The following is a 56404-nucleotide window of genomic DNA, read 5'->3' as shown; positions in this document are numbered from 1 at the left end:
GGGAACACCTGTTCGGCGGTCATCCCGAGCAGCCTGGCCTTGCTCTTGAAGCCCAGCCGCTGCGTCAGCGTCTGGTTCACCAGCGCGTAGCGGGCTTGGCTGTCCTTGATGAAAAACACCACCTCGGGCAGGGCGTCGAGCAGCGGCTCGATCTGCCGCAGGCTGGTGATCAGCGCAGGCAAATCTTGATGTAGGGCGGTGGGCAGCAGAGTTTGCATGGCGGGTGGCGGCTGATCAGGTGGCGCTGAGCCTACCGCGTCGGATTGACGCAGGAAAATGTACCGTTTGGTTAATTTTCGGGTGCGACGCGTCCCGTTTCGGTGCACACTGGTACGCATACCAATTATTACAAACAGTATTGGCGACTATCCTCAGGGGTGGTGGCGTCGATGCTGTGTTTCTGTGTTCGTGACAAAACAGGATAAAACGATGAATGAGGGTAAAGGTGCCCAGCGCGGCACGCGTGCACTATTGCTGATCGTCGGCGTCTTGATCGCCCTGGTCGGCCTTGCCTTGCTGGGCGGTGGTGGTTATCTGGCCAGTCTCGGCGGCAGCTTGTACTTCCTGAGCATGGGCCTGGCCGTGCTGGCCAGTGGTGTGCTGATCGCCGCTCGCAAGCCCACCGGCGCCTGGCTGTTCGCCCTGGCGCTGCTCGGTACCGTGATCTGGGCGCTGGTCGATGTCGGCCTGGTGTTCTGGCCATTGTTCTCTCGCCTGTTCACCTTTGGCGTGATGGGCCTGGTCGTCGCGCTGATCTACCCGACCCTGAAGAAAGCGGCAGGCGCACGCGGCGGGCGTGGTGCCTACGGGTTGGCAGCCGTACTGGCGGTGGCGCTGATCGCCAGCTTCAGCGGTACCTTCCTGGCTCACCCCACCGTCGCGGCGAACGGCGATGGCCCGGCCGTGAAGCCGGTCGACCCGACCCAGGCCCAGAAGAACTGGGAACACTACGGCAACACCGCTGGCGGTAGCCGTTTCGCCGCCCTGGATCAGATCACCCGTGCCAACGTGAAGGACCTGCAGGTCGCCTGGACGTATCACACCGGTGACGTGGCGGAGAGCAATGGTAATGGCGCCGAGGATCAGCTCACTCCGCTGCAGGTGGGTGACAAGGTGTTCATCTGCACCCCACACAACAACATCATCGCCCTCGACGCCGATACCGGCAGCGAGCTGTGGCGTAACGACATCAACGCTCAGGCTTCGGTCTGGCAGCGTTGCCGTGGCCTGGCCTACTTCGACGCCGATGCACCGCTGCAGCAGCCTGATGCTGCGGGTGCCGTCGCGGTGCCGACCGTGGCTATCGCCGAAGGCGCCAATTGCCGTCGTCGTCTGCTGACCAACACCATCGACGCCCGCCTGATCGCCGTAGACGCCGACACCGGCGCGCTCTGCGAAGGCTTCGGCGAGAATGGCCAGGTCGACCTCAAGGCCGGTCTGGGTGCTGCGCCGGATCCCCACTACCAGCTCACCTCGCCGCCACTGCTGGCCGGTACCACCGTCGTGGTGGGCGGGCGTGTGGCCGACAACGTGCAGACCGACATGCCTGGCGGTGTGATTCGTGGCTTCGATGTGGTCACTGGCGCCATGCGCTGGGCGTTCGATCCGGGCAATCCTGAGGAGCGTCAGGCCCCGGCCGACGGCCAGACCTACGTGCGCAGCACGCCGAACTCCTGGGCGCCGATGTCCTACGATCCGGCCATGAACACCGTATTCCTGCCCATGGGCAGCCCGTCCACCGACCTGTACGGTGCCGAGCGTACCGAGCTGAACCACAAGTACGGCGCCTCGATCCTCGCCCTGGACGCCACCACCGGTGCGGAAAAGTGGGTCTACCAGACCGTGCACAACGATCTCTGGGATTTCGACCTGCCGATGCAGCCCAGCCTGATCGATTTCCCCAAGGCTGATGGCAGCAAGGTGCCTGCGGTGGTGATCGGTACCAAGGCCGGGCAGATATTCGTGCTCGATCGTGCTACCGGTCAGCCGCTGACCGAAGTGGCGGAAGTGGCGGTCAAGGCGGCGGACATCAAGGGGGAGCAATACGCGCTCAAACAACCCCTGTCGGTGGGCATGCCGCAGATCGGCGCGCAGACCCTGACCGAGTCGGATATGTGGGGCGCCACACCGTTCGACCAGATGCTCTGCCGCATCGCCTTCAAGCAGATGCGCTACGAGGGGTTGTACACCGCACCGGGCACCGACGTGTCGCTGAGCTTTCCCGGCTCACTGGGTGGGATGAACTGGGGTGGCCTGTCCACCGACCCGGTCAATGACTACATCTTCGTCAACGACATGCGTCTTGGCCTGTGGGTGCAGATGATTCCGGCGCAGAATCGCGGTCCGGCCTCGTCCGGTGGCGAAGCCGTCAATACCGGTATGGGCGCGGTGCCGCTCAAGGGCACGCCTTATGCGGTCAACAAGAACCGCTTCCTGTCGCTGGCTGGCATTCCCTGCCAGGCGCCGCCGTTCGGCACGCTGACCGCCATCGACATGAAGACCCAGCAGATCGCCTGGCAGGTACCGGTCGGTACCGTGGAAGACACCGGTCCGCTGGGCATCAAGATGCGCCTGCCGATGCCGGTGGGCATGCCGACCCTGGGCGGTTCCCTGGCCACGCAGTCTGGCCTGGTGTTCTTCGCCGGTACGCAGGACTACTACCTGCGCGCGTTCGATAGCGGCACTGGCAAGGAAGTCTGGAAACAGCGCCTGCCGGTAGGCAGCCAGGGCACGCCGATGACCTACGTGTCGCCGAAGACCGGCAAGCAGTTCATCGTGGTAACGGCCGGTGGCGCCCGTCAGTCGCCGGACCGCGGTGACTACGTGATCGCCTACGCGCTGCCGTAAGCTCACCTGCACGCTAACGAAGGCCGCATCGCCCGGAAGGGGATGCGGCCTTTTTCATGCCTGTGATTCGAGTGACCGAAAGCCTGAGGCATTCGCCTCAAAGCAGGGACATGAGAGTTACCCACATTGCTTGGTGCCCCGCCTCCCTGCAATGCGATGGCGGCTCCCAATAGAATCGCGTGAGTACTCCGCAATCTGTAGGAGCCCGCTTGCGGGCGATGCTGTGGTGGCCATAAGTAGATGCGCGTTATGGCCATCAATCGCTGGCAAGGGCTAGGCGCCCCGGCTCCTACGATAAGACCTGAGTTATCCACAAGACGCAGAGATGCGGCCCAGCGGCAATTCCTGGGGTACTTGGATTAGGAAAGGGAACTGGCCATAGCATGGAAGGGAAACAAGGCTGAGCGCCAGAAAGCAGAAAGGGGAGCCGAGGCTCCCCTAAATCTTGTTCGAATCATCGTTCTTATTAGTGCTACCGGCCTTTTGTTCTTGTTTTTAGCCGCGGCCCCCAATGGGGGCCAAGAGCGAACGGATTTGTTTGGACGCTGATGTTGCCGTGATCCTGAGATCCAACCCGTCTGTCGCTGCCTTGCAAAGCAGTTTTATTGTTCTCGACCCGGTTGCGGTACAAGCCCGAGGGCGGTCCTCTCCAAAGAAATCAGTTAGCTGCGTCTCTGCGATTTTGTCTTTCTTATGCTAGAGCCGTTGTCTTGTTCTTGTTATCAGATGTGTCTTGTTATTTTTGTTGTGCGGAACATAGAGCATATCCTGTGCCAATTTTAGAATATCTATATTTTTCAATTACTTAGTGTTTTCAGGTTTTTTCGGCTCGGGTTTTCGCTACAGAAAGCGTTACCGCACTACCCGGTTTGTTACCGTTTGATGGAGCGCTGGAACACCTTTTCGAAAATGAGATTCATTGCCACTATTGGTGGCTCTGGAATGGGCCTTCCAGTTGCATCAGCGTATCGATTCGGGTCGGTCCGAACGGTGGGCGGGGCGCCCCTGGCTGCCAGCCGAACAGGTATTGCGTGGCTGCACCGCATACCCGGCCCTGGCAGGCCCCCATTCCGCAGCGGGTCGCCAGTTTCGCTTCGCGCCAGTTGCCGTGCCTGGCGACGGCGGCGTAGGGCACGTCCTCGCAGCGGCACAGCAGGGTATCCGGCTCGGCCAGGCGTTTTAGTGCCGGGTCGAGGGCGAATCGCTTGTTCAGCTCATCGGCAAAGCGCTGCCAGCGTGCGCGCCCTTTCCAGAGACGTTGCGCTGCCCCGCGGTTACCGGCAGCGGCATGGCCGGCGATGCGGCCCTCGACCAAGGCCAGTTCGCTGCCGCCGAAGCCGGTGCATTCCCCCGCGGCATAGATGCCGGCCACATCGGTGGCCTGCCAGGCATCCACCTTGATGGCGTGGTTATCCAGCGTGCAGCCGAGGGCCTGCCCCAGTTGCCCATTGGGAATCAGGCCGAAACCGCAGGCCAGGCGCTCGCACTCCAGCTCTTCGATCTTGTCGCCGCGCTGCAGGCGTACGCCTTCCAGGCGATGCTGGCCCAACGCGGCGACGATCCGAGTGCCAGGGCGGTAACCGCTGTCGACCAGGCTGAAGGATTGCAACAGCTTGTGCGGCCAGCGCGGCAGTTGTAGGGCGAAGGCGGCGACCGAGCCGGCTGATGCCTGCTCGGCGATGCGCAGCACCCGGGCACCGTTGTGTTTCGCCGTACCCGCGCTGGCCAGCAACAGCGGGCCGCTGCCGGCGATCACGATGCGTTCATCGGCTACTGGCAAGCCGCCCTTGATCAGCGCCTGCAGGCCACCGGCACCGGTAACACCGGGCAATGTCCAGCCGGGAAACGGCAGTAACAACTCTCGCGCCCCGGTACACAGGATCAGCTTGCGGTAGGCGATCACCCAGCCGCGCTGGGAGTCTTCTACCAGCAGCCCATGGCTGCCTGACCGTGCCACCACACGAGTGGCGGCGTGGCGCTGGATATTGCTGTGCGTATCCACCGCATCGCGCAGGCGGCGTGCCTGGATTGGGATGCTTGCCTGAGCGCCGTCCCGCCAGATCTGTCCGCCCGGCAACGGGTTGTCGTCGAGCAGCACCACCTGGGCGCCATCGTTGGCCGCGGCCAGCGCTGCGGACATGCCCGCCGGGCCAGCGCCGATGATCAGTACGTCAGTCTGTTCGCTCATGGCCGCGTCTCCACGTGCATGCCATCGCGGCACAGGGTCTGGCAGGCCAGTCGGCGCAGGCCGTCGATGGTTACCCGACATTCCTGGCAGACGCCCATGCCGCAGAGGGGAGCGCGGCGCTGGCCGCTGACCGAGGTGCGCGTGCTGCCATCACCGGCCAGCGCCAGGGCTGCGGCGACCGTGGTGCCCGGCGCTACGCTGAGCGGGCGGCCATCGAGATGCAGGTCAGGCATGCGCGGGGTCTCCAGCTTGGCTCAGGTAACGTCGCGGCGAATATGCCGCGGCAGGGATTGGCTCGGCCTCGTTGAACAGCAGTGCAGCGAGCAGATCGGCGGTACCCGGCGCGGCGGTAACACCCAGCCCTTCGTGGCCGACCGCCAGCCACAGGCCGGGCTGTGCAGGGTGTTCGCCAATCAGCGGCATGCCGTCCGGGGTGGCGGCACGAAAGCCCGCCCAGGCGCGAATGCCATTGAGTTGCGCCAGGCCTGGCGCATAGCTCGCGGCATGCTTGAGCATGCGGGCCAGCAACCAGCCCTCGACCTCGGGGTCCAGCGTATCGAACTGCCTGGAGGTGCCGATGAACAGCTGGCCCGTCGGCCGCGGCTGGATGTTGCAGGCCACCGAGGCGCCGCTGCTGTTGTGCACGCTGGTCAGGTAGCTCAGCTCGGTGATGGTGTGAGTGACCGGATGCGGGTAGCGATCGGTGATCAGCAGATGGCCTTTCTTCGGCGCGATGGGCAACTCCGGGCACAATTCCACGGCCTGTATGCCATTGGCGAGCACCACGGCATCGGCGCTCAGCCAGCTGCCGTCTTCGAGGCGTACACGGTTGCCGTCCAGCTCCGTGACCTTGGCGCGGCGTTGTGTGATACCGGGAGCGTCGAGCATCCAGCGGGCGGTGTTCGGTGCATAGAGAATACCGTCGTCGGGTAGGCGCAGGGCGCCGTGCAGACCGTCGCGCAGGATCGGCTCCATCCCCTGCAGGGCGTGGCCGGGCACCATTTCGCAGCGTATTCCCTCGGCACGCAGGTTGACGCTCTTGGTTTCCGCCGCCGCCAGCTCCTGTTCGTTGGCGGCCAGCCACAGCGTGCCGTTGTTGCGATAGGCGCAGTCGCTCGGCAATTGCGGGCCCAGCTCACGCCAGCGGCGCACCGAGTAGCGGCTGATGTCGAGTTCGGCCTGGTTGTCGTCGAGTACCAGCAAGTGCCCCATGCCCGCGGCAGTGGCTCCATGCAGACCGGCATCGATCACCAGCACCTGCTGGCCGCGGCGGGCCAGTTCGCGGGCGCAGGCGGCGCCGATGATGCCAGCGCCGATGACGATCACATCAGCGACCCGCGTCGGGTTCACGGGCGGATGCCCCAGGCGAACGGGTCGTCCTGTTCGAGCAGCAGGGTCGCCTCGGCGCTGATATTGGCGCGACCACGAATGGTCGGAATCACTTTGTCGCCCTGCCATTCGAACGAGCCATCGAACAGGCTGCCGATCACGCTGGCCTGGCGCCAGATCTCGCCGGGTTGCAGCTTGCCATCGGCGGCCAGGCAGGCCAGCTTGGCACTGGTGCCGGTGCCGCAGGGCGAGCGGTCGTAAGCCTTGCCAGGGCAGAGCACGAAATTCCTGCTGTCGGCTCGCAGCGAAGCTGCTGCGCTCGATGATGCTGCGTTGGGAACTGGCGAAAAATGCTCATTTACAGCCAGTAAACTGCGCTTTTTCGCCAGCTCCCGCCTTGCCTCCTCATCGCTCGCGACGCTTGGCTGCGAGCCTTCGGCTTGTTCATCTTCTGCAAACAGCTCGATGTGGTCGATAAGGCCGCCGTCCTCGCCACGAACGCCCTGGTCCTCGAGCGCCTTCTGCACCGCGTAGGTATACGCGGTCAGGGCTTCGACGTTGTCTCCCGCGATGCGCTGGCCGTGGTCGGCGATCAGGAAGAACCAGTTACCGCCCCAGGCGATATCGCCCTGCACCGAGCCATAGCCCGGCACCTGCAGTTCGACGGCCTGACGGTAACGGTAGGACGGCACGTTGCGCACGCTGACCGAGCGATCTTCATGCAGGGTCGCCTCGACCGTGCCCACCGGGGTTTCGATCTTGTGCACGCCGGCGCCGATGCGCCCCATGTGCGCCAGCGATACCACCAGGCCGATGGTGCCGTGCCCGCACATGCCGAGGTAGCCGGTGTTGTTGAAGAAGATCACTCCGGCACAGGCGCTAGGGTCGACCGGCTCGCAGAGCAGGGCGCCGACCAGCACGTCATTGCCGCGTGGCTCGAGAATGCAGGCGGCACGCCAGGCATCGTGCTCGCTGGCCAGCAGCTGTTTGCGCTCGGCCATGCTGCCCTTGCCGAGATCAGGAAAGCCGCTGACCACCAGACGGGTCGGCTCGCCGCCGGTATGTGAGTCGATCACTTCGATGCGTTTCATGGGAGCTGCGCCTGTATGCCGATTGAATGGTTACAGGGTGACGCGAGGCGGGCTGCCCGGCTTGAAGGATTTGCGCGGGCGTGATGACGAAATCGGCATAGTGGTCCAGGCCGTTCCTGACGCCCTGCATGGCACCCACCAATCGACCGCGTATCAGCCCTCTTTGGCGCTGACGATGCTCGCGACCAGGCCGGGCTTGCAATTGATGAACGCCGACGACTGCAACCAGCGCTTATCCGGGTAGTACGAAAACATGAATTGGCCGCCCTTGAGGCTGTCTACCACCATGCGGGCGACTTCCGGGCGCACGGCAGGGCAGCCCTGGCTGCGGCCGATTCGGCCCTGGGTCTTGATCCAGGCTGGGTTCACGTAATCGGCCGGGTGTATGACGATGGCGCGCTGGCGGGCAAGATCATTGAAGCCTGGTTCCAGGCCGTCCATGCGCAGCGAGTAGCCGTGCTTGCCGGTATAACTTTCCTGGGTGCGGAACAAGCCGATGCTGGACTGATGGCTGCCTTCGGTATTGGAGAACCGGGTGGCGAAATTTTCACCGGACTGCTGGCCATGGGCGACCAGATCGTGCAGCAGCAAGCGTTTGCTGGTCAGGTCGAAGATCCACAGGCGGCGTTCGCTGGAGGGCTTGGAAAAATCGATGACCGCCAGTCGTTGAGCGGGTACGGCGCCATTATTGATGGCGCAACGCATGGCGTCGATGGCATGGTTGAGTACCTTGCGATTCAATGCCGGTGCTTTGGCAGACAGGCTTTCCAGCAGGGGATCGGGAGCCAGTGTGGCGGCCATCAGGGACGGAACGGGCAATGCCAGGCAAAGAAAGGCTAAGCAAATTCGCTGAATCGTGGTCATCATTTCAAGTCTCTGAGTTTCGGCCATCGATATGTCGAGCCTTCGCCAGGCGATGCGGGCACAACAAAGCCCGCGATTCTAGCAGCCGAAATCTTCTGACCCGCGGGCCAATCCGACGGGCTGTCATTCACTTTGTCGTAAATTGGAGCGGCGCTTTGTTTTCTCCCACTTCATCCGCCGCCTGGGCGTTGGTCCTCACCGCTCCTCTGGCCGTGGCCGATGCCATGCCACCCAGCCCTCTCGAACAGCAGCTCGCCGAACCCAGCCTGACCTGCGTATCGCCGGCCCTGAACCTTACCGCCAAGGATCGCGAATGGCTGGAGCCTTTCTATCTGCTGCGTGGTTCGCAGCCGGTGTGGAGTGAGCAGAACCTGCCCACCTTGCTCGCGCAGTTGGATACGCTGGCCGACGATGGCCTCGAGCCTCGCGCTTACCATCTTGAGCCGCTGCGTGAGCTGGCCGCGGTGGAAAGCCCGTCGCCACGTCTTTCCGCCTGTGTCGAGGTGCTCGCCACCACGGCTTATCTGCAGGCATTGCGTGACCTGGCCTATGGGCGTCTGGAGCAGTCTCAGGTCGAGCCGCTCTGGGAGCCCGAGAGCATGGCCATGGAGCAGAGCCAGGCACCGCTGCTGGCCATCGCCCAGGCGGGGTTGAGCGATCCGGCGCAAGCCTTCGAGCAGGCCCGTCCGGATTTCGGCCCCTACCGGGAGCTGCGTCAGCGCTATGCCGATCTGCGTCGTCAGGCACTGCCGCAATGGCTGGCGATTCCGGGCGGAACCCTGTTGCGTCCTGGTGCGGTGGACGGGCGCGTGCCCCTGCTCGAGCAGCGCCTGCAACTGCATGGCGATCTTTCCCAGGGCGCCCCGGCATTGGTCGCCGAGGAAACATCGGTGTACTCCACTGCGCTGGTGGAGGCCGTCAAGGCCTTCCAGCGCAACCACCTGCTCAAGCCCGATGGTGTGGTCGGCCCGGGCACGCTGGCCGAGCTGAACCGCTCGGCCAGCGAGCGCATGGATCAGATCCGCATCAACCTGGAGCGCCTGCGCTGGCTGTCCCACGAGATCGAGCCGACCAGCGTACTGATCGACGTGGCTGGCGCCGAAGTGATCTTCCTGCGTGACCATGCGATCGCCTGGCAGGCACGCACCCAGGTTGGCCGCCCGGCCCGGCCGACGCCGTTGCTGCGCTCGCGGATCACTCACCTGACCCTGAACCCGACCTGGACGATTCCACCGACCATCCTGCGCGAGGACAAACTGCCGGAGCTGCGCCGCGACGCCGCCGGCTATCTGGCCGCCAACCATATGCAGGTGATCGATTACGAAGGCAATCCGGTGGATCCGCGTGGCGTCGACTGGGAGCGCCCTGGCCGCGTGATGATTCGTCAGTCTGCTGGCGCTCACAGCCCATTGGGCAAAGTGGCGATCCGCTTCCCAAATCCGTTCTCGGTGTACCTGCACGACACACCGAGCCAGCGCCTGTTCGACAACCTGCCGCGGCTGTTCAGCTCAGGTTGCGTGCGCATCGAGCGGGTGACCGAGCTGGTCGATCAGTTGCTCGCCGAAGCCACTCCAACCGACCGCGCGCGGATCGCCAGGCAGTGGGACAGTGGTCGCACGCTGCGTGCCGATCTGCCGCGCCCGGTACCGATCCTGATGGCGTACTGGACAGCCCAGGTCGGCGCCGACGGGCAGGTGCAGTTCCGCCCCGATATCTACGGCCACGACGCTCGCCTGCTCAAGGCGCTGGATGCGTCGAACCGGATCTAGGGCGTCGCGGTTCGAGGAACCTTTGCAAGGCAGTAGCAAGTGCCCATCGGTTCAGTGTGGGAGTGGGCCACGCCCGCGATCTCGTGAGCCGCAGGTATTTTGCTGAACGGCCGCTTCCGTATGTTTAAGCCTGCCGATTCAACGGTGCTCGGGCAGGTGCTCGAACAGGCTGCGGCAGACGCCGATGATGTGCTGGTCGAGCAGGGTGACCGCCAGTTCGACGTCACGGGCGCGGCAGGCGGCGATGATCTCGCGGTGTTCGCGGTCGGCGCGATCCTTGCCCTCGGAAAGGCTCATCTGCATGCGCAGGTAGCGCTCCAATTTGTCGTGGATGGAGCGGATCAGGCTGACCAGGAACGGACGCTGCGCCGGCTCGTAGAGGCAGGCGTGCAGCTCCCAGTTGAGTTCGGCCCAGCGGCCGATGTCTTCCTCGCCGATGAACTCCTCGCAGATGCGCTCGGCGCGGGCGAAGGTCTCTTCGCTCATGTTGGGAATCGCCAGGCGCAGTACCTTGTCTTCGAGGAGAATGCGCACCTCGAACATCTGCGCCAGCTCCGGCTCGGAGATGCGCGTGACCACCGCTCCCTTGTTGCGCTGGAACACCACCAGCCCTTCGGCTTCCAGGCGCTTGAGCGCCTCGCGCACGGGAATCTTGCTGACGTTGAACAGCTTGGCGATGTCGTCCTGACGCACCGGCTCGTCTTCGGCGAAATGGCCGGAGACGATGGCATCGCGCAGGTGCTTGGTGATCACCTCGGAAGCGGACGGGGTGATGCCCAGATTCGGGGCGTTCAGGGGAGGTAATGGCACGCTGAGGCACCCGCTAGGTGAGGGTTTTGGATATCATATACGAAATCCCTACAGCGAATTGCTCGCGCCGCTGAATTGCTCGGCCAGAGCGCCAATCTGCGTGCGCTCGTTACGCACGAAATTGAAGAACGCCTGGGCGACCGGCGACAGGTATTTGCCCCGCGGATGCACCACGCACCAGCTGCGCAACAAGGGCAGTTCGGCTACCGGTAACTCGCGCAGCACGCCCAGTTGCAGTTCGCGACGCACGGCATGGCGCGGTATCAGGGCCAGGCCCAGCCCGGCGATCACCCCCTCGCGCTGCCCCTCCATGGAGCCCACCTCTTGCAACTGGGCGAAATGTGCACGCTTCTGGTGACAGTACTCTTCACAGGCTCGCCGGGTGCCCGAGCCAGGTTCGCGCACCAGCAATGGCCAGGCACACAGGTCCTGTAACTGCAACGATCGTGCCTGGCTCAGCGGGTGATCAGCGGGCGCCACGGCGATGATCGGGTTGTTCAGGAAGGGCAGAAACTCCAGGGACATGTCCGCCGGCACCTGGGACATGATCAGCAGGTCGTCCCGGTTGGCGCTCAGTCGCCTGACCGCCTGGGCGTGATTGACCACGGTCAGTTGCAGGCTGACTTCCGGATGCTCGCGGCGAAAGGCGGCGAACAGATGCGGCATGAAGTACTTGGCGCTGGACTCGATGGCCAGGCTCAGTTGGCCCTGCAGCGAGCCCTTGAGATCGGCCAGCTGCATGTCCAGGCTTTCCAGGCGGCCGAAAATGTCTTCGCTGGCGCGCTGCAGGGCTTCGGCTGCCTCGGTCAGGTACAGCCTCTTGCCGACGTAATCGAACAGCGGCTGATCGAGCAGCTCCTCGAGCTGGCGGATCTGCAGACTCACTGCTGGCTGGGTCAGGGCCATTTCTTCAGCGGCGCGGCTGTACGAGCGGTTGTCGCACACCGACCGAAACACCTGAAGTTGACGAAAGGTCATACGTAACAATGACTTGCGAATTTTATTCACCACTCCAGTGGATTCTTGTTCGCCCAGCATAAGTTTTTACTTATGCATGACCCAATAAATATTGATTTTGGTTAATTGTTACAGCCGAGTAGGGTTAAGACTGAAGCCGGGGTGGAGTTATCCGGTCATATCTCGACCCTTAAAGGGTTGCCTGTTCACGTGATCGAGGATGCTGGCTCGTGATCAAGAAAATCCTGATAGCCAACCGTGGCGAGATCGCGGTCCGTATCGTGCGGGCCTGCGCCGAAATGAACATTCGGTCGGTGGCCATCTATTCGGATGCCGACCGCCAGGCCTTGCACGTCAAGCGTGCCGACGAGGCCTATGGCATTGGCGACGACCCTTTGGCGGGTTACCTGAACCCGCGCAAGCTGGTGAACCTCGCCGTGGAAACCGGCTGCGACGCGCTGCACCCCGGCTACGGCTTTCTCTCCGAGAACGCCGAGCTGGCAGAAATCTGCGCCTCACGCGGCATCAGGTTCATCGGCCCGAGCGCCGAGGTCATCCGCCGCATGGGCGACAAGACCGAGGCCCGGCGCAGCATGATCAAGGCCGGCGTGCCGGTGACACCGGGCACCGAGGGCAACGTGGCGGATATCGCCGAGGCGCTGCGCGAAGGTGATCGCATCGGCTACCCGGTGATGCTCAAGGCCACCTCCGGTGGCGGTGGGCGGGGCATACGTCGCTGCAACAGCCGCGAGGAACTGGAGCAGGCGTTCCCGCGGGTGATCTCCGAGGCCACCAAGGCGTTTGGCTCGGCCGAGGTGTTTCTCGAGAAGTGCATCGTCAACCCGAAGCACATCGAGGCGCAGATTCTCGGCGACAGCTTCGGCAACGTGGTGCACCTGTTCGAGCGCGATTGCTCGATCCAGCGGCGCAACCAGAAGCTCATCGAAATCGCCCCCAGCCCGCAACTGACCCCGGAGCAGCGCGCCTACATCGGTGACCTCGCCGTGCGCGCCGCCCAGGCGGTGGGCTACGAGAACGCCGGTACCGTGGAGTTCCTGCTCGCCGAGGGCGAGGTGTACTTCATGGAGATGAATACCCGCGTGCAGGTGGAACACACCATCACCGAGGAAATCACCGGCATCGATATCGTTCGCGAGCAGATCCGCATCGCCTCCGGCCTGCCGCTTTCCATCAAGCAGGAAGACATCCAGTACCGCGGCTTCGCCCTGCAATTCCGGATCAACGCCGAGGACCCGCGCAACAACTTCCTGCCGTCGTTCGGCAAGATCACCCGCTACTACGCGCCTGGCGGCCCGGGCGTGCGCACCGACACGGCGATCTACACCGGCTACACCATCCCGCCGTATTACGACTCCATGTGCCTGAAGCTGATCGTCTGGGCGCTGACCTGGGAAGAGGCCCTGGCCCGTGGCTCCCGTGCACTGGACGACATGCGCGTGCAGGGCGTGAAGACCACCGCCACCTACTACCAGCAGATTCTCGCCAACGACGAATTTCGCAGTGGGCGCTTCAACACCAGCTTCGTCGACAACCATCCCGAGCTGCTGAACTACTCGATCAAACGCAAGCCGGGCGAACTGGCCCTGGCCATCGCCGCCGCCATCGCCGCCCATGCCGGCCTGTGAGGAACACACCATGACAAGAAAGATCACGGTCACCGACACCATCCTGCGCGACGCCCACCAGTCCCTGCTGGCCACCCGCATGCGCACCGAAGACATGCTGCCGATCTGCGACAAGCTCGACAAGGTCGGCTACTGGTCGCTGGAAGTCTGGGGCGGCGCGACCTTCGACGCCTGCGTGCGCTTCCTCAAGGAAGACCCGTGGGAGCGCCTGCGCGAGCTGCGTGCGGCACTGCCCAATACCCGCCTGCAGATGCTCCTGCGCGGGCAGAACCTGCTCGGTTATCGCCATTACAGCGATGACGTGGTCAGCGCCTTCGTTGCCAAGGCGGCGGAGAACGGCATCGACGTGTTCCGCATCTTCGATGCCATGAACGATGTGCGTAACCTGCGCGTTGCCATCGAAGCGGTGAAGACCGCTGGCAAGCACGCCCAGGGCACCATCGCCTACACCACCAGCCCGGTGCACACCGTCGATGCCTTCGTCGCCCAGGGCAAGGCCATGCAGGCCATGGGCATCGACTCCATCGCCATCAAGGACATGGCCGGTCTGCTCACGCCTTATGCTACGGCCGATCTGGTCAAAGCGCTGAAAGCCGAGATCGATCTGCCGGTATTTATCCACAGCCACGACACCGCGGGCCTGGGTTCGATGTGCCAGCTCAAGGCCATCGAGGCGGGCGCCGACCATATCGACACGGCCATTTCCAGCTTTGCCTGGGGCACCAGCCATCCCGGTACCGAGTCCATGGTCGCCGCGCTCAAGGGCAGCGAATACGACACCGGCCTGGACCTCTCGCTGATCCAGGAAATCGGCATGTACTTCCACGCGGTGCGCAAGAAGTACCACCAGTTCGAGAGCGAATTCACGGCGGTCGACACCCGGGTGCAGGTCAATCAGGTGCCGGGCGGGATGATTTCCAACCTGGCCAACCAGCTCAAGGAGCAGGGCGCGCTGAACCGCATGAACGAAGTGCTGGCGGAGATTCCGCGGGTGCGTGAAGACCTCGGCTTTCCGCCTCTGGTCACGCCCACTTCGCAGATCGTCGGCACCCAGGCGTTCTTCAACGTGCTCGCCGGCGAGCGCTACAAGACCATCACCAACGAGGTGAAGCTCTACCTGCAGGGCGGCTACGGCCAGGCGCCGGGCAAGGTCAACGAAACGCTGCGCAAGCAGGCCATCGGCAGTGAAGAAGTGATCGACGTGCGGCCGGCCGATCTGCTCAAGCCGGAGATGGCCAACCTGCGCGGGCAGATCGGCGACCTGGCCAAGTCCGAGGAGGACGTGCTGACCTTCGCCATGTTCCCGGATATCGGCCGTAAGTTTCTCGAGGAGCGCGAAGCCGGCAGCCTGCAACCCGAGGTGCTGCTGCCGATTCCCGATGGCAGCGGCGTGGCGGCAGCCGGCGGGGCTGGCGTACCGACCGAATTCATCATCGACGTGCACGGCGAAAGTTACCGCGTGGATATCACCGGCGTCGGTGTGAAGGGCGAGGGCAAGCGGCACTTCTACCTGTCCATCGACGGCATGCCCGAAGAGGTGGTGTTCGAAGCGCTCAACGACTACGTCGCCGGCGGCACCGGCAGCAAGCGCCGCACCGCCAGTGCGCCGGGTGACGTGAGCACCAGCATGCCGGGCAATATCGTCGACGTACTGGTCAAGGAGGGCGACACCGTGAAGGCGGGACAGGCCGTGCTGATCACCGAAGCGATGAAGATGGAAACCGAAGTGCAGGCGCCGATCGCCGGCACCGTCAAGGCCGTGCACGTGGCCAAGGGCGACCGGGTCAACCCGGGCGAGGTGCTGATCGAAGTCGAGGCCTGACTGCCCACCGTTTTACCTCTGGGGGCCGAACCAGGCTGTGTGAAAACTACTGCGCTCGTTCATGCGGCGTCAAAAGCCGGCTCAAAATGCTCGTTTACACCTCGTAAACTGCACTTTTCGCCGATTTTTGCCTTGCCTGACCTTCGCTCGCTACGTTTTCACATGGCCTGGAACGGCCCCTTTTTTTGCTTGGTGTGATCTGCAGCGGTGCATTGACCAGCCGCTTATAGCGCGACGAAATGGGCACTGCATGAGTCGGTCTAACCAATGACTGCCATGGCGCTTGGGAAAGGCTAAAATAACCGACCGTTTCAATTGGTTATTCGAAGGTCTATATGAGTTTGTCCATTCCTGCCACCGCGCCGGCCAATCGTCCAGGCACGCCGCTGGTCGCCATCGCGCTGCTGCTGGCTGGCGCCCTGGCCCTCACCTTCGCGGTGAGTGGCCGTCAGGCGCTGCTGTTCATCGTCGGTGGTGCTCTGGGCCTTGTGCTCTATCACGCGGCATTCGGTTTCACCTCGGCCTGGCGCGTGCTGCTCAACGAGCGCCGCGGCGCCGGCCTGCGCGCGCAGATGGTGATGCTGGCGATTGCCGTGCTGCTGTTCTTCCCGGCGCTGTCTGTGGGCACGCTGTTCGGTGAGCCGGTCAAGGGACTGGTAGCGCCGGCAGGTACTTCGGTGATCGTCGGTGCTTTCATCTTCGGCATCGGCATGCAGTTGGGCGGTGGGTGTGCGTCCGGCACGCTGTTCACCGTGGGCGGTGGCAATGCGCGGATGCTGGTGACGCTGCTGTTCTTCATCATCGGTGGCGTTAGCGCGACTCATCATCTGGAGTGGTGGTCGGCCCTGCCAAGCCTGCCGCCGACCTCCATCGTCACTAGCCTGGGTCTGGTGCCCGCGCTGCTGGTCAGCCTCGCGTTATTCGCTGCCATCGCGGCAATCAGCGCCCGTCTGGAGCTGCGCCGGCATGGCAGCCTGGAGCGTGCGGCTCCGAGTGAGCAGCAGGGCTGGCAACGTTTCCTGCGTGGCCCCTGGCCGCTGATCTGGGGCGCGGTGCTGCTGGCGCTGCTCAACTTCGCCACCCTGGCGCTGGCCGGTCGCCCATGGGGCATCACGTCTGCATTCGCGCTGTGGGGCGCCAAGGTGCTGCAGGGCTCCGGTATCGACGTTTCCGCCTGGGCGTTCTGGCAGCAACCGGGCAATGCGCAGGCGCTTGCCGCACCGCTGTGGGAGGACATCACCACGGTGATGGATATCGGCATCGTCATCGGCGCACTGCTGGCCGCTGGCCTGGCCGGGCGCTTCGCTCCGAACCTGAATATTCCGCTGCGTTCGCTGATCGCCGCGGTGATCGGTGGCCTGCTGCTCGGCTACGGCTCGCGTCTGGCCTATGGGTGCAATATCGGCGCCTACTTCAGCGGTATCGCCTCCGGCAGCCTGCACGGCTGGCTCTGGCTGGTGGCAGCGTTCATCGGCAATGGCGTGGGCGTGCGTCTGCGGCCATTGTTCTTTCCCGACGAGCGCCGTGAGGAGAAGCTGACGGGATGCTGATGGCCAGCCGCGCGAGCTCGGGCGCGCTGCTTCTTGGCGTATTGCTGAGCGTTGCATTGAGCGGCTGCCAATCCCCGCTGCAACAGCTCGACGAGTTGGCGGGCAAGCAGGATCAACGCCTGCAAACCCTCGACAGCACGCCCTTTCCGTTGCTCCTGAGCGCGCCAGGCAGAGCGCTGTCCACCTCGCGGATTCGGGTGTATCTGGAAGGCGATGGTCAGGCCTGGGCGACCCGTTCGCAGCCCAGCCTCGACCCTTCTCCCCGTGACCTGCTGGTGGCTCGTCTGGCGTTCGCCGATCCCACACCGAGCCTGTACCTGGCGCGGCCCTGTCAGTTCGTGCGCAGCGATGCCTGCGACACCGCGCTGTGGACGGATCGGCGCTTTGGCAGCGAGGTGCTGGCCAGCCTCGACGGTGCCCTCAATCTCATCAAGACGCGCTACGGCAACCGTGACTTCGAACTGGTCGGCTACTCCGGTGGCGCGGCCCTGGCCCTGTTGCTCGCCGCCCGCCGTGATGATGTCGCCAGCGTGCAGACGCTCGCGGGCAACCTGAGCCCGCGTCGTTGGGTGCAGGTGCGCCAGTTGAGCCCGTTGACCGGCTCGCTGGAGCCGCTGGATTATCGTGAGCGGCTGACGCATGTGGCGCAACGTCACTTGGTGGGCGACGATGATCGCGTGGTACCGGCCGAAGTCCTGCGCGAGTACCTCGATGGCCTTGGCGAGGCGCGGTGCGTGGAGGCCGTCAGCCTTGCGCAGGTGTCGCACCGCGACGGCTGGGAGGCCGCCTGGGCACAGTGGCGGCAGCTGCCGTTGCAGTGCGCTCAATGACCTCTGGCGAAACCCGGGTGGGCGAGGCGAACGCCTGATTCGGTGCGCCGCTGCAGCTAAATTCCCCGTTTTTTCGGCCCCTCTCGCGGGCAAGTTGTTATAGCCTTGCCCTCCTGGCAACAATCGGCCCCGTCGCAATCGATTGATTCGCCTAACATTTCGTTACGTTCCCAGGGTTCGTAACGCTGCCGCCCAAGGCTGCACGGACGCATCTGCGTTCATCCCTCGACATCCCGTGCTACCAGCCCGGGTGCCGTTCCTGCCGGCCACGAGCCGCACCGGATAGAACAAGAAGGATATCCTCGATGGAACAATTTCTCGCTGTACTCTCGGCCATCAGTGGTTTTATCTGGGGCCCGTTTCTGCTCATCCCCCTGCTGCTGCTCACGGGTCTGTACCTGACCATTCGCCTGCGTGGCATCCAGTTTCGCGTGCTCGGCCACGCCTTCTGGTTGGCTTTCGTCAAACGCAAGGAAAAGGGTGACGTACCCGGTGACGTTTCTCACTATCAGGCTCTGGCCACCGCGCTGGCGGCGACCATCGGCGTCGGCAATATCGCCGGGGTGGCGACTGCCATCGGCATCGGTGGCCCGGGCGCGCTGTTCTGGATGTGGATGACCGGCCTGGTCGGCATGGCCACCAAGTACTCCGAAGCCTTGTTGGGCGTGAAGTACCGGGTCACCGATGCCAGGGGCGAGCAGAGTGGCGGGCCGATGTACTACCTGACCCGTGGTGTCGGCGGCACCCTGGGCAAGAGCCTGGGCATCGCCTTCGCGATTTTCGGCGCGATTGCCTCGTTCGGGATCGGCAACATGGTGCAGGCCAACACCGCCGCCCATCAGCTTCATGACACCTGGGGCATTTCGCCGACCGCCACCGGCTTGGTGATGGCCATTGCGACTGCCGTGGTGATCATCGGCGGGATCAAGAGCATCGGGCGTTTCGCCGCGGGCGTGGTGCCGGTGATGATCGTCCTCTACATCATCAGCAACGTCGCCGTGCTGGTGGTGTTCGCCGACCGTCTGCCGGACGCCATCGTGCTGGTCTTCACCGATGCGTTCAGTGGCAGCGCGGCGGCCGGTGGTTTCCTTGGCTCCAGCATTATCCTGGCCGTGCAGATGGGCGTGGCGCGGGGCATCTTTTCCAACGAGTCGGGCCTGGGGACCGGTGCCATCGCCGCGGCAGCGGCGAAAACCGACAAGCCGGTGCGCCAGGCCATGGTCTCGATGACCCAGACCTTTCTCGACACCCTGGTAATGGTGACCTTCACCGCCTTTGCGATCATCGTCACCGGCGCCTGGACCCAGGAGGGTCTCAAGGGCGCGCCGATGACCGCCTGGGCGCTGGAGCAGGGCCTCGGCGGCGGTTGGGGTATCTATACGGTGACCATCGGTGTGCTGGTCTATGCCTACACCACCATCCTCGGCTGGTCGTACTACGGCGAGCGCTGCATGGAACGGCTGATGGGCCGCGTCGCGGTGATGCCGTACCGGCTGATCTTCTCGGTGGTGGTGTTCGTCGGAGCGGTAACTTCGCTGGAGGTGGTGTGGACCTTCTCCGACATCGCCAACGGCCTGATGGCGCTGCCCAACCTGATCGGCCTGTTGCTGCTCTCCGGCATCGTGGTCAAGGAAACCCGCGATTACATGAGCCGCAAGAACTGGAAGACCGAGGACTGATTCTCTCCTGTAGGCGCCGGCGGCGTTGACGTTCACGCTGGCGTCGAGGGTGAGAGCGCTTCGCTGGCAAGCCAGCTCCTACGGGGTACCGGTATGTGGCAAGGACCTATTGCCAATGCGGGCTGTGTAGGAGCCGGCTCACCGGCGCTGGCGGCGGTGGAATTCACGCTGACGTCGAGGGTGAGACCGCTTTGCTGGCAAGCCAGCTCCTACGGGGTACCGGTATGCGGCAAGGACCGCTTGCCAATGCGGGCTGTGTAGGAGCCGGCGCATCGGCGCTGGCGGCGGTGGAATCCACGCTGACGTCGAGGGTGAGAGCGCTTCGCTGGCAAGCCAGCTCCTACGGGGTACCGGTATGCGGCAAGGACCGCTTGCCAATGCGGGTTGTGTAAGAGCCGGCGCACCGGCGCTGGCGGCGGTGGAATTCACGCTGACGTCGAGGGTGAGAGCGCTTCGCTGGCAAGCCAGCTCCTACGGGGTACTGGTATGCGGCAAGGACCGCTTGCCAATACGGGCTGTGTAGGAACCGGCTTGCCGGCGATTGCCGTAGCCTTTTCCGCCAGCTTGCTTCGTTAAGGCTGATCGGTGAACCTTGGCCCGCTCCGCTGAGGGGCGGACTCGAGCGGCTTGTCCAAGGGAGATGAAATGGCTTTGCGGATCATGGTGATTGGCGCCTACGGGAATTTTGGCAGCATCATCAGCGACCATCTGAGTCGCATGCCCGGCGTGGAGATGGTCATCACGGGCCGCGATGCGCAGAAGCTGCAGGCGCGGCTCGCGGTATTGAATGCTCAGGCACCGTCGCCCGCGCGCAGCTGGTGTGGCGATGCCATGGCGGCGGGCTTTGCAGAGGCGCTGCAGGATCTGGGCATCGATTGGGTGATTCATACCGGTGGGCCGTTTCAGGGGCAGCCCTATAGCGTCGCCGAGGCGTGTATCGGAGCGGGTGTCAACTACTGCGATCTCGCCGACTGTCGCGCCTTCGTCAACGGTATCGCCAGGCTCGACGAGCGGGCCCGGCAGGCCGGTGTGGCGATTCTCAGTGGATGCAGCTCGGTGCCCAGTCTGTCGTCGGCGATCATCGATGAACACCGCGCGGGTTTCGCCCGTATCGACCGCATCGCGCACGGCATCTCCTCGTCGGCCAAGATGCCTGGCCTGTCCACTGTAGAAGGCGTGCTGGCCTATGCCGGTCGGCCCATTCGCCAGCTCAGCAATGGCCGTATTCATGAAGTCACGGGTTGGCAGGACCTGTCCTTGCGCACCATGCCGCATCTGGGCACGCGCCTGCTGGCCAATGTGGACGTGCCGGACATGGACATCTTCGCGCAGCGCTATGGCGCTCATACGCTGTCGTTCAAGGCAGGGCTGGGTCTCAAGCTGGGCGGTGTGGTCAATGCCCTGCTGGCCCAGATGGTGAAGATCGGTCTGGTGCGTGACACCCTGCCATGGGCCAGGCGTTTGCACCGCTGGGGCACGTGGTTCGAGCGCTTCGGTGATGGCATGAGCGCCATGTATGTCGACGTGCAGGGCGTCGATCACCAGGCCCGGCCTCTGACCCTGACCGCCCAGCTCACCGCCCGCAATGACAAGGGGCCGGAGATCCCCAGTTGCGCCGCGGTCGCTCTCGCCGCCAAGGTCGCCAGCGGTTACCGACCAGCTCCCGGTGCACGGCCCTGCGTTGGAGAAATCACCGTCGCCGAATACCTGACGGCCATTGACGAGCCGGATAACGTGCAACTGGCCGTCGACTTCTCTCACGCGGTGGTTTGAGCATGGACTACCTGCAGCTCAAGTACCTGCACGTCATCGCCGCAGTGTTCCTGTTCGGCTTCGGCATGGGCTCGTACCTGTACATGATCGCCGCCAGCCGAACCGGCGATGCCCGGGTCATCGCCCAGGTGGTGAAGATGGTGGTGCGTTTCGACACCTGGATCACCACCCCGGCCGGCGTGCTGCAAGTGCTCACCGGCTATGCCATGACCCGAGTGGCCGGCATGCCGCTGTCCAGCGACTGGCTGCTGAGCTCCATACTGATCATGGTCTGCGTTGGCGCGCTGTGGTTGCCGGTGCTGGTGCTGCAGCATCGCCTGCAGCGCCTGGCTGCCGACTCTGCCGAGCGTGGCGAAGCGCTGGGTGAACGCTACCGGGCGCTCTACCGCGCCTGGTTCTGGATGGGGGTGGCGGGCTTTTCGGGAATGTTCGTGATCGTGTGGATCATGGTGACCAAGAGCACGCCCTGGCATTGGCTGGCTATCTAGCTGGCCAGCCTGCGGATGAGGTCATCGGCTATCCGCGGGCCATGCTCTGCGATGCCCGGCGAAGTGGCCGATACTCGATCAGCTCACTCCGCATTGCATGGCTTCAGTTACCTGCCGGTCACGCCCTGAGCAGCCGTTTCCTTTTTGATCCCTTCGGATACGTAATGCCAGTACAGGGCCTCCGGGTTGGCTCTGCATTGCTCGATGATCCACGGCAGCGCGCGCGTGAAGGCTTTGTCGACCCCGGCTGCCGACGAGCTCTTCTGCTGACGCAACTCGGTGAGAAACAGCAGCGCCGAAGTCTGCTGAAAGGTGGCCAGGTCACTGGACGGTTTGCCGGGTGAGGTGTGCTCGAACTGCTGCAACTCGCTCATGACCTGTGCGCAGCTTTGCTCCTGGGTGCTCAGGATGGATTGCGGCCTGAGCACGAAGCTGTGGCTCACCGGTTGTGTTGATGGGGCCTGTGAGCTGGCGGTCCAGGGCTGATAGCGCCATTTCTGCACGGTGGTTTCAACCGCGGAGAGAACCAGGTCCGACGCTTCACCGCTGGCCTTCACATCGCTGACCGAACCATCGGCGTGCACCTGGAACGTCGCCGTTACCCTCGTGCGCTGTTGCAGGCTTGCCGGTGCTACCGGCATTGGCATCTGCAGCGGCTTGAGTGGCGTCACGGCGAATAGGGCCGCATCGGCCTGGGCGCGGGCGACGAAGTTGTCGATGATGAGGCGGACATTGTCGCCGCGGCCGTCCGGGTGGACGAACAGGCCGTTGTAATGCGAGGTCGTGTTGTCGATGCGGTAGGTCGCGACTTCCTGGTGGCCGCGGGTTACCCGAAACGTCAGCTCCAAGTCCCAGGAAATGGGCGCCGGGATGATGAACAGGCTGAAGGCGCTGAGGAACTGAATGGGGACGTTGCTGAGGCCGTAATAGTCGCCAACCGACAGCACCTGAATGTTGTACCCACCCGGATCGAAACCTTCGCGTACCTGTTCGAAGGCACCCAGGCTGCGCATGTGATTACGGATCAGCGTGCCGGGGACCGATCCCAGGGTCTGCACGCTCACCTGCGGTAGCGTCAGGTCGTGGTCCAGCGTCGGTGTGCTGAGGGTGTGGTTGACCTGGCAGCCGCCCAGGAACATCAGCAGGCCAATGCCAAGTATGCGTAGCTTGCCGTTCATCTGAGCTGCCCCGAAAGAACCGATTTGAAGATTGCGGCATTCTCGGTGTCGCTATCGAACATGGCGGGATAGGCGCCATCCATGTGCTTCAGCTCGAGTACTTGCAGCGGTGGCAATTCGGGGTGCTTGCTGGTGACCAGGGCCTGATCACGCTCGGCGTGGTAGCTGTGGATAAACGAGCACCTGGCGTTGAGGTCAATGCAGGCGGCACGGAAGTCGCCGATGTAGTAAGCCTTGCCGGGCTCCAGCTGGAGTGGGATGGAGAAGTCTTCGCGCTTCCATCCGGTACCGTCGCCGCGACGAAACAGCACGTTGTACAGTTCGTAGCGACCGGGTTTGAGTGGCATCACGAACAGCGTACCGATGCCGCGGCGGCCGTCGCGGATATCCCGCGTGGTACGCAGATGAACGTTGTTGCGCAGACGTGCGGAGGCTGAACCGCCGCCGCCCTTCTGGCGTAGCAGGATGCTTTGTTCGTGGGGCGAGTACTTGGCATCCGGCCAGACGCCGACCACGCCGACCAGATAGCTCGTGGCACCGCCTTCGGCAGGGCGAATGCTCTTGTCGATATCGATGGGCGACAGGCTGTAGCAGCCAACCAGGTTGAGCAGCAGCATTGAGCTGCAGAGATTGCGGAGCAGGGACATCAGTACACTCGCGTGCAGGGCAGCGCCATCGGGTCTGACTGACCGACGGGGCCTGTAATGAACACAAGGTGTGAAGCGAGAGGGCGTAGCACACCAATCCTTGGCGACATCATTCCAATGTAGCTGGGTGCGATTATAACCAGGCGCCGCTGTCGATTGGCCAGGAAGGCTTCAGATCATGAACGGTTTGGCAGTTGAGCCGGCTGCGCATCATCTGCGTATTGAATCGTGCACCTGCTCGTCGATCCGCCGCTCACGGGGTGGATTTCAGTCGCGCCGTGATCGCCACGCGCAGGCAACCCCAGGCGATCGTGCCGATGATCAGCACCTCGGCGAAACCCACCAGCAGGTTGAACGAGAAGACGAATGGCTGTTCGGCCCAGTAGAAGGTATGCGATCCCGTTCGAAAACCGCTGACGCGCAGGCGTCCGTTGAATAGCGCAGGCACCAGCACGATGATGTGATTGAGTTCGAACACGGTCAGGAAGGCGCCCAGCAGAGCGCAGAAGCCGCGGGCGGGCGTGCTGAAGGTCTCGTGCTTGTCTGCCGGTGGCGTTGACCCCTTGGCAGCCCTGGCACGTTTGCTGGTTGGCGCCGGTGTGGGCTTGTAGATGGTCCGCGCTTTGACTGTCGCAGGATCGATGACGTCGGTCGGCACTGCCAGCTGCAGGTACTCGGCCAATTCGCGCAGCCATAGTTCAGTGCGTTCGCTGCCCGGGATGACAGGCACGTTGTTGGTCGTCAGCCGGTGCTCGGTGCCGTCGCGCATCACCAGCCACAGTTGCGTATGGGCAGGCTCCGCGCCTTCGCGGCGGCGTAGTTCGAGGCGTTTGGCGGCGTCGATCCGGAAAGCATCGTGCACCCGCTCGCGGCGGCCGAAGAAATTTCGCGTGCGGCGTTTGCCTTCACCGTCGAGTCGCGACAGCAGCAAGCTCTCTCGCATGCCGGTGTAGACCGTGACGACCAGGCCGAGGGCAGGCAACAGCAACAGCCCGAGCACTATCAGCAATGCCGACAGTGGATCCATGCTCGACAAGGGCGAAGAGTCACTGGTAACTGCGAACGCCACGAATGCCACTGGCGCCGCGAATGCGATCGCTCCCATGAGCGGGACTGCGGTATTCATCACCAGATTGCGCGAGTGGATGTGCAGATCGCCCCTCGGGGTGCGTTCGTAGCGATGGCCAATCAGCATGCCGACTTCCTTGTGCGCCACTGTCAGATCGTTCGCAGGGCGGGGCGAGTTGCAAGCAGCGCACAATACCCCAAGCCGCATCTTGTGGTGCTCGCCCTTCAGCCATTCATGCCGGTCTCTGCAGGAACCCTAGCCCCTGCCAACCACCTTCGGCGCGAACAGGGTACGAATCGCTTCCCGGTACTCGCTGCTGCCGGTGCGGAGGCTGTTGTTGTGGTTGCCACCGTCGATCAGCAGCAGGCGCTTGGGTTCGTTGGCGGCCTGATAGAGGCTTTCGCTGAACCGCTGTGGGATATAGCGATCATTGGTGCCGTGGGCGATGAGTACGGGCACCTTGATGTCGCCGATCTTGCTCAGCGAATCGAATTTCTGCGACAGCAGCCAGTGCACCGGTAGCGATGTGTACTCGGCGGCTACTTCGGTCGCCGCGTCGGCCAGGTTGGTGAAGGTCGACTCGATGATCAGCCCGGCCAGCGGCGGTGTGTGGCGATCGCGGCCCAGGGATTCGGTGAGGTTGACCGCTACGGCGCCGCCCAGGGAGTGGCCGTAGACGAAGCGTTTGGCAGGATCAGGCTGCAGTTCGGTGAGACGCTGCCAGGCGATCTCGGCGTCTTCGTAAATGGTGCGCTCGGAGGGCAGTTCGCCGAGGCTCTCGCCAAAACCACGGTAGTCGATGGCCAGTACCGAGAAACCCATGGCGTGCAGCTGCTCGATGCGGAACATCTGGCCGGTGAGGTTCCAGCGCGAGCCGTGCAGGTACAGCAGTGTGGGGGCGTCAGCCTTCTGCGCGGGCCACCACCAGGCGTGAATGTTCTGCTTGTCCCCGAACTGCGGCGCGCTGAGGGTCATTTCCTCGACACCAGCGGGCAGGCCGCTGAACCAGCTGGCGGTGCCCGGTTCGATGCGGAACACCAGTTCGCGCTCCTTCTGTTCCAGCTTGGCGCAGCCGACCGGCAGGCCGACGGCCAGACACAGCAGCAGGCTCAGGCTGAACCAGCGGCGGCGCAGGGTGTGGATAAGTGATGTGGCCATGGATCTCCGCACTGCTCGAAAACGTGACGCCGCGGCCCCTGCACAGGGGCGGCAGCGTGGCGTGAAAGGGTGATAGGCGAGTAGACAGGAGCGCAGCGGCGATGTTCGTCTGGCGCGCGCTTTTCGGGTATCGAGTTGTTACCGGATCATGACATGGCTGCTGCCGCTTTCAAGCCTGCGCTATGCTGCGCCGCTCACATGCTGCGGACTCGTTCATGTCGTCCACGTCTTCCGATCTGCGCCGCCCGGCGGGTGCCACGCTGGTGCTGCTGGCGTCGTTGTACTGCGCTCAGGGTTTACCATCCGGGCTGATCGCCCATGCGCTGCCGGTGCTGCTACGTCAGCACGGCGTGGATCTGGCGCTGATCGGCCTGCTCAAGCTGCTGGCATTGCCCTGGTTGCTCAAGGTGCTGTGGGCGCCCTGGGTGGATCGTCTGTCGTCGCGCCGCCTGGGCCATCATCGTGGCTGGATCCTGCCGCTGCAGAGCGGCGTGCTGCTGATTCTGCTGGCGTTGGCGCTGCTCTCGCCCGATGCCCTGTTCGGCGCCCATCTGCCGCTGCTGCTCGGCCTGCTGGTGCTGGTCAATCTGGCGGCGGCGACCCAGGACATCGCCACCGACGGCCTGACCGTGCGCCTGCTGCCGGAGCGCTGGCGCGGGCTCGGCAACAGCCTGCAGGTCGGTGGCTACAAGGTGGGGATGATCATCAGCGGCAGCGGCCTGTTGCTGGTCATCGACCGCGTCGGCTGGAACCTGTCGCTGCTCTGGCTGGCGGCTCTGCTGGCGTTGACGCTGGTGCCGATCTGGCGCTTCGCCGAAGCGCGCCATCTGCCTCCTCGGGTTGCCGGCGTCGAACCGGTTGGGCCGAGCCTGTTGCTGCACCATTATCGTGGGCTGCTGGCGCTACCGGGCATGGGGTTGTGGCTGGCGGTGGTGCTGACCTTCAAGCTCGGCGACGCACTGGGGTCGCCGATGATCAAACCGATGCTGGTGGATCAGGGCTGGAGCAACGCGGAACTGGGGCAATTGACACTGATCAGCAGCCTGGTCGGCATCGGCGGCGCGCTGCTGGGTGGGCTGCTGTATGCGCGTCTGGGCGTGCTGCGTGCGTTGCTGATCTTCGGCGCGCTGCAGGCGCTGAGCCTTGCCACGTTGGCGCTGCTGGTGAGCCGTGGCGGTGATGCAGCCCTGGTGTACGCGTTGACGCTGTTCGAGCAGGCAGCCGATGGTTTGTCCACGGTGGCCCTGTTTGCCGCGATGATGCGCCAGTGCCGCGCCGGTCACGAGGGTGCCGATTTCACCCTGCAGGCCTCCACGCAGATTCTGCTCGGCGGCTTCGTCGGTGCCGCCAGCGGCGTGCTCGCCAAGGCCCTGGGCTACGACGGTTTGTTCATCTGTGCCGGGGCCCTGGGGCTGGCGGCACTGTTGCTGGTATGGCGTTATTTTCGCCGCCACGGCTGGCGTTAGGAGCCCTCGCCTTCCGTAGCCCTGTAGGAGCCGGCTTGCTGGCGAGCTGTTGGCGGTTGATCGCCGGCAAGCCGGCTCCTACAGGATCGTTGGTACTAGGCGAGCCCAATATCGCCTCCTGGGTATCGCTGGGATCAACGCCAGGCTAAGAGGCCGTTTGAGGCTCAATCTTCGAATTGCACGGGACAGGTGGGGCCTTCGAGTTTCTGGATTTCTTCGATCACGTGAGGGCGAGCGTGGCGCAGGACCAGTTGGCGGTTCTGGGTGTGCAGGCGGCGGGCTTCCAGGTGGAGCATTTCCACGCCGGCGTAATCGATGAAGTTGATGTGCCTGGCATCGACCACCACCCGCTCCCCACGGCTCAGTTGCAGCACCTGCTGCACGTAGTGGCAGGCACCGAAAAAGATCGAGCCCTCCAGGCGCAGCTGTTCGTCGTCACCGTCGCGGGTGTATTTGAAGCGCGGTTGCGAGGTGCGTTTGAGGTAGAAGAACAGCGAGGCCAGCACGCCCGCGTAGATCGCCGTTTGCAGCTCCAGCAGCAGCGTGGCCAGCAGGGTCAGCAGCATCACCACGAACTCTGAACGGCTGACGCGCAGCAGCGCGCGGACCCCGGCGACATCCACCAGCCCCCAGCAGATCAGCAGAATCGCCGCCGCCATGCTGGGCAAGGCGATGTGGGCGATCAGCGCGGCGCAGAACAGCGCGAACGCCCCCACCAGCAGTGCAGAGAACACCCCGGCCAGTGGCGAAGTGGCGCCGCCTTGCAGGTTCAGCGCCGAGCGGGTGAAGGAACCAGCCGACATCGAGCCGGAGAACCAGGGACCGATCAGGTTGGACAGGCCCTGGGCACGCACCTCCTGATTGGCGTCCAGCACCTGCTGGGATTTGCTCGCCAGGGAGCGGGCGATGGACAGGCTGGTGACCAGCCCGAGCATGCCGCAGGCGATGGCGGCGGGCAGCAGTTGCAACAGGCTGTTGATCTCGACGTGCAGGGTGGTGAGCGGCGGCAGTTTGCCTTCGAAAGCGTTGACCAGGGTGATGCTGGCGAAGAACCCCGGCAGCGCGGCAACCAGCAGGCTACCGGCGATCACGCCGATCAGCAGCGCCGGCAAGCGCGGCCACAGGCGCCGGCACAGCAGGCTCACCGCCAGGGTGAAGATTGCCACCAGCACGGCGTGCCAGTCGGCCTGGTCGAGGTGCTGGAAGAGGTTGAGCAGCGTCGCCACGGCAGTGCGCTGGCTGTCGACCTGCAGGCCCAGCAGGTTGGGTAGCTGACCGAGCGCGATCACCACGGCGGCGCCGAGGGTGAAGCCAAGTACCACCGAGGGCGAGACGAAGTTGACCAGATTGCCGAAGCGCAGCAGCCCCAGCAGCCATTGGAAAAGCCCGGCGAGAAAGGTCAGTACCAGCACCAGCGCGACGAACTCCTCGCTGCCGGGCCTGGCCATGGGGCTGACGCTGGTGAACAGGACGATGGAAATGGCCGCAGTCGGCCCGCCGATCAGGTGCCACGACGAGCCCCACAGGCAGGCGATGATCACCGGCACGATGGCTGCGTACAGCCCGTACTCTGCTGGCAACCCGGCGATCAGTGCGTAGGCGATCGATTGTGGCAAGGCCAGAATGGCACCGCTGAGCCCGACCAGCAGATCCGTACCCAGGGTGCGCCGGGTGACACTCGGCCACCAGAGCAGGAAGGGCAACAGGCTGTAACGGCTGGGTAAGCGCATGCGTTCGCTCGGAGGCGGGTGATCAGGTGGCAAGCAGAGTAACAGAGGCTTTACTCATGATTTCCCGGATTGTTCGAGTGCATCGCGTGTATGGCTTTGGAAAGGCGAAAGCAGCCGTTCGTAGTCGGGGGCCAATTGGTGGGCTAAAGCCCACCCTACAGCCGCGCATCTAGCTGTAGGGTGGGCTTTAGCCCACCAAATCGAAGGTCCGCTATCGCCTTTCAACTGCCTTACAGCTTGGCCTTCACCGCCGCGACCGCATCGCCGCCATCGCGGGTGGTGACGCCCTGCAACCAGCCGTCGATCACCTCGGGGTTGGCCTTGAGCCAGTCCTTCACGGCCTGGTCGTTGCTGGCCTGTTTGCTCAATACCTTGTCCATGATGGCGTTCTCCATGTCCTGGGTGAAGGTCAGGTTGCTCAGCAGCTTGCCCACGTTCGGGCACTGCGCCGCGTAGCCCTTGCGGGCCAGGGTGTTGACGCTGCCGCTCTCGCCAAAGTACTTCTCGCCGCCCTTGAGGTACTTCATGTCGTACTGCACGTTCATCGGGTGTGGCGTCCAACCGAGGAAGGCGACGAACTCGTCACGTCGCACGGCGCGGCCGACCTGCACCAGCATGGCCTGTTCGCTGGACTCGATCAGGGTCCAGTCCTTGAGGCCGAACTCGTTGGCGGCGATGATTTGCTTGATCGATTCGTTGGCCGGTGCGCCGGACGCGATGCCGTAGATCTTGCGGCCGAACTGGTCGGCGTGCTTTTCCAGGTCGGCGAAGGTTTTCACCCCGGCGTCATAGGCGTAGGTCGGCACGGCCAGGGTGTACTCGGTGCCACTGAGGTTTTCCGCGACCTTGTCCACCTTGCCGTTGGCGACGAACTTGTCGTAGTTGGCCTGCTGAGCCGGCATCCAGTTGCCGAGGAACACGTCGACCTGGCCCTTCTGCAGGCCGGCGAAGATGATCGGTACGCCGAGGGTCTGGGTCTGCACCTTGTAACCCAGGCCGTCGAGCACCAGGCTGGCGATGCCGTTGGTCACGGCGATGTCGCTCCAGCCCGGATCGCCGAGCTTCACCGTGGCACAGCTGGCATCTTCGGCGTGGGCCTGGGAGGCGAGGGCGGCCGCCATGAACAGGCTGCTGGCGAAAGCCGTCTTGAATGTCTTCATGCCTATTTCCTTATGTTGATTTCTAGGTTGGCAGGCTATGCGACGCAGGCCTGCGCGCCGGGTTCCCGCGGTTTCCGCTGGGTCACCCGGCGCGCTGCATCACGGTTGGGGGAAGCGAGCACGGCGCTCCAGATCGTCGAGGTCGATGTGGTTGCGCATGTACTGCTCGCTGGCGTCGACGATCGGCTGGTGATCCCAGCTTTTCAGCGCACCTTGGGTAAGGGCTTCGGCGACCAGGCGCCGCCGCCGCTGACTGGCCAGGGTCGCCCGGTGGATGGCGGGAATGTCCCAACGACCGCGTGCCTCGTCGAGGAACGACTCGACCTGCTGGCGATGGTCCCACGACTGGGCGAGGTTCTCGCGCTCCTGCGGATCGTTCGCCACGTTGAACAGCAGCAACGGGTCGTCTTCGGAGTAGATGAATTTCCACTCGCCGCGGCGAATCATCATCAGCGGGCTGGTGGTGCCCTCGGCCATGTACTCGCCGAGCACTTCGTCGTGGCCGCCAGTGCCCTGCAGGTGCGGCAGCAGCGAGCGGCCGTCGAGCGCCAGGCCTGGTTCGACCTGGCCGCCCGCCAGCTCCACCAGGGTCGGCAGCAGGTCGACGGTGGACACCGACTGGCTGACCCGGTGCGCGGCGAATCGCGCCGGTGCGTGGACCAGCAGCGGTACCCGGGCGGCCATCTCGAACCAGTGCATCTTGTACCAGAGGCCGCGCTCGCCAAGCATGTCGCCATGATCGCCGGAGAACACGATGATGGTGTCGTCGGCCAGCTTGCAGTCCTTGAGGGTCTTGAGCAGCTTGCCGATGTTGTCGTCGATGTAGCTGCAGGCACCGAAGTAGGCGCGCCGCGCGTCGCGGATCTTGTGCTCGGGCAGCGGCTTGTCCCACAGGTCGATGACCTTGAGCAGGCGCTGGGAATGAGGATCCTGCTCGGCCTGGTCGATCACCTGGCGGGGCAGGGGGATGTCGTCATCGTCGTAGCGATCCCAGTATTCCTCGGGGATGGTGTACGGGTCGTGCGGATGGGTCATCGATACGGTCAGGCAAAACGGCTGATCCGGCGTTACCCGCACGTGGTCGTAGAGGTATTGCTGCGCCTTGAACACCACCTCTTCGTCGAAGTCGAGCTGGTTGGTGCGCACGCAAGGGCCGGCCTGCAGCACCGAAGACATGTTGTGGTACCAGCTGGCGCGTACTTCTGGCTCGTCCCAGTTCACGGCCCAGCCGTAGTCGGCGGGGTAGATGTCGCTGGTCAGGCGCTCTTCGTAACCGTGCAACTGATCGGGGCCGCAGAAGTGCATCTTGCCGGACAGCGCCGTGCGGTAGCCGAGGCGGCGCAGATAGTGAGCGTAGGTGGGGATATCGGCAGGAAAATCGGCGGCGTTGTCGTAGGCACCGATCTGGCTGGGCAACTGGCCGCTGACCAGGGTGAAGCGCGATGGCGCGCACAACGGGCTGTTGCAGTAGGCGGAATCGAACAACACGCCCTCGGCGGCCAGACGCTGCAGGTTGGGCACCTTGATCGGCGAAGCCGGGTCGTGCAGTGGCAACAGCGGCGCGGCCATCTGATCGGCCATGATGAAAAGGATGTTCGGGCGTTTCATGGCGGTTGGTGTTCCATATAGTTGTTTTATGCGAGAGTGCTATTTCGATCATCCAGCCTCGCCAGGCATGGGTAAACCCGGATCAGGTACATGACTAGGATAAGCACAGCTTATGCTTAAGGCGCTCGAGGGAGTCTCTCTGGATGTGCTGCGGGTATTCGAGTCCGCAGCGCGACACTTGAGTTTCACTGCCGCGGCGGCCGAGCTCGGCAGCAGCCAACCGGCCATCAGCCAGCAGATCAAGCGGCTGGAAGAACGGTTGGCGACCCGTCTGTTCGACCGCGTGTACCGTGGCATCGTGCTGACCGAGGCGGGCGAAACCCTGCTGGGCCCGGTACAGGAGGGGTTGGCGGCCCTGGATGCCGGTCTGGAGGCAGTGGTTGGTCGACAGCAGCATGAGGTGCTGCAGGTGGCCACCGACTTCGCCTTCGCCGCCTATTGGCTGATGCCACGGCTGCAGCGTTTTCATCAGCTATATCCGGAGGTCGATGTCAGCCTGGTCACCAGCGAGCGTGACATGACCAGCCTGCCAGCGGAGATCGATGTGGCCATTTCCTTCGGGGACGGGCGTCTGAAGAACGGCCAGGTGCACCTGTTGTTCAAGGAGGAGGTGTTTGCGGTGTGCAGTCCGCATCTGCTCAGCGGCCAGGGCGCCTGCGCCAATCAATTGCTGGCGCGTCTGCCGCTGCTGCATCTGCGCCCGGAGAGCCGCTCGCGCTGGTTCGACTGGAACGGCCTGTTCCGCGCCCTGGGAATCGCCGAAACGCCCAGCCCCGGCAGCCTGCGCTTCGACAACTACACCCTGCTGATCCAGGCCGCCATCGCCGGCCAGGGGGTCGCCATCGGCTGGCGGCATCTGGTCGACGAGCTACTGGCCCAGGGGTTGCTCAGCCGCGTTGACGGGCGCACGGTAACCTCCGAGTTCGGCTATTACGTGGTGCTGCCCGAGCGCAAGCGGCGGGTGCGCCTGGTGCAGAACTTCGTCGACTGGTTGCAGGACGAACTGCTGCGCGAGACGCTACCGCCACCGCAGAGCCCTATCGATCCACGGGGAATCGCCATATGACCGATGTCCGTATTCGCGGCTATCACGCCCATGTGTACTTCGATGCCGGTAGCCTCGAGCAGGCGCGCGTGCTGTGCGAATCAGCGGCGGCACGCTTTGCCGTGAAGATGGGGCGCCTGCATCAGAAGGCGGTCGGGCCTCATCCCGACTGGAGTTGCCAGTTGGCCTTTCGCGCCGAGCTGTTCGGCGAAGTGATTCCCTGGCTGATGCTCAATCGCGGCGAGCTGGTGATCTTCATCCACCCGATCACCGGCAACGACCTGATCGACCACCGTGACCGCGCCCTGTGGATGGGCGCGGTACGGCCGCTGGATCTTTCCGGGCTGGCGGACGGCAGGCCGCTGACCTTCGAGCTCTGACGTAGGGCTTGCGGCGCGGTATGATCCGCGCCTGATTTTTCAAGAGCCCGCGCCATGCCTTACCTGCTCGCCGTCACCGTCCTCTGGGCGTTTTCCTTCAGCCTGATCGGCGAATACCTGGCGGGGCGGGTGGACAGCGATTTCGCCGTGCTGGCGCGGGTGGCCGTCGCGGCGCTGGTGTTCCTGCCGTTCACGCTCTGGCGTGGCTTGCCGCGGCGCTTGCTGGCGGGTTTCTGGCTGGCCGGGGCGTTGCAGTTCGGGGTGACCTACCTGTGTCTGTACCGCAGCTTCCAGGTGCTGACGGTACCCGAGGTGCTGCTGTTCACCGTGCTCACGCCGATCTACGTGACCCTGCTCGATGACGCCTTGGCGCGGCGTTTCAACCCCTGGGCCCTGCTCGCCGCACTGGTCGCGGTGGGCGGCGGCGTGGTGATTCGCTTCGAGCGCCTGGAGGGCGAGTACCTGATCGGTTTCCTGCTCCTGCAACTGGCCAATCTCACTTTCGCTGCCGGCCAGGTGCTGTGTCGCCAGTTGCTGATGCGCTACCCCACCGAGCAGCCGCTGCATCGTTTCTTCGGCCACTTCTTCCTGGGTGCGATGCTGCTGGTGCTGCCGTCGTTCCTGCTCTTCGGCAACCCGGACAAGCTGCCGCAGACCGCGCTGCAGTGGGGCATCCTGCTGTGGATGGGGCTGTTCGCCACGGCTCTGGGGCTGTTCTGGTGGGTCAAGGGCAGCATCAAGGTGGATGCCGGCACCCTGGCGGTGATGAACGAGCTGCATGTGCCTGCTGGTTTGGTGGTGAACCTGCTGATCTGGAACCGCGATGCGGATATTCCGCGCCTGGCTCTGGGTGGCGCGATCATCCTCGCTTCGTTGTGGCTGAACCGTCTCGGCCGTCGACGCACTATCGCCAGCTGATCCATTTATCGGACAATGGGAACCCTGCTTGACGGGTGCTAACATCGCACCTTCAATTGCATACGCAATCAGCTGTTTTTCAAACCCTATTTGCTTAGGCAATAGGTCCACGGATGATGTTCTTTCATCGGCATGGAGCGCCTCTTAGCCATCTCTTGCCCAGTGAATGCCATCGTGAATATTCGTCGCCCCTTCGCCAGTCTCGCCCTGGCCTGCCTGTTCATCGTTTCCCCGCTGGCTGCCAAGGCTGCCGCCCCCGCCAAACAGGAACTCGCTTCCGGTAGCGCGCTGCTGGTCGACCTGACCACCGACAAGGTGCTGTACTCCAGCAACCCCGACATGGTGGTGCCGATCGCCTCGGTCACCAAGCTGATGACCGCCATGGTCACCCTGGATGCCAAGCTGCCACTCAACGAGCAACTGCCGGTGATCATCCGCGACGTGCATGACATGCGTGGTGTGTATTCCCGCGTACGTATCGGCAGTGAGATCAGCCGCCGGGAAATGCTCCTGCTGACCCTGATGTCGTCCGAGAACCGGGCGGCCTCCAGCCTGGCCCATCACTACCCGGGTGGCGTCACCGCCTTCGTCGCCGCCATGAATGCCAAGGCCCGTGCTCTGGGCATGACCCAGACCCGCTATGTCGAGCCGACAGGCCTGTCGGAGCACAACGTTTCCAGCGCCAACGATCTGGTGAAGCTGCTCAAGGCAACGCGCAAGTACCCGCTGATTGGTGAGCTCAGCTCGACCGGGGAAAAGACCGTGGCGTTCCACAAACCCAATTACACCCTGGGCTTCCGCAATACCAACGCACTGACGCGCAAGGCTGGCTGGGACGTGCAACTGACCAAGACCGGCTTCACCAATCGTGCCGGGCACTGCCTGGTGATGCGTACCACCATGGCGGGCAAGCCCGTGGCGTTCGTGGTGCTCGACGCGTTCGGCAAGTACACCCACATGGCTGACGCCAGCCGCCTGCGCAAGTGGGTGGAGACTGGCAAGGTCACGCCGGTTGCACCCGCTGCTCTGGCCTACAAGCAGCAGCGTGCCTCGCAGCGCCAGTTGCAGGCTGCCCAGTAAGCTACTGCCAGAGCGGATCGCTGGCCAGGCGCTGGGCGATGAAGTCCAGCAGGGTACGCAGCGCCGGCAGCATCTGTCGGCGTGATGCATAGATTGCATGCACACCCAGGGACTGCGGTTGCCAGTCCGGTAGCAGGCGTACCAGGCGGCCGTCCTCGAGCATGGCTGCGGTCGCGTAAAGCGGCTGCATGCAGATGCCGCCATCGTTGAGGGCCGCCTCCAGCAGCACGGCGGTGTCATTGCTGCTGAGGTTGCCGTCCACCGCCACTTCCTCCTCGCTATCGGCCTGTTCGAAACGCCAGACGCTGCGCCCGAAATAGCTGTAGGTCAGGCAATTGTGCTGTGCCAGATCCTGCGGTCGCTGCGGCAACCCGGCGCGTGCCAGGTAGCCTGGCGACGCGCATACCACGGAATGGCAGGTGCCCAGGTGGCGTGCCACCTGATTGGGCTCCAGCTGATTGGTGATGCGCAGCGCCAGGTCGATGCGCTCCTCCACCAGATTCACCGCCTGGCTGTTGACCAGCAGGTCGATCGAGGTATTGGGGTAGCGCGCCAGGTAGTCGACCAGCATCGGGCTCAGCCATGTCTGGGCGAAGGACTGGCTGCTGGCGATACGCAGGTTGCCGCTGGGCCCGTCAGTGGCCTTTATGCCGGTAGTGCGCATCATCTCGGCGGTGTGCAGCATCTCCCGGCAGTGAGGCAACAGTTCGGTGCCCACCTGGGTCAGGCTCAACTTGCGCGTGGTGCGGTGCAGCAGGCGTGCGCCGACCCACCCCTCCAGTGCCGCCAGGTAGCGCGACACCATGGCCCGGGAGAGATCCAGATGCTCCGCGGCGGCGGTCTGGCTGCCGCGATCCACCACTTCGACGAAAACGCGGGTTGCTGTGAGTCTGTCCATGATTCGCTCGATTCATGCAACTGAGTTGGGTCGATTATGCGGCTTTTCGAGGGTTTTGCAGCGAGTAAGCTCACTGTTCATCCATCGGCAGTGGTTACGGAGATGATCCGCTCATTCCAGCTACTTGGTGCTTTATCGCTGCTGGCGCTAGCTGCGTTCGCCGCTGCTGGCAGCGAGCTGGCTGCCGATCGCTCATCAGCCGTCAAATCGGAGAATGCCATGAAGGTCGTCGTACTAGGTGTCAGCGGGCGTGCAGGTTCGCGTCTGCGTCATGAACTGCTGCAGCGTGGCCATCAGGTCACCGGTATCGCCCGTGATGTCAGTGCAGTGCCTGCGCAGGAAGGCCTGACCCTGGCCAGCGCTGACGTGGCCGATGTCCAGCGTCTGGTGCCGTTGCTCAAGGGCCATGACGCCGTCATCAGTTCCACCCGATTCGTCGGCAGCGATGCCGCCAGCCTGATCGAGGCCGTGGAAGCTGCAGGCGTGTCGCGTCTGCTCGTCGTGGGTGGTGCTGGGAGCCTGGAGGTGGCGCCGGGTGTCGCGTTGATCGACACGCCGGAATTCCCTGCGGCCTACAAGGATGAGGCGGGGGCCGGGCGTGATTTCCTCAACGTGCTGCGTGGCGAGAAAGAGCTCGACTGGACCTTCCTGTCGCCGTCGGCGCTGTTCGAGCCAGGCCAGCGCACAGGCAAATTCCGTATCGGCAAGGACAGCCTGCTGGTCGATGCACAAGGCAACAGCTCGATCTCCATGGAAGACTTCGCCATCGCACTGGTCGATGAGCTGGAGCAGCCAGAGCACTCGCGTCAGCGCTTCACCGTCGGCTACTGAGGCCGTTCCGAGCGGCAGGCCGAATAAAAAAACGCGGCTCAAGCACCTCCACATTCGGCAATAGTGGAGGTGACTTGGCCGCGTTGCAGGGCCTTGGCTTCATTCAAGGCAAGTTGCTAGGGAGTCCTGTATCAGGCCAGCAGTTGCATACCCAGCTGGATGGCCACCCAGACCGCCAGGATGGTGGCGGCGCCGAGCGCGATGTTCTCGAACCAGTTGTTGCAGTACTTGCCGAGCAGCTTCTTCTGGTTGGACATGATCAGCAGGCCCAGGGAGATCACTGGCAGGCCGACGATGTTCAAGGCGTTGACCGCAATGGTCAGGGTCACGAAGTCCGGCATGCCCGGCAGCGACCAGACCAGCGGGGTGATCAAGATGAACAGCAGGAACCACTTGTGCAGCGGGTCTTTGTGGAACGTGCTGCCATATTTCTCGCGACGCTTGGGCACGATGTGGTGCAGGGCATCGGTGATCAGCATCGGGAACGCGGTGGTCTTGCCGGCAACGCTGGCGAACAGTGTGGCGAACGCGCCGACGAAGAACAGGTACCAGCCGGTCGGGCCGAAGAACATCTGCAATGCCGTGCCCAGATCACCCAGGGTCTCGACCTGCAGGCCGTTCGGACGCAGAATTTCCGCACCCACCACCCAGATCGCCAGGTTGATGATGATGCCGACGAACACGGCGAACAGCAGATCGTTGCGCTGAATGCGCTTGTGTTCCGGGCCCGTCCAGCCTTTCTCCTTCATCACGTAGGGCAGCACGAAGTTGGCGATGGAGCCGGCTACCGCGCCGATCACCGATACGGCGACGATCAGTGCGCCATGCACGCCCTCATCCGGCGGAATGCTGAAGCCGATGGTGCCGGCAGCGATGCCGCCCCAATCCGGGCCAGCCATCAGTGCCAGGGCAATGAATGCCAGGGTCATCAGGCACAGCAGGCCCTTCATCACCCCTTCGATCAACGAGTAGATACTGCGCCCGACCAGCAGCCAGACCGCGATGGCGACGGCAACCGAGCACAGCAGTGGTGCATTCCAGCCGATCAGGGTGGCCAGTGCTTCACCGGCACCCTTGAGCATGTAGGCGTTGGTGAGGTGGCCCATCAGCAGGGCGTAGCCGAACATGAACCAGGCGAAGCTGGGGTGCAGTTGCGCATAACCCCCGAGGATGCTCATTCCCTGGTTATTGCACAGCTGGAAGCGCGCCATGATGTTGACGATGAGGAAGCGTAGGAGAAGGGAGACGGCCAGTACCCACATCATGGCGTAGCCATAGTTGGCGCCTGCCACCGAAGAGGTGATCAGGTCGCCGGCACCTAGCCAGGAGAGTACGGCGATGATGCCGGGGCCGAGCATTTTGAGTAGTTTGCCGAGGGTAGAGCCAGAACTGCTTTCAGCAGTCTTTTCGAGGACTTCAGTGCGGGCCATGCGTGGGCCTCCGATTATTTTTGTTGGAATGACACCAGCTGGGTATTACGACATCACACAACTTGTCCGAGTTCAAGAGTGCCCGAAATTTTTAGTATCATCCTGGTGGTAGCGCTATCTATTTTTTCTTAATTAAAAATCAATGATTTACGTTTGAATTGAGCAAATGTTACTGAATGTTTTCTGGCGATGGGCGGTCTTCTGACGTTGCCATATTGCGTTAGTCATAATACAACTGGGTGAAATCAAGCCATTCGCCGCACCTGGCCTCGTCGGAAAATTCCGGCTTTCAGGTGCCGCGTCACAGGCTCCAGAGGTCGAAAACGGCGCTCTACACGTTCAGAGGAGATACCGATGACTGCTTCAAATGCGCGTCCACAACTATTGATGATCGGGCCGTTATTGCCGAGTCTGGTGGAACGAATCGCCGAACAGTACGAGATCCACCGCTACTGGGAATTGGCCGATGCCGATGCCTGGGTTCGTGAGAATGGCGGGCGTATCGACGGTATCGCCACAAGCGGCGTATTCGGCGCCAAGGCCGAGCTGATCGAGGCCCTGCCCAACCTCAAGGCCATCATCAGTTTCGGTGTTGGATATGATTCGATCGACGTTGAAACGGCAAAGAAAAAAGGGGTAACGGTTACCAACACGCCTGGTGTTCTGGATAACTGCGTGGCCGATACCGCGGTGTCGATCCTGCTCGCGCTGGGCCGCCGAATCAGCGAGGCGGATCGTTTCGTGCGCAAGGGTGAGTGGGAGAAAGGGCGCTTCCCGCTCTCCGGCAGTATCGGCGGCAAGGTGTGCGGCATCGTCGGTATGGGCAACATCGGCCGGGCGATCGCCAAGCGGGTCGAAGCGTTCGGCATGACAGTGGCCTACCACAATCGCCGTCGCCGCGATGACGTCGACTATGCCTATCACGAGACCCTGGAAGGCCTGCTCGAAGCGGCCGACTACGCCGTGCTGGTGGTACCGGGTGGCAGCTCCACCGACAAGTTGATCGGTGCCGAGCAATTGCGTGCGCTGGGTCCGCAGGGCTATCTGGTGAATATTGCCCGTGGCACCGTGGTGGACGAACAGGCCCTGGTCGAAGCCCTGCAGAACGGCACCATCGCCGGTGCCGCTCTCGACGTGTTCGCCGAAGAACCCAAGGTACCTGCAGAGCTCCTGGCGCTGGACAACGTGGTGCTTACCCCGCATATCGGCAGCGGCACTCACGAGACCCGCCAGGCCATGGCCGACCTGTTCTTCGCCAACCTCGAAGGCGTATTCAAGCAGGGCAAGGCCGTTACCGAGGTTTGATCCCTGTCAGGAGACAGTGACCAGGCGGGCTGAGCGCAGTTCTCCTCAGGTAGGGTGGGCTTCAGCCCACCGGTCACCAATCAACCACTTGCCTTTTCATTCTCCGAATCCCCCGTCGAGCTCAGTCCCGCCAGCCCAATCCTGCGGGTGAATGCCCTGCATGACATAGCGGTGAAAACCAGAATAGCCTGGTAGGGTGGGCTTCAGCCCACCACAGCGAATCAAACGGCCAACCTCACTCTCCAAATGCTCCATCCCGATCACCCCCACCTGCCCAATCCGCTGGGAGAATCCCTTGTTCGACATAGCGGTGAAAACTCGAATATGGCCAGTCGCCAACCCTTTTCACCAAGCCGTGCCTGACCGGGTTGTAATGGATGTAATCAACATGCCTTGCCAGATCATCGGCGTCACGAATTCGATGCTCCCAGAATCGACGCTGCCAGATTCCCTTTTCACGTTTCCGTACTTTGCTGGCGCTCACATCAGGAGAAGCCGGCAGGCCTCTTGAAAACCCACTCTTGATCGAACTCCAACGTCGCGCATAGGCGTTATCACCCTCCGGCAACCTCCAGACTGCGTGCAGATGATCTGGAAGCACGCAGATGGCAATGGTCTGGAAAGGCATGTAACTGGCTGTCGTACCGTAAGCACGGCGCAACAGTTGAATGGCATCGGTCAGCACAGTCGATCGGCGATTCGCCAGGGTCACGGTGAAGAAATAGGTGCCGCCCGGCATCCATTCGCGGCGGTAATTGGACATATGGCAATCCTTTGCCTGATGTTTTGGAGGGTGGAGCTGGTGGGCTGAAGCCCACCCTACGTCAGTACGTCACTGAGGTTTCATGTGCAGCCGGTGGGCCGCAGCCCACCGTACACGAGACGAAAGCTGATCCTTAGCGGCGTGCGCCGCGTACGCCTTCGGCCAGTTGGCTGCACAGCTCGAGCACGCCGTCGATGGCCTGCTGGTCGTTGTCGGCCTTGGCGATCTGGTCGATCAGTGCCGAGCCGACCACCACGCCGTCGGCCAGACGGGCGATGGTCGCCGCGTGTTCCGGGGTGCGGATGCCGAAGCCGATGCTGATCGGCAGGTCGGTATGACGGCGCAGGCGGGTGACCGCTTCCTGTACGTGCTCCAGGGTCGCCGAGCCGGCACCGGTAACGCCAGCCACGGAGACGTAGTAGACGAAGCCCGAGCTGCCGTTGAGTACCGTGGGCAGGCGCTTGTCGTCGGTGGTCGGGGTGGTCAGGCGGATGAAATCGATACCCGCAGCCTGAGCCGGGTCGCACAGGTCGGCGTTATGTTCCGGTGGCAGATCGACCACGATCAGGCCATCGACGCCGGCTTCCTTGGCATCGACGATGAAACGCTCCACGCCATACTTGTGGATCGGGTTGAAGTAACCCATCAGCACCAGCGGCGTGGCCTGTTCGGTTTCGCGGAATTCACGAACCAGTTGCAGTGTCTTGGCCAGGTTCTGCTTGGCTTCCAGGGCGCGGATGTTGGCGAGCTGGATCGCCGGGCCGTCGGCCATCGGATCGGTGAACGGCATGCCCAGTTCGATCACATCGGCGCCGGCCTTCGGCAAGCCCTTGAGAATCGCCAGGGAAGCATCGTAGTTCGGGTCGCCGGCGGTAACGAAGGTCACCAGGGCGGCGCGGTTCTGTTGTTTCAGCTCGGCGAAGCGCGTCTGCAGGCGGCTCATATGTGTTCTTCCTGTTCGTCGAAGTGGTGCATGACGGTCTGCATGTCTTTGTCGCCGCGGCCCGAAAGGTTGACCACCATCAGGTGATCCTTGGGCAGCGTTGGCGCGCGCTTGAATACTTCAGCCAGGGCGTGGGACGACTCCAGAGCCGGGATGATGCCCTCCAGGCGGCAGCACTGGTGGAAGGCGGCAAGGGCCTCCTTGTCGGTGATCGAGGTGTACTCGACGCGGCCGATGTCGAACAACCAGGCGTGCTCCGGGCCGATGCCCGGGTAGTCGAGGCCGGCGGAAATCGAGTGGGCGTCGATGATCTGGCCATCGTCGTCCTGCAGCAGGAAGGTGCGGTTGCCGTGCAGCACGCCGGGTACGCCGCCATTCAGGCTGGCGGCGTGCTTGCCGGTTTCCACGCCATGACCGGCCGCTTCGACGCCGATGATCTGTACCGACTGATCATCGAGGAAGGGGTGGAACAGGCCCATGGCGTTGGAGCCGCCACCGATGCAGGCGACCAGGCTGTCCGGCAGGCGGCCTTCCTGGGCTTGCAGTTGGTCACGGGTTTCCTTGCCGATGACGGCCTGGAAGTCGCGCACCATCGCCGGGTAAGGGTGTGGGCCGGCCACGGTGCCGATGATGTAGAAGGTGCTGTCGACGTTGGTCACCCAGTCGCGCAGGGCTTCGTTCATCGCATCCTTCAGGGTACCGGTGCCGGCGGTGACCGGAATCACTTCGGCGCCGAGCAGTTTCATGCGGAAGACGTTGGCCTGCTGGCGGTCGATGTCGGTGGTGCCCATGTAGATCACGCACTGCAGGCCGAAGCGCGCAGCCACGGTGGCGGTAGCCACGCCATGCATGCCGGCGCCGGTCTCGGCGATGATGCGCTGCTTGCCCATGCGCTTGGCCAGCAGGATCTGGCCGATGCAGTTGTTGATCTTGTGCGCGCCGGTGTGATTGAGCTCTTCGCGTTTGAGATAGATCTTCGCGCCGCCGCAATGCTCGGTCAGGCGCTCGGCGTAGTACAGCGGGCTCGGGCGGCCGACGTAGTCGCGCTGGAAATAGGCCAGCTCCTTGGCGAACTCGGGATCTTCCTTGGCCTTTTCGTATTCGGCGGCCAGGTCATGGATCAGCGGCATCAGCGTCTCGGCGACGTACTGCCCGCCAAAGCTACCGAACAAGCCGGTGGCGTCTGGGCCGTTGCGTAATGAAGTCATGGGGTTCTCCTGTGAATTCGGAGGCCGCGAGCGACCTGCTTGCCAAGCGGTGTTGGCGTCGATGGTGGCCAGACTAACCCTGCGGCGCCGGTCGGAAAAGCGATTAGTTTTAACGGATAGGTGATTAAAAATCACCTATCATCAGTTACTTCGTAGCGGGTCGAGCCTGCGAAGCATTGCAACTGTGGAAGCTTGAAAGCCCAACCATTGGCGTCCTGAGCGAGTTGGTCGATGATCGTTCAGCTATGAATTTTATGCACAGGTCGGAGGCAGGATGAAAACAGCATGGTTATGGCTGTTCCCAGGTATCGGCGCGCTGCTGCTGGCGGTTGCCATCGGCATTCAGGTCTCGCGCATCAGCGGCGAGGCGCAGATGATGCGCGTCGAAGGCTCCATCGTGGATGTCGAGGACGGCTGCCCGACGGTGTCCTTCACCACGCTCGATGGCACGCTGGGCGAGTATCACAGCAGCACCTGCAGTACGCCGCCGTCGTTCGACATCGGTGAACGCGTGGCGGTGTATTACGACCCGCAGGAGCCTGAGCGCGCGCGTATCGACAGCTTCGAGCAGAACTGGATCGGTAGCCTGATCGTCGGTGGCATCGGCGCGGTCTTTCTGGCGATTGGTCTGTTGTTCGTGCTGCCGCCGCTGTTCGCCAAGCGCCGCGCCGCCGAGTTGCGGGTCAGCGGCACAGCGGTGCAGGCCGAGTTGGTGGATGTCGAGCTCAATGGCTCGCTGAGCATCAACGGCCGCAACCCGTACCGCATCGTCGCCCAGTGGCTGAACCCGCAAACCAACAAGCTGCATGTGTTTCGCAGTGAAAACCTGTGGTTCGATCCGGGCCCCTACATCAGCGAGTCGCTGGTCACCGTGATGATCGACCCGAGCAACCCCAGGCGCTACAGCATGGACACCCGTTTTCTGCCTGAGCTGGTGGACTGAGATGGCCCAGGATCTGCCGTCGCTCAACGCCCTGCATGCCTTCGAGGCCGCCGCGCGGTTGGGCAGCGTCAGCCGTGCGGCGGTTGAGCTGCACGTCACTCATGGTGCGGTGAGCCGGCAGATCCGCACGCTGGAAGAGCAGCTTGGCGTGGCGCTGTTCACCAAGGACGGGCGGGGCTTGAAGCTGACCGACGCAGGCATACGCCTGCGTGATGTCAGCGGCGAGACGTTCACCCGCCTGCGGCAGGTGTGTGGCGAGCTTCGCCAGCGGGAAGTCGATACACCTTTCGTGCTCGGCTGCCCGGGCAGCCTGCTGGCGCGCTGGTTCATTCCGCGTCTGGACCGGCTCAACGGGGCCTTGCCCGAGCTGCGGCTGCAGCTGTCCACCAGCCAGGGGGAGCTCGACCCGCGCAGCCCTCAGGTGGATGCCACCCTGCTCTACGCCGAACCGCCGTGGCCTGCGGACATGCGCGTATTCGAGCTGGCGCGCGAATCCATCGGGCCGGTGATAAGTCCGCGCCACCCACGGTTCTCGGAACTGAGCCAGACTGCTCCCGAGACGTTGCTGCAGGAGGCGTTGCTGCATACCACCTCGCGCCCCCAGGCTTGGCCGCAGTGGCTGGCGGCGATGAACCTGCAGCCTGCGGACATGCGCCTGGGGCAGGGTTTCGAGCACCTGTATTACCTGCTCGAGGCTGCGTCGGCGGGCCTTGGCGTGGCCATCGCGCCGCTGCAACTGGTGGCGGACGATCTCGCTGCAGGGCGGCTGGTCGCGCCCTGGGGCTTCGTGCAAACCGAGGCGCAGCTGTCGCTCTGGGTACCGCAACGGCGTAGCGGTCAGCGCGCCGAGAGGCTTGCCGATTGGTTGAGAGCGGCGTTGCAAACCGCGAATTGAGTCGCATGCAGCGGAGAACCTTCTTTCCTGGGCATCTGTCATAGCATCGGCCCTCAGACGTCTTCCGGGCCATCACTGACAGAGAGGGATGTGCCCATGAACAAGACGCTGATGGCAGGTTTGCTGCTGGCCGGCACAGCTACGCTGGCCCAGGCGGAGCCGCTGAATATCGAGGGGATCGGCCTGTCGCGAGACGTATCCTGCAAAGGCCAGGACGTGAACATTACCGGCAATGCCAACGTCATTCACCTGAGCGGTGAGTGTGGCGCCGTGCTGGTCTACGGCTCGGAGCACAAGGTCACGCTGGATACGGCCAAGTCGCTTACGGTATCGGGTGCCGAACACAAGGTGATCGCCGAGCGCGTCAATGCATTGAGCGTCGACACCAGCAACAACCAGGTTCGCACGGCGATCATCGCGGGCGAGCAACCGGCAGTGGTCACGGTAGAAGGTGCCGAGCACGAACTGGATCTGCAGTTCGAAGGCCAGGCCAAGCTGAACGTTACTGGCGTCAGTCAGCAGGTGCGCTGGAGCGGTGATGAGCCGGAGGTGCAGTTGGGAGGCATCGACAACAAGGTCGAGCGCAAGTAGGCGGGGCGGCCGCCCCGCCGGTCAACAGCGGGGCGCCACGTCAATCAATCCACTTCGGTGAACTGGATGATTTCCACCCAGTAGCCGTCCGGGTCCTTGATGAAGGCGATGTTGCTCATGCGCCCGTCGGTCAGGCGCTTCTGGAAGTCCACGCTCAGGTCTTCGAAGCGCTGGCAAGCCGCCTTGATATCCGGCACTGCCACGCACAGGTGACCGAAGCCGCGCGGGTCACTGTTGCCGCTGTGGTAGGAAAACTCCGGGTCCTTCTCGGTGCCGTAGTTGTAGGTCAGCTCCAGTACGCCCGGGATGGACTTGCGCCATTGATGGCGTGCTGCCCGGTCGGCCGGGATCTGCGACTTGTCGGCGATCAACGCGAGGAAGTACAGGCTGAACTCGGCATCCGGGAAGTCCTTTTTCTCCAGCAGGGTGAAACCCAGCACACGGGTATAGAAATCCAGGGATTTCTGCAGATCCTTCACGCGGATCATGGTGTGGTTGTAGACGAAATCCGCCGTGGCGACGTCAGGCTTGCCGGTTACGCCGGGAAGGGTGTTGAGTTCATCGAGGGTCATGGGGACTCCATCAAGTGAGTGGACGAATCGAAAAAATCTGTATTCATACAGATGGCTTCGAAAGGCGTGTTTTTCAAGGTCGTTGCCTCGGCAGGACGTCTTTGTGGCGATAGCAGCCGTTCGTAGTCGGGGGCCAATTGGTGGGCTAAAGCCCACCCTACGGCTAGATGCGCGGCTGTAGGGTGGGCTTTAGCCCACCAAATCGAAGGCCCGCTATCGCCTTGCATCAGACCTCCAGCGTAATCAGTTCGAACCGCACCGTGTCACCGTCGATACGCAGCAGGGCCACGCTGATCGGCAGCTTGAAGCGTCGTGGGCCGGCGCTGCCCGGGTTCAGGTAGAGCACGCCGTCGCGCTCGTCATGCAGCGGCTTGTGCGAGTGCCCGGCGATCGCCACGTCGATACCTTCGGCCTTGGGGTCGATAGCCAGCTTCTTGAGATCATGCAGCACATACAGACTGATCGCGCCGAAGCGCAGGGTCAGGCTTTCCGGGATGGCATCGGCCCAGGCATCACTGTCGTTGTTGCCGCGCACCACCGACAGCGGCGCGATGCGTTCGAGCTCAGCAAGGATCTGCGGCCCGCCGATATCGCCCGCGTGGATCAGGTGGTCGACGCCTTGCAGCGCTGCCAGTGCCTGGGGTCTCAACAGGCCGTGGGTGTCGGCGATCAGGCCAATCTTCATGCGTCCTCCAGGCTATAACTGTAGGAGCCGGCTTGCCGGCGATCCGTTCCGTGCAAAAACGCCGCCTTGGGTCGAGTGACGCGACAGCCGGGGCGCCACGTGAGGCGTCGCTGTCTGCATCGCCAAAAACGGAAAACCCGGCACAAGGCCGGGTTTCCATGTGCCGCGCGAGGGGATCAGCCGTCCAGCAACGCCTTGTTGCGCACCGCGCCCTTGTCGGCGCTGGTGGCGAGCAGGGCGTAGGCCTTCAGTGCGGTGGTCACCTTGCGGGGACGTTGTTCGACCGGTTTCCAGCCCTTCTTGTCCTGCTCATGACGGCGGTGGGCGATTTCCTCATCGCTGACCAGCAGGTTGATTGAGCGGTTCGGAATGTCGATCAGCACCTTGTCGCCATCGCGTACCAGGCCGATGGCGCCGCCGGCAGCCGCTTCCGGCGAAGCGTGGCCGATGGACAGGCCGGATGTACCGCCGGAGAAGCGGCCATCGGTGAGCAGTGCACACGCCTTGCCCAGACCCTTGGATTTCAGGTACGAGGTCGGGTAGAGCATTTCCTGCATGCCCGGGCCGCCTTTCGGGCCTTCGTAGCGGATGATGACGATGTCGCCAGCCTGCACTTCGTCGGCAAGGATGCCGCGCACGGCGCTGTCCTGGCTTTCGAAGATCTTCGCGTTGCCTTCGAAGACGTGGATCGACTCGTCCACACCGGCGGTTTTCACCACGCAGCCGTCCAGGGCGATGTTGCCATAGAGCACGGCCAGGCCGCCTTCTTGCGAGTAGGCGTGTTCGACACTGCGGATGCAGCCGTTTTCACGGTCGTCATCGAGGGTTTCCCAGCGGGTCGACTGGCTGAATGCGGTTTGCGTCGGAATACCGGCCGGGCCGGCCTTGAAGAAGTGGTGCACCGCTTCGTCGTCGGTCTGGGTGATGTCCCATTTGGCGATGGCTTCTTCCATGCTGCGGCTGTGCACGGTCGGCAGGTCGGTGTGCAGCAGGCCGCCACGGGCCAGCGAACCGAGGATCGAGAAGATCCCGCCAGCGCGGTGCACGTCTTCCATGTGGTACTTCTGAATGTTCGGCGCGACCTTGCACAGTTGCGGCACGTGACGGGACAGGCGGTCGATATCGCGCAGGTCGAAATCGATCTCGGCTTCCTGAGCCGCGGCCAGCAAATGCAGGATGGTGTTGGTGGAACCGCCCATGGCGATGTCCAGGGTCATGGCGTTCTCGAACGCCTTGAAGTTGGCGATGTTGCGCGGCAGCACTGAGTCGTCGTTCTCGCCGTAGTAGCGTTTGCACAGCTCGACGATGGTACGGCCAGCCTGCAGGAACAGCTGTTCGCGGTCGCTGTGGGTGGCCAGGGTCGAACCGTTGCCCGGCAGGGCCAGGCCCAAGGCCTCGGTCAGGCAGTTCATCGAGTTGGCGGTGAACATGCCGGAGCACGAACCGCAGGTCGGACAGGCGCTGCGCTCGTACTCGGCGACCTTCTCGTCGGAGGCGCTGGAGTCGGCGGCGATGACCATGGCGTCGACCAGATCCAGGCCGTGGCTGGCCAGTTTGGTCTTGCCCGCCTCCATGGGACCGCCGGAAACGAAGATCACCGGAACGTTGAGGCGCAGGGCGGCCATCAGCATGCCGGGGGTGATCTTGTCGCAGTTGGAGATGCACACGATGGCGTCGGCGCAGTGAGCGTTGACCATGTACTCCACGGAGTCGGCGATGATCTCGCGGCTCGGCAGCGAATAGAGCATGCCGTCGTGGCCCATGGCGATGCCGTCGTCGACGGCGATGGTGTTGAATTCCTTGGCCACGCCGCCGGCTTTCTCGATCTCGCGGGCGACCAGTTGGCCCAGGTCCTTCAGGTGCACGTGGCCGGGCACGAACTGGGTGAAGGAGTTGGCGATGGCGATGATCGGTTTCTTGAAGTCTTCGTCCTTCATCCCGGTGGCGCGCCACAGTGCACGGGCGCCGGCCATGTTGCGGCCGTGGGTGGAGGTCTTCGAGCGGTAATCAGGCATGACGGATTCCTGCGGCTAATCAGGTAGGCATTGATAGGTGGGTGAGCGGATCAGCGGCAGATGACCGCGAAGTAAGATGGCATGGCGCACGACGGGATCTCCGTCTGCCTGCCTGGGCTCACAGCCCGCCGAAGGGTGGATGGCGGGGAATGCCCTGATTCTACGCCGCACGGGGCGGGCGAGGAAAGGCTGGTGGCTGCCGGCCGTCCCTGCACTAACCGCGCAGGATGGCAGCGGGGATCTGCTCCAACGAGATTTCGCGGCTCACGGCGCCCAGTTTCATGGCCTCTCTGGGCATGCCGTAGACCACGCAACTCGCTTCGTCCTGGCCAAGGGTGAGGGCACCGGCCTCGTGCATCTCGCGCAGGCCGCGGGCACCGTCGTCACCCATGCCGGTCATGATGATACCGGTGGCGTTGGCGCCTGCTGCACGGGCCGTGGAGCGGAACAGGACGTCCACCGAGGGCTTGTGACGGCTGACCGGTGGGCCATCGACCACTTCCACCTGGTACTGGGCACCGCTGCGCTTGAGCAGCAGGTGGCGGCCACCGGGGGCGATCAGGGCGCGGCCTGGCAGTACCCGATCGCCATGCCGCGCCTCCAGAACCTCCAGTTCGCAGAGGCCATTGAGGCGTTCGGCGAAGGCGGCGGTGAAACGTTCGGGCATGTGCTGGACGATCACCAGTGCGGGACACACCCGCGGCAGGCGCGTGAGGATGTACTCCAGTGCCTGGGTGCCACCGGTGGACGTGCCGATGGCCACGACACGTTCGGTGGTGCGCGCCATGGCGCCCTGGCCCGGCGGCAGGATGACGTCGGCGCTGAGCTTGCCCTGCACGGGCGCGGCGGGTACTGCCTTGTTCTTCGCCAGGCTGCGGACGTTGGCGCGCGCTGCGGCCTTCACCGCATTGACCAGATCGTCGCTGGCATTGACCAGAAACTTGCTGAGGCTGGCCTGGGGTTTGGTGACGATGCTCACCGCGCCGGCGGCGAGCGCCTGCATGGTCGTGGCGGCGCCCTTCTCGGTGAGCGTGGAGCAGATGACGACGGGCGTGGGGCGCTCGCTCATCAGCTTCCTGAGAAAGGTGATGCCGTCCATGCGCGGCATTTCCACGTCCAGCACGATCACGTCGGGCCACTCGCGCTGCATCTTGTCGAGGGCGAACAGCGGATCGGCGGCCGTCCCGATGACCTGGATCGCCGGGTCGCTGGCCAGCACCGAGGACAGCACCTGGCGCACCACGGCGGAGTCGTCGACGATCATGACTTTTATCGGTTTCATGCGTATTGCTCTCCAGAGGGGCGACCGGAGATCGCGGTCGGCGCCGTCTGCTTCAGGGCCAGATGGCCGCTCCAGATGTCGAAGATCAGGTTGCGATGCCCGACTCCGCCTACGTGTTCGCCATGGCAACTGAGCTTCTTCTCGGTGATTAGACGCCTGGCCATGTCAACGTTCTGTAGGCCCACGTGCCGGCGGTTGCCATTCATGAGCGCGGGAAACATATGCCCACCACCGAAGATGCGTGCCTGATAGTCGGCCAGCCGCGTGCCGCTCAGCCCGATGGCGTCGCACAGCAGGCTCATGACTTCGTCGCCGTAACGACCGTCCGGGTGGGCGGTCGGGCGCCCGCGCGTCGGCAGCATGAAATGGCACATGCCGCCCAGGCGCGCATGGGGGTGCCAGAGCACCATCGAGACGCAGGAGCCAAGCAGGGTTCGCACACGGGTATAGGGGCCGCCGAAATGATAGTCGCCGGGCTGCAGGTAGACCTCGGCGATGGAGGGGGTCTTAGTCATCGGGCTTGCGATAGATCGAAGGTTTGACGACCTTGAGCGTGTCGTTGACGCCGTTCAGGCTCTCCGAGTGACTGATGAAGAAGTGACCGCCCGGGCGCAGGTGCTTGACCAGGCGACCGACCACCTGACGTTTGGTGTCGGCGTCGAAGTAGATCATCACGTTGCGCAGGAAGATCACGTCGAACAGCCCCAGGTCCGGTAGTGCGCTGTTCAGGTTGATCTGCTCGAAGCGGATGCGCTGGCGCAGTGACGGGACGATCATCATGCGTCCCTGGTTGTCGTCGACGCCGCGCAGGCAGTACTTCACCAGCAGATGCCGGGGGATGTTCCGGCTGTCCTCGAGGTCGTAAACGCCGCTGCGGGCCTGGGCCAGGATGCGCTGGCTGATATCCGAGGCAAGAATTTCCCAGGGCCTCTCACCGAGCCGTTCGGCCAGCAGCAGCGCTAGCGTGTAAGGCTCTTCGCCGCTGGAGCAGGCGCCACTCCAGACGCGCAGCGGTCGCCCGCTGGGAATGGCACCGGGTTTGTGCAGCAGCTCGCGCAGGAAGTCGAAGTGCTTGGGTTCGCGGAAGAAGTAGGTCTCGTTGGTGGTCAGCAGGTCCACGCAGGTCTGCAGCTCCGCGGCATCCTTGCCCAGACGTTTGAAGTAGTCACCGTAGCTGGCCATGCCGAAGGTGCGCAGGCGCTTGTTGAGGCGCCCGGCTACCAGCGGCTTCTTCGCGTCGGAAAGGTGGATGCCGGCAATCTCGTGGATCAATTGACGGAACTGGCCGAACTCCCGGTCGGAGAGGGCGCTGTGGGTGCTCTCGTGCATGTCAGGCTCGAGCGCCGTCGAGACCATGCCGTTCGGCCTGGTCCAGTGCCACGAGCTCTTGCGCGGAAATGATCCGGCTGATGTCGAGCATCACCACCAGCCGCTCATCCAGCTTGCCCATGCCACGAATGAAATCGGTACGGATGCTGCCTCCGAAGCTGGGCGTCGGTTCGATCTGCTCGGCGCTCAGTTCACGGACCTCGTTGACGGCGTCCACCACCATGCCGATCACCTGGGTGCTGGTCTGGTTGAGTATCTCCAGAATCACGATGCAGGTTCTCGGGCCGATGGCCGTGGCCCGGCCGCCGAAGCGCTGGCCGAGATCCATCACCGGCACCACCGCGCCGCGCAGGTTGATCACGCCAAGAATGCTTGGCGGCATCATCGGCACCGTGGTCAGCCGGCCGTACTCGATGATCTCCCGTACGGCACGGATTTCCACCGCGAACAGTTCCTGAGCCAGGGTGAAGGTCAGGTACTGGCCCGACACTGCGGTAGCGTCGTCGAGCAGCCGGGTATCGGAGCTCATGGCTTACTCCTGAAAGCGCACGTAACCGGCCGGCAGGCCTGTGCCATGGCCTTGCTGGCCCTCGTCTTCACGCAGCTGGCGTGTGCCGCCGTTGCCGCGGTTGGTCTGTGGCCTGTTGCGTGGTGGATTGACGGTGGTGATGCGCTCGCCACTGCCGCTGAGGCGGAAGAAGTCCATCAGTTGCTGCAGCTGTTCGGCCTGGCCGCTCATTTCCTCGGCGGTGGCGGCGAGCTCCTCGGAAGCCGAGGCATTCTGCTGGGTCAGTTCGCTGAGCTGGTTCATCGCCGTGCTGATCTGGCTGACGCCACTGCTCTGCTCGTCGGAGGCCGCCGCGATTTCCTGCACCAGGTCGGAGGTCTTGGCGATGGACGGGACGATCTCGTCGAGCAGGGTGCCAGCACGTTCGGCCAGGGCCACGCTGTTCTTGGCGACTTCGCCGATTTCCTGGGCCGCCACCTGGCTGCGCTCGGCCAGCTTGCGTACTTCCGCGGCGACCACCGCGAAGCCCTTGCCGTGCTCGCCGGCCCGGGCCGCCTCGATGGCGGCGTTGAGGGCCAGCAGGTTGGTCTGGTAGGCGATGTCGTCGACGATGCCGATCTTGTCGGCGATGGTCTTCATGGCTCGCACGGTGTCCTTGACCGCCTGGCCGCCTTCGCCCGCTTCGTTGGAGGCTTTGCTGGCCATGCCGTCGGTGACCCGGGCGTTCTCGGTGTTCTGCGAAATGGAGGCGGACATCTGCTCCATCGACGCACTGGTTTCCTCCACCGAAGCCGCCTGTTCGGAAGCCGCCTGGCTCATGCTCTGGGCGGTCGAGGAAATCTCCTCGGAGGCGCTGGACAGCGAGTCGGCGGAGCCGCGTACCTCGGCGATGATCTGCGTGAGCTTCTCGCTCATGTTGCCCATCGACTTCAGCAACTGGCCGGTCTCGTCGCGAGCGGTGCTATCGAGTTTCACGCGCAAGTCGCCTTCGGCCAGCAGGTTGGCGGCTTCCACCGCGCGGCTGAGCGGGCGGGTGATGCTGCGGCTGATCAGCAGGCCGAGCACGACACCGATCAGCAGGCCACCGATGATGACGCCGATCATGATGTCGCGGCTGGCTTCGTAGAGCTCGGTGGTCTGATCGTTGGCATCGCTGGCGTTGGTCTCCTTGATGCGCGAGAGCTCGGAGAAGATGCTGTCGATCTTGTCGCCGTATGCACGTGTCTGGGTCAGCTGCCGCTGCAGTTCGGGGTTCTCCGCGTACAAGGCTTGATTGGCCGCCGTTTGCAGCGTCTGATCCATGCTGCTCTGGTAGTCCTTCCAGACCGAGTCGGCCTCTCGGAAAAGCTCCATGGAGCGCTCGCTGGCGAACTGCAGACGGGCCTCATCGATCAGTTTTCGCGCAGTTTCGCTGTAATTGGTGATATCGGCGCGAATCCGATCACGATCCTGTTGAGTGGTCGCGAGAAGGAAGTTGGCGCGGGCTCGGCCAATGTAGATGAGGTTGATGTTGGCATCCTTGATCTTGGAGAGGCCTACCAGTTCCCTGGAGTACATCCTGTCCGCCAGGTCGTTCATGGTCGAGGTGTTGGACAGGCCGACTAGGCCGACTATGGCACTGATTCCCGCGACCAGGACGAACGCGACGATGAGCCGGGTACCGATCTTGAAGTTGCTGAGCATGCTGGAGATCCTTTCGAATGGAGAGTCGCGGGTGAGATCAAGGCCGTACGGTTCTGCCGACGTCGCTGGTGGTGGAGGTGCCAAGTGTTTCCAGATCGAGTACCTGATCGAGTGCCAGGAGCGTGACGAAGCGATCGTCCAGGCGAACGACACCGGTGATGAATTCGCTGCGCAGATGGCTGCCGAAAGCCGGTGCCGGCTGGATCTCGTGCGGGCTGATCTCACGCACTGCGCTGACTGCATCGACCAGCACGCCGAGAGGCTGCGGACGATCCTCGTCGGGTACGTCGAGAATGACGATGCAGGTGCGTTTGCCGAGCGTCGTACGCTCGCCGCTGAAGCGCGCCAGCAGATCGATCACCGGCACCACGGCACCGCGCAGGTTGGTCGCGCCGCGCACCGTGGCCGGCATGCGCGGCACCGGAGTGAAGCGGGTGTACTCGAGGATCTCACGTACGCTCAGGGTATCGACGGCGTAGTGCTCGCCGGCCAGGATGAAGGTCAGGTACTGGTGTGCGGTGGACTCGTGCCCAAGCGTTGCCATGTTCATGCTTCGAGCCTCGCCCGACGCGGGGCTTCCGGGGTGCTGGTGAGTTGGGTGAGCAGGCTGGGAATGTCGAGGATCAAGGCCACCGCGCCGTCACCGAGAATGGTGAAGCCGCCGAGGCCCGGGCAGCTGGAGAACACCTTGCCCGGTGGCTTGATGACCGTCTGGAATTCGCCGAGCAACTGATCGACCACCAGCCCGGCGCGCAGACCTGCCTGTTGCACCACCACCACGCTCTCGCGCCGTGGCGCCGGGCTGTCGTCCTCGAACAGCTCGCGCAGGCGGACGATGGGCAACATCTGCCCGCGCAGTTCGAGATGCCCGCGTTCCAGCAGGGTGTCGGCCTGCAGCTCGATGCATTCCTCCACCAGCTCCAGCGGAATCACGTAGCCGGCCTGGCCGACGCTGACCAGGAAGCCGTCGATGATCGCCAGGGTCAGGGGCAGGCGGATACGGATGCGCGTGCCCTGGCCGAGGCTGCTGTCCAGCTCGATGGTGCCGCGCAGGGCGGCGATGTTGCGCTTGACCACGTCCATGCCGACGCCGCGTCCGGACAGGTTGCTGACCTGCTCGGCGGTGGAGAAGCCGGGCTCGAAGATCAGCGCGAAGATTTCCTTCTCGGTCAGCGTCTGGCCCTCGCCGACCAGGCCGCGTTCACGGGCTTTGGCGAGGATGCGCTGTGAGTCGAGGCCGCCGCCGTCGTCGCTGACCTCGAGGATGATGCTGCCGGCATCGTGGTAGGCGTTCAGCGAGACGTTGCCCTGGGCGGGCTTGCCCCGTGCCAGGCGCGTGTCGACCGGTTCGATGCCATGATCCATGGCGTTGCGTACCAGGTGCGTCAGCGGGTCGGTGATGCGCTCGACCACGGTCTTGTCGAGCTCGGTCTCGCCGCCGCTGATGGACAGGGCGATGTCCTTGCCGAGCTCGCCGGACACGTCGCGCACCACGCGCTGGAAGCGGTTGAAGGTGCTGCCGATCTGCACCATGCGCAGCGGCAGTGCCGAGTCGCGGACTTCTTCCACCAGTCGCGAAAGCAGCTCGGTGGCTTCGAGCATTTCCGGGTGGCCGCAGTTCTGCGCGGTCATGCGCGCGCCGGCACCGGCGATGATCAGTTCACCCACCAGGTCGATCAGGCGATCCAGCTTGCCGGCATCGACGCGGATCAGGCTGTTCTCGTTGCTGCGGTTTTCCTTGATCTGCTGCTGTTTCTGCAGCGCGGCGGCGATCACCGGTGGTTGCACCAGGCTCTCTTCCACCAGCACCCGGCCGATCGGACGCGGCTCGTCGCGCTCCTGGCCCTGCACCTGGGCGTGCAGCACGTCCTGCAGTTCGCTGGCGGTCAGGGTGCCGCAACGCATGAGGATTTCGCCCAGACGCATGTCTTCTTCGGGCAGGGCGCGGATCAGCTCCAGGTACTCGTCCGACTTGCTGTTGGGCGGCAGGATGCGGATCAGGCTGTCTTCACGGACGAACTCGAAGGCACCGTCGATGGTGGCCTTGTCGGCGTCACTGGCGAAGGCGACCTCGAAACCCAGGTAGCAGGTTTCCGGGTCCATCTCGGCGGCTGCGGGGATGCGATCGAGCAGCGGAACGATGCTGATGATGCGGCCGAAGGTATTCAAGTAGCGGAACAGACCCAGCGGGTCCATGCCGTTGCGCAGGGTGTCGGGGCCGAACCGCAGGGACAGGTGCCAGTGGTCGGCACCAACGCCCGGACCATGGCCGCGTTCGATACGTGTGGCGGCGGCCGGCACGCGTCCGGCGTCCGCTGCGGGGGCCAGGTAATGAGTGAGACGCTCACCCAGTTGCTCGTGCAGCGCCTGGGTATCGGGGTCCATGCACTGCAGGTCGGTGCCGCCGTCGACCAGCGCGACCAGGCGCGCCAGGTGGTCGCCCACCTGCAGGAAGAGGGCGGTCATCTCCTTGTCGAAGTGCAGCTCGCCAGTGCGCACCCGGTCCAACACGCTTTCGGCGATATGGGTGAAGGCGACGATCACGTCGAGGCCGAACAACCCTGCCGAACCCTTGATGGTGTGGGCGGCACGAAAGATCGCGTTGATGGTGTCGGCATCGCCCGGGCTGTTTTCCAGCTGCAGCAGGGCTTCTTCCATCTGCTGCAACAGCTCCTGGCTTTCGGCGATGAAGATCTGCAGCACTTCGTCCATGTTCATGGTGACTACTCGCTCGCCGGCTTGATCAGGATGGGGTCGCCGAAAAAGGTGCCGAGCCCGCTCAGCTCGAAGGCTTCGATCACGGCCGGGCTGTGGTTGGTCAGGCGCAGGTCGCAGCTCATCCGCGTGGCTTCCTGCTTGGCCAGAATCAGCAACTGCAGGCCTGCGCAATCGAGTTCATCCACCGCCCCGAGGTCGAGTTCCACTTCGGTACCCGGGGCCAGTACCTGAGTCAGCAGCTCCATGTGCTCGGCCGCGCTGTAGATGGTCAGGCCACCCTCCAGTGGCAGGATGCGGTAGAGGTTCTCTGCCGACGCGGTGTTCATGGCAGGATCAGCTTGGACACGGCAGTGAGCATTTGCGCCGGCTGGAAGGGCTTGACCACCCAGGCCTTGGCACCCGCTGCGCGTCCTTCCTCCTTCTTCGCTTCGCCCGCCTCGGTGGTGAGCATGATCACCGGGGTGAATTTGTAGGCGGGCATCTGCTTGACCTGTTTGACGAAGGTGATGCCGTCCATGTTCGGCATGTTCACGTCACTGATGATCAGGTGCACCTTGCGGCCATCGAGCTTGCTCAGGGCATCCTTGCCGTCACAGCCCTCGATGACCTGATAGCCGGCCCCACGGAGCGTAATGCTGACGACCTGACGGATGGAGGTGGAGTCGTCGACGATGAGTACGGTCTTGCTCATGGGGGAACCTCAGAAAAACGTGATTTCAGAAT

General features: G+C 63.6%; 51 protein-coding genes and 1 pseudogene (2 of these 52 cut by a window edge). 19 read left to right on the top strand and 33 right to left on the bottom strand.

The genetic code is table 11. From position 1 onward, the window contains the following. Positions 1-218, bottom strand: partial view of an AraC family transcriptional regulator gene (locus ACT9T4_RS07575; protein ID WP_042555889.1) — the start only. 532 nt of this gene lie to the left of the window's left edge; the window shows 218 of its 750 coding nt (coding positions 1-218); the start codon lies at positions 216-218; the stop codon falls past the left edge of the window. 211 nt (positions 219-429) lie between these two features. On the opposite strand from ACT9T4_RS07575, the gene ACT9T4_RS07570 reads away from it, so the two are divergent. Further along, positions 430-2847, top strand: a complete 2418-nt coding sequence (locus tag ACT9T4_RS07570; protein ID WP_042555890.1) for a glucose/quinate/shikimate family membrane-bound PQQ-dependent dehydrogenase — start codon at positions 430-432, stop codon at positions 2845-2847. Positions 2848-3772: 925 nt separating this feature from the next. On the opposite strand, the gene ACT9T4_RS07565 is transcribed toward ACT9T4_RS07570, so the two are convergent. The 5 genes from ACT9T4_RS07565 to ACT9T4_RS07545 all read right to left on the bottom strand — a co-directional run bounded on the left by ACT9T4_RS07565 (position 3773) and on the right by ACT9T4_RS07545 (position 8322). Further along, complete coding sequence (locus tag ACT9T4_RS07565) at positions 3773-5035, bottom strand: NAD(P)/FAD-dependent oxidoreductase (protein ID WP_042555891.1); 1263 nt, start codon at positions 5033-5035, stop codon at positions 3773-3775. Beyond that, positions 5032-5268, bottom strand: a complete 237-nt coding sequence (locus ACT9T4_RS07560) for a 2Fe-2S iron-sulfur cluster-binding protein (protein WP_042555892.1) — start codon at positions 5266-5268, stop codon at positions 5032-5034. Before ACT9T4_RS07560 ends, ACT9T4_RS07565 begins: the two co-directional genes overlap by 4 nt. Continuing rightward, a complete protein-coding gene (locus ACT9T4_RS07555; RefSeq protein ID WP_042555893.1) occupies positions 5261-6385 on the bottom strand; it encodes an NAD(P)/FAD-dependent oxidoreductase in 1125 nt (374 codons plus the stop codon). Before ACT9T4_RS07555 ends, ACT9T4_RS07560 begins: the two co-directional genes overlap by 8 nt. Beyond that, complete coding sequence (locus tag ACT9T4_RS07550; protein WP_042555894.1) at positions 6382-7455, bottom strand: proline racemase family protein; 1074 nt, start codon at positions 7453-7455, stop codon at positions 6382-6384. Before ACT9T4_RS07550 ends, ACT9T4_RS07555 begins: the two co-directional genes overlap by 4 nt. Before the next feature lie 153 nt (positions 7456-7608). Further along, positions 7609-8322, bottom strand: a complete 714-nt coding sequence (locus tag ACT9T4_RS07545) for a murein L,D-transpeptidase catalytic domain family protein (protein ID WP_042555895.1) — start codon at positions 8320-8322, stop codon at positions 7609-7611. A gap of 152 nt (positions 8323-8474) precedes the next feature. On the opposite strand from ACT9T4_RS07545, the gene ACT9T4_RS07540 reads away from it, so the two are divergent. Continuing rightward, entirely contained in the window at positions 8475-10088 is a 1614-nt protein-coding gene (locus ACT9T4_RS07540; RefSeq protein WP_156152776.1) for a L,D-transpeptidase family protein, read from the top strand. A gap of 138 nt (positions 10089-10226) precedes the next feature. On the opposite strand, the gene ACT9T4_RS07535 is transcribed toward ACT9T4_RS07540, so the two are convergent. Then, positions 10227-10898 carry a GntR family transcriptional regulator gene (locus ACT9T4_RS07535; protein WP_042555896.1) on the bottom strand — a complete coding sequence of 224 codons (672 nt, stop codon included), beginning with the start codon at positions 10896-10898 and terminating at the stop codon, positions 10227-10229. Positions 10899-10946: 48 nt separating this feature from the next. Continuing rightward, a complete protein-coding gene (locus ACT9T4_RS07530) occupies positions 10947-11897 on the bottom strand; it encodes a LysR family transcriptional regulator (RefSeq protein ID WP_042555989.1) in 951 nt (316 codons plus the stop codon). Between the two features lie 188 nt (positions 11898-12085). Here ACT9T4_RS07530 and ACT9T4_RS07525 point away from each other — a divergent pair, with 188 nt between their 5' ends. The 7 genes from ACT9T4_RS07525 to ACT9T4_RS07495 all read left to right on the top strand — a co-directional run bounded on the left by ACT9T4_RS07525 (position 12086) and on the right by ACT9T4_RS07495 (position 21643). Then, the gene (locus tag ACT9T4_RS07525; protein ID WP_042555897.1) at positions 12086-13501 is read left to right on the top strand and encodes an acetyl-CoA carboxylase biotin carboxylase subunit; all 1416 of its coding nucleotides are present in this window, start codon (positions 12086-12088) and stop codon (positions 13499-13501) included. A gap of 10 nt (positions 13502-13511) precedes the next feature. Further along, positions 13512-15323 (top strand): sodium-extruding oxaloacetate decarboxylase subunit alpha, encoded by a 1812-nt coding sequence (oadA, locus tag ACT9T4_RS07520; RefSeq protein ID WP_499116293.1) that lies wholly within the window; start codon positions 13512-13514, stop codon positions 15321-15323. A gap of 335 nt (positions 15324-15658) precedes the next feature. Next, the gene (locus ACT9T4_RS07515; RefSeq protein ID WP_179539392.1) at positions 15659-16873 is read left to right on the top strand and encodes a YeeE/YedE family protein; all 1215 of its coding nucleotides are present in this window, start codon (positions 15659-15661) and stop codon (positions 16871-16873) included. Then, on the top strand, positions 16867-17703 hold the full coding sequence (locus ACT9T4_RS07510) for an alpha/beta hydrolase (RefSeq protein ID WP_179539391.1): 837 nt from the start codon (positions 16867-16869) through the stop codon (positions 17701-17703). Before ACT9T4_RS07515 ends, ACT9T4_RS07510 begins: the two co-directional genes overlap by 7 nt. A gap of 305 nt (positions 17704-18008) precedes the next feature. Continuing rightward, the gene (locus ACT9T4_RS07505) at positions 18009-19382 is read left to right on the top strand and encodes an alanine/glycine:cation symporter family protein (protein ID WP_042555901.1); all 1374 of its coding nucleotides are present in this window, start codon (positions 18009-18011) and stop codon (positions 19380-19382) included. Positions 19383-20027: 645 nt separating this feature from the next. Next, positions 20028-21155: a saccharopine dehydrogenase family protein gene (locus ACT9T4_RS07500; RefSeq protein WP_499116290.1), complete on the top strand. Its 1128-nt coding sequence runs from the start codon at positions 20028-20030 to the stop codon at positions 21153-21155. A gap of 2 nt (positions 21156-21157) precedes the next feature. Further along, on the top strand, positions 21158-21643 hold the full coding sequence (locus ACT9T4_RS07495) for a DUF2269 family protein (RefSeq protein WP_042555903.1): 486 nt from the start codon (positions 21158-21160) through the stop codon (positions 21641-21643). Between the two features lie 107 nt (positions 21644-21750). Here ACT9T4_RS07495 and ACT9T4_RS07490 read toward each other — a convergent pair whose 3' ends face one another. The 4 genes from ACT9T4_RS07490 to ACT9T4_RS07475 all read right to left on the bottom strand — a co-directional run bounded on the left by ACT9T4_RS07490 (position 21751) and on the right by ACT9T4_RS07475 (position 25695). Beyond that, positions 21751-22821, bottom strand: coding sequence for an energy transducer TonB family protein (locus ACT9T4_RS07490; protein WP_499116288.1), 1071 nt, complete (start codon positions 22819-22821; stop codon positions 21751-21753). After that, positions 22818-23468 (bottom strand): hypothetical protein, encoded by a 651-nt coding sequence (locus ACT9T4_RS07485; protein ID WP_231570219.1) that lies wholly within the window; start codon positions 23466-23468, stop codon positions 22818-22820. The genes ACT9T4_RS07490 and ACT9T4_RS07485 overlap by 4 nt, the downstream gene beginning before the upstream one ends. Before the next feature lie 253 nt (positions 23469-23721). Further along, the gene (locus ACT9T4_RS07480; protein WP_499116286.1) at positions 23722-24663 is read right to left on the bottom strand and encodes a hypothetical protein; all 942 of its coding nucleotides are present in this window, start codon (positions 24661-24663) and stop codon (positions 23722-23724) included. Positions 24664-24792: 129 nt separating this feature from the next. After that, positions 24793-25695, bottom strand: coding sequence for an alpha/beta hydrolase (locus tag ACT9T4_RS07475; protein ID WP_042555905.1), 903 nt, complete (start codon positions 25693-25695; stop codon positions 24793-24795). 215 nt (positions 25696-25910) lie between these two features. On the opposite strand from ACT9T4_RS07475, the gene ACT9T4_RS07470 reads away from it, so the two are divergent. After that, positions 25911-27161, top strand: coding sequence for an MFS transporter (locus ACT9T4_RS07470; protein WP_499116283.1), 1251 nt, complete (start codon positions 25911-25913; stop codon positions 27159-27161). Between the two features lie 164 nt (positions 27162-27325). Here ACT9T4_RS07470 and ACT9T4_RS07465 read toward each other — a convergent pair whose 3' ends face one another. The 3 genes from ACT9T4_RS07465 to betC all read right to left on the bottom strand — a co-directional run bounded on the left by ACT9T4_RS07465 (position 27326) and on the right by betC (position 31659). Continuing rightward, positions 27326-28891, bottom strand: coding sequence for a SulP family inorganic anion transporter (locus ACT9T4_RS07465; RefSeq protein WP_042555906.1), 1566 nt, complete (start codon positions 28889-28891; stop codon positions 27326-27328). 230 nt (positions 28892-29121) lie between these two features. Next, positions 29122-30051: a choline ABC transporter substrate-binding protein gene (choX, locus tag ACT9T4_RS07460; protein WP_499116281.1), complete on the bottom strand. Its 930-nt coding sequence runs from the start codon at positions 30049-30051 to the stop codon at positions 29122-29124. Positions 30052-30150: 99 nt separating this feature from the next. Further along, positions 30151-31659, bottom strand: a complete 1509-nt coding sequence (gene betC / locus ACT9T4_RS07455; RefSeq protein WP_499116280.1) for a choline-sulfatase — start codon at positions 31657-31659, stop codon at positions 30151-30153. Between the two features lie 112 nt (positions 31660-31771). Between betC and ACT9T4_RS07450 the strand changes: the two genes are divergently transcribed. The 4 genes from ACT9T4_RS07450 to pbpG all read left to right on the top strand — a co-directional run bounded on the left by ACT9T4_RS07450 (position 31772) and on the right by pbpG (position 35082). After that, entirely contained in the window at positions 31772-32725 is a 954-nt protein-coding gene (locus tag ACT9T4_RS07450) for a choline sulfate utilization transcriptional regulator (RefSeq protein ID WP_499116278.1), read from the top strand. Further along, positions 32722-33084: a DOPA 4,5-dioxygenase family protein gene (locus ACT9T4_RS07445; RefSeq protein ID WP_042555910.1), complete on the top strand. Its 363-nt coding sequence runs from the start codon at positions 32722-32724 to the stop codon at positions 33082-33084. Before ACT9T4_RS07450 ends, ACT9T4_RS07445 begins: the two co-directional genes overlap by 4 nt. A gap of 54 nt (positions 33085-33138) precedes the next feature. Beyond that, entirely contained in the window at positions 33139-34002 is an 864-nt protein-coding gene (locus ACT9T4_RS07440; protein ID WP_042555911.1) for a carboxylate/amino acid/amine transporter, read from the top strand. A gap of 132 nt (positions 34003-34134) precedes the next feature. Then, entirely contained in the window at positions 34135-35082 is a 948-nt protein-coding gene (gene pbpG, locus ACT9T4_RS07435) for a D-alanyl-D-alanine endopeptidase (protein WP_156152777.1), read from the top strand. 1 nt (position 35083) lies between these two features. Here pbpG and ACT9T4_RS07430 read toward each other — a convergent pair whose 3' ends face one another. Then, entirely contained in the window at positions 35084-35980 is an 897-nt protein-coding gene (locus tag ACT9T4_RS07430; protein ID WP_179539384.1) for a LysR family transcriptional regulator, read from the bottom strand. A 219-nt stretch (positions 35981-36199) separates the two neighbouring features. On the opposite strand from ACT9T4_RS07430, the gene ACT9T4_RS07425 reads away from it, so the two are divergent. Beyond that, complete coding sequence (locus tag ACT9T4_RS07425) at positions 36200-36811, top strand: NAD(P)-dependent oxidoreductase (RefSeq protein ID WP_179539383.1); 612 nt, start codon at positions 36200-36202, stop codon at positions 36809-36811. A gap of 131 nt (positions 36812-36942) precedes the next feature. Here the strand turns inward: ACT9T4_RS07425 and ACT9T4_RS07420 are convergent, their stop codons facing one another. Further along, positions 36943-38241, bottom strand: a complete 1299-nt coding sequence (locus tag ACT9T4_RS07420; RefSeq protein WP_042555913.1) for an Nramp family divalent metal transporter — start codon at positions 38239-38241, stop codon at positions 36943-36945. Between the two features lie 354 nt (positions 38242-38595). Here ACT9T4_RS07420 and ACT9T4_RS07415 point away from each other — a divergent pair, with 354 nt between their 5' ends. Further along, entirely contained in the window at positions 38596-39546 is a 951-nt protein-coding gene (locus tag ACT9T4_RS07415) for a 2-hydroxyacid dehydrogenase (protein WP_499116274.1), read from the top strand. A gap of 235 nt (positions 39547-39781) precedes the next feature. On the opposite strand, the gene ACT9T4_RS07410 is transcribed toward ACT9T4_RS07415, so the two are convergent. From ACT9T4_RS07410 to trpB, 3 genes are all read right to left on the bottom strand, one after another. Then, complete coding sequence (locus tag ACT9T4_RS07410) at positions 39782-40309, bottom strand: REP-associated tyrosine transposase (RefSeq protein WP_499116272.1); 528 nt, start codon at positions 40307-40309, stop codon at positions 39782-39784. A gap of 133 nt (positions 40310-40442) precedes the next feature. Further along, entirely contained in the window at positions 40443-41252 is an 810-nt protein-coding gene (gene trpA, locus ACT9T4_RS07405; protein WP_042555916.1) for a tryptophan synthase subunit alpha, read from the bottom strand. After that, entirely contained in the window at positions 41249-42460 is a 1212-nt protein-coding gene (trpB, locus tag ACT9T4_RS07400) for a tryptophan synthase subunit beta (RefSeq protein ID WP_042555917.1), read from the bottom strand. Before trpB ends, trpA begins: the two co-directional genes overlap by 4 nt. Positions 42461-42734: 274 nt before the next feature. Between trpB and ACT9T4_RS07395 the strand changes: the two genes are divergently transcribed. The 3 genes from ACT9T4_RS07395 to ACT9T4_RS07385 all read left to right on the top strand — a co-directional run bounded on the left by ACT9T4_RS07395 (position 42735) and on the right by ACT9T4_RS07385 (position 44889). Beyond that, a complete protein-coding gene (locus ACT9T4_RS07395) occupies positions 42735-43403 on the top strand; it encodes a DUF3592 domain-containing protein (RefSeq protein ID WP_042555918.1) in 669 nt (222 codons plus the stop codon). A 1-nt stretch (position 43404) separates the two neighbouring features. After that, on the top strand, positions 43405-44298 hold the full coding sequence (locus ACT9T4_RS07390; protein ID WP_499116269.1) for a LysR family transcriptional regulator: 894 nt from the start codon (positions 43405-43407) through the stop codon (positions 44296-44298). A 96-nt stretch (positions 44299-44394) separates the two neighbouring features. After that, a complete protein-coding gene (locus tag ACT9T4_RS07385) occupies positions 44395-44889 on the top strand; it encodes a DUF3060 domain-containing protein (protein ID WP_499116267.1) in 495 nt (164 codons plus the stop codon). 44 nt (positions 44890-44933) lie between these two features. Here ACT9T4_RS07385 and gloA read toward each other — a convergent pair whose 3' ends face one another. From gloA to ACT9T4_RS07320, 13 genes and pseudogenes are all read right to left on the bottom strand, one after another. After that, positions 44934-45461 carry a lactoylglutathione lyase gene (gene gloA / locus ACT9T4_RS07380; RefSeq protein WP_499116265.1) on the bottom strand — a complete coding sequence of 176 codons (528 nt, stop codon included), beginning with the start codon at positions 45459-45461 and terminating at the stop codon, positions 44934-44936. A 226-nt stretch (positions 45462-45687) separates the two neighbouring features. Beyond that, on the bottom strand, positions 45688-46146 hold the full coding sequence (locus tag ACT9T4_RS07375) for a metallophosphoesterase family protein (RefSeq protein ID WP_499116264.1): 459 nt from the start codon (positions 46144-46146) through the stop codon (positions 45688-45690). A 176-nt stretch (positions 46147-46322) separates the two neighbouring features. Next, positions 46323-48161, bottom strand: a complete 1839-nt coding sequence (gene ilvD, locus ACT9T4_RS07370; protein ID WP_042555923.1) for a dihydroxy-acid dehydratase — start codon at positions 48159-48161, stop codon at positions 46323-46325. Positions 48162-48375: 214 nt separating this feature from the next. Then, entirely contained in the window at positions 48376-49443 is a 1068-nt protein-coding gene (locus ACT9T4_RS07365) for a protein-glutamate methylesterase/protein-glutamine glutaminase (RefSeq protein WP_499116262.1), read from the bottom strand. Continuing rightward, on the bottom strand, positions 49440-49958 hold the full coding sequence (locus tag ACT9T4_RS07360) for a chemotaxis protein CheD (protein ID WP_042555925.1): 519 nt from the start codon (positions 49956-49958) through the stop codon (positions 49440-49442). Before ACT9T4_RS07360 ends, ACT9T4_RS07365 begins: the two co-directional genes overlap by 4 nt. Further along, positions 49951-50772: a CheR family methyltransferase gene (locus tag ACT9T4_RS07355; protein ID WP_042555926.1), complete on the bottom strand. Its 822-nt coding sequence runs from the start codon at positions 50770-50772 to the stop codon at positions 49951-49953. The genes ACT9T4_RS07360 and ACT9T4_RS07355 overlap by 8 nt, the downstream gene beginning before the upstream one ends. A gap of 1 nt (position 50773) precedes the next feature. Next, on the bottom strand, positions 50774-51301 hold the full coding sequence (locus ACT9T4_RS07350) for a chemotaxis protein CheW (RefSeq protein ID WP_042555927.1): 528 nt from the start codon (positions 51299-51301) through the stop codon (positions 50774-50776). A gap of 3 nt (positions 51302-51304) precedes the next feature. Further along, positions 51305-52963 carry a methyl-accepting chemotaxis protein gene (locus ACT9T4_RS07345; protein WP_042555928.1) on the bottom strand — a complete coding sequence of 553 codons (1659 nt, stop codon included), beginning with the start codon at positions 52961-52963 and terminating at the stop codon, positions 51305-51307. A 37-nt stretch (positions 52964-53000) separates the two neighbouring features. Beyond that, on the bottom strand, positions 53001-53513 hold the full coding sequence (locus tag ACT9T4_RS07340) for a chemotaxis protein CheW (protein WP_499116258.1): 513 nt from the start codon (positions 53511-53513) through the stop codon (positions 53001-53003). Beyond that, positions 53510-55681: a chemotaxis protein CheA gene (locus tag ACT9T4_RS07335; RefSeq protein WP_042555930.1), complete on the bottom strand. Its 2172-nt coding sequence runs from the start codon at positions 55679-55681 to the stop codon at positions 53510-53512. The genes ACT9T4_RS07340 and ACT9T4_RS07335 overlap by 4 nt, the downstream gene beginning before the upstream one ends. 5 nt (positions 55682-55686) lie before the next feature. Beyond that, entirely contained in the window at positions 55687-56007 is a 321-nt protein-coding gene (locus ACT9T4_RS07330) for an STAS domain-containing protein (protein WP_042555931.1), read from the bottom strand. Next, positions 56004-56372 carry a response regulator gene (locus ACT9T4_RS07325; RefSeq protein WP_042555932.1) on the bottom strand — a complete coding sequence of 123 codons (369 nt, stop codon included), beginning with the start codon at positions 56370-56372 and terminating at the stop codon, positions 56004-56006. Before ACT9T4_RS07325 ends, ACT9T4_RS07330 begins: the two co-directional genes overlap by 4 nt. A gap of 9 nt (positions 56373-56381) precedes the next feature. Beyond that, positions 56382-56404, bottom strand: a pseudogene (locus ACT9T4_RS07320) (methyl-accepting chemotaxis protein) (its annotated part continues 592 nt past the right edge of the window); the annotation flags it as partial.

The sequence above is a fragment of the Pseudomonas sp. SZ40 genome (assembly GCF_052958135.1).
Note: the sequence above shows the minus strand (reverse complement) of the source record. Positions and strands in the feature narration are given on the sequence as shown.

Bases quoted from the DNA above. Each gene is read 5' to 3' on its own strand.
- ACT9T4_RS07385 (WP_499116267.1), top strand. From the start codon at position 44,395: ATGAACAAGACGCTGATGGCAGGTTTGCTGCTGGCCGGCACAGCTACG.
- ACT9T4_RS07560 (WP_042555892.1), bottom strand. From the start codon at position 5,268: ATGCCTGACCTGCATCTCGATGGCCGCCCGCTCAGCGTAGCGCCGGGC.
- ACT9T4_RS07515 (WP_179539392.1), top strand. From the start codon at position 15,659: ATGAGTTTGTCCATTCCTGCCACCGCGCCGGCCAATCGTCCAGGCACG.
- ACT9T4_RS07340 (WP_499116258.1), bottom strand. From the start codon at position 53,513: ATGAACATGGCAACGCTTGGGCACGAGTCCACCGCACACCAGTACCTG.
- ACT9T4_RS07325 (WP_042555932.1), bottom strand. From the start codon at position 56,372: ATGAGCAAGACCGTACTCATCGTCGACGACTCCACCTCCATCCGTCAG.
- ACT9T4_RS07350 (WP_042555927.1), bottom strand. From the start codon at position 51,301: ATGAGCTCCGATACCCGGCTGCTCGACGACGCTACCGCAGTGTCGGGC.
- ACT9T4_RS07395 (WP_042555918.1), top strand. From the start codon at position 42,735: ATGAAAACAGCATGGTTATGGCTGTTCCCAGGTATCGGCGCGCTGCTG.
- trpB (WP_042555917.1), bottom strand. From the start codon at position 42,460: ATGACTTCATTACGCAACGGCCCAGACGCCACCGGCTTGTTCGGTAGC.
- ACT9T4_RS07335 (WP_042555930.1), bottom strand. From the start codon at position 55,681: ATGAACATGGACGAAGTGCTGCAGATCTTCATCGCCGAAAGCCAGGAG.
- ACT9T4_RS07475 (WP_042555905.1), bottom strand. From the start codon at position 25,695: ATGGCCACATCACTTATCCACACCCTGCGCCGCCGCTGGTTCAGCCTG.
- betC (WP_499116280.1), bottom strand. From the start codon at position 31,659: ATGAAACGCCCGAACATCCTTTTCATCATGGCCGATCAGATGGCCGCG.
- ACT9T4_RS07375 (WP_499116264.1), bottom strand. From the start codon at position 46,146: ATGAAGATTGGCCTGATCGCCGACACCCACGGCCTGTTGAGACCCCAG.
- ACT9T4_RS07510 (WP_179539391.1), top strand. From the start codon at position 16,867: ATGCTGATGGCCAGCCGCGCGAGCTCGGGCGCGCTGCTTCTTGGCGTA.
- ACT9T4_RS07330 (WP_042555931.1), bottom strand. From the start codon at position 56,007: ATGAACACCGCGTCGGCAGAGAACCTCTACCGCATCCTGCCACTGGAG.
- ACT9T4_RS07550 (WP_042555894.1), bottom strand. From the start codon at position 7,455: ATGAAACGCATCGAAGTGATCGACTCACATACCGGCGGCGAGCCGACC.
- gloA (WP_499116265.1), bottom strand. From the start codon at position 45,461: ATGACCCTCGATGAACTCAACACCCTTCCCGGCGTAACCGGCAAGCCT.
- ACT9T4_RS07415 (WP_499116274.1), top strand. From the start codon at position 38,596: ATGACTGCTTCAAATGCGCGTCCACAACTATTGATGATCGGGCCGTTA.
- ACT9T4_RS07450 (WP_499116278.1), top strand. From the start codon at position 31,772: ATGCTTAAGGCGCTCGAGGGAGTCTCTCTGGATGTGCTGCGGGTATTC.
- ACT9T4_RS07465 (WP_042555906.1), bottom strand. From the start codon at position 28,891: ATGCGCTTACCCAGCCGTTACAGCCTGTTGCCCTTCCTGCTCTGGTGG.
- ACT9T4_RS07545 (WP_042555895.1), bottom strand. From the start codon at position 8,322: ATGATGACCACGATTCAGCGAATTTGCTTAGCCTTTCTTTGCCTGGCA.
- ACT9T4_RS07445 (WP_042555910.1), top strand. From the start codon at position 32,722: ATGACCGATGTCCGTATTCGCGGCTATCACGCCCATGTGTACTTCGAT.
- ACT9T4_RS07485 (WP_231570219.1), bottom strand. From the start codon at position 23,468: ATGTCCCTGCTCCGCAATCTCTGCAGCTCAATGCTGCTGCTCAACCTG.
- ACT9T4_RS07570 (WP_042555890.1), top strand. From the start codon at position 430: ATGAATGAGGGTAAAGGTGCCCAGCGCGGCACGCGTGCACTATTGCTG.
- ACT9T4_RS07480 (WP_499116286.1), bottom strand. From the start codon at position 24,663: ATGCTGATTGGCCATCGCTACGAACGCACCCCGAGGGGCGATCTGCAC.
- choX (WP_499116281.1), bottom strand. From the start codon at position 30,051: ATGAAGACATTCAAGACGGCTTTCGCCAGCAGCCTGTTCATGGCGGCC.
- ACT9T4_RS07345 (WP_042555928.1), bottom strand. From the start codon at position 52,963: ATGCTCAGCAACTTCAAGATCGGTACCCGGCTCATCGTCGCGTTCGTC.
- ACT9T4_RS07410 (WP_499116272.1), bottom strand. From the start codon at position 40,309: ATGTCCAATTACCGCCGCGAATGGATGCCGGGCGGCACCTATTTCTTC.
- ilvD (WP_042555923.1), bottom strand. From the start codon at position 48,161: ATGCCTGATTACCGCTCGAAGACCTCCACCCACGGCCGCAACATGGCC.
- ACT9T4_RS07440 (WP_042555911.1), top strand. From the start codon at position 33,139: ATGCCTTACCTGCTCGCCGTCACCGTCCTCTGGGCGTTTTCCTTCAGC.
- ACT9T4_RS07355 (WP_042555926.1), bottom strand. From the start codon at position 50,772: ATGCACGAGAGCACCCACAGCGCCCTCTCCGACCGGGAGTTCGGCCAG.
- ACT9T4_RS07505 (WP_042555901.1), top strand. From the start codon at position 18,009: ATGGAACAATTTCTCGCTGTACTCTCGGCCATCAGTGGTTTTATCTGG.
- ACT9T4_RS07495 (WP_042555903.1), top strand. From the start codon at position 21,158: ATGGACTACCTGCAGCTCAAGTACCTGCACGTCATCGCCGCAGTGTTC.
- ACT9T4_RS07365 (WP_499116262.1), bottom strand. From the start codon at position 49,443: ATGAAACCGATAAAAGTCATGATCGTCGACGACTCCGCCGTGGTGCGC.
- ACT9T4_RS07425 (WP_179539383.1), top strand. From the start codon at position 36,200: ATGAAGGTCGTCGTACTAGGTGTCAGCGGGCGTGCAGGTTCGCGTCTG.
- ACT9T4_RS07390 (WP_499116269.1), top strand. From the start codon at position 43,405: ATGGCCCAGGATCTGCCGTCGCTCAACGCCCTGCATGCCTTCGAGGCC.
- ACT9T4_RS07420 (WP_042555913.1), bottom strand. From the start codon at position 38,241: ATGGCCCGCACTGAAGTCCTCGAAAAGACTGCTGAAAGCAGTTCTGGC.
- pbpG (WP_156152777.1), top strand. From the start codon at position 34,135: ATGGAGCGCCTCTTAGCCATCTCTTGCCCAGTGAATGCCATCGTGAAT.
- ACT9T4_RS07360 (WP_042555925.1), bottom strand. From the start codon at position 49,958: ATGACTAAGACCCCCTCCATCGCCGAGGTCTACCTGCAGCCCGGCGAC.
- ACT9T4_RS07565 (WP_042555891.1), bottom strand. From the start codon at position 5,035: ATGAGCGAACAGACTGACGTACTGATCATCGGCGCTGGCCCGGCGGGC.
- ACT9T4_RS07500 (WP_499116290.1), top strand. From the start codon at position 20,028: ATGGCTTTGCGGATCATGGTGATTGGCGCCTACGGGAATTTTGGCAGC.
- ACT9T4_RS07430 (WP_179539384.1), bottom strand. From the start codon at position 35,980: ATGGACAGACTCACAGCAACCCGCGTTTTCGTCGAAGTGGTGGATCGC.
- ACT9T4_RS07490 (WP_499116288.1), bottom strand. From the start codon at position 22,821: ATGAACGGCAAGCTACGCATACTTGGCATTGGCCTGCTGATGTTCCTG.
- ACT9T4_RS07470 (WP_499116283.1), top strand. From the start codon at position 25,911: ATGTCGTCCACGTCTTCCGATCTGCGCCGCCCGGCGGGTGCCACGCTG.
- oadA (WP_499116293.1), top strand. From the start codon at position 13,512: ATGACAAGAAAGATCACGGTCACCGACACCATCCTGCGCGACGCCCAC.
- trpA (WP_042555916.1), bottom strand. From the start codon at position 41,252: ATGAGCCGCCTGCAGACGCGCTTCGCCGAGCTGAAACAACAGAACCGC.